Annotated in this window: 48 protein-coding genes (1 of these 48 running past the window's edge); 28 read left to right on the plus strand and 20 right to left on the minus strand. The window is 72.8% G+C overall.

The window, feature by feature from the left end:
* Positions 1-290 precede the first annotated feature (290 nt).
* The 4 genes from AB1460_RS05345 to AB1460_RS05360 all read right to left on the minus strand — a co-directional run bounded on the left by AB1460_RS05345 (position 291) and on the right by AB1460_RS05360 (position 5,128).
* Complete coding sequence (locus AB1460_RS05345; protein ID WP_368959477.1) at positions 291-2,129, minus strand: copper resistance protein CopC; 1,839 nt, start codon at positions 2,127-2,129, stop codon at positions 291-293.
* A 60-nt stretch (positions 2,130-2,189) separates the two neighbouring features.
* The gene (locus AB1460_RS05350) at positions 2,190-2,951 is read right to left on the minus strand and encodes a YcnI family protein (protein WP_368959478.1); all 762 of its coding nucleotides are present in this window, start codon (positions 2,949-2,951) and stop codon (positions 2,190-2,192) included.
* 268 nt (positions 2,952-3,219) lie between these two features.
* On the minus strand, positions 3,220-3,978 hold the full coding sequence (locus AB1460_RS05355; RefSeq protein ID WP_368959479.1) for a hypothetical protein: 759 nt from the start codon (positions 3,976-3,978) through the stop codon (positions 3,220-3,222).
* Between the two features lie 55 nt (positions 3,979-4,033).
* Positions 4,034-5,128, minus strand: a complete 1,095-nt coding sequence (locus tag AB1460_RS05360) for a hypothetical protein (protein ID WP_368959480.1) — start codon at positions 5,126-5,128, stop codon at positions 4,034-4,036.
* Between the two features lie 89 nt (positions 5,129-5,217).
* Here AB1460_RS05360 and AB1460_RS05365 point away from each other — a divergent pair, with 89 nt between their 5' ends.
* The 4 genes from AB1460_RS05365 (at position 5,218) to AB1460_RS05380 (ending at position 9,524) form a co-directional block, all read left to right on the plus strand.
* Positions 5,218-6,102, plus strand: coding sequence for an MOSC domain-containing protein (locus AB1460_RS05365; protein WP_368959482.1), 885 nt, complete (start codon positions 5,218-5,220; stop codon positions 6,100-6,102).
* Positions 6,090-6,737 (plus strand): response regulator, encoded by a 648-nt coding sequence (locus tag AB1460_RS05370; protein WP_071084115.1) that lies wholly within the window; start codon positions 6,090-6,092, stop codon positions 6,735-6,737. Before AB1460_RS05365 ends, AB1460_RS05370 begins: the two co-directional genes overlap by 13 nt.
* A gap of 169 nt (positions 6,738-6,906) precedes the next feature.
* Positions 6,907-9,072 (plus strand): primary-amine oxidase, encoded by a 2,166-nt coding sequence (locus AB1460_RS05375; protein ID WP_368959483.1) that lies wholly within the window; start codon positions 6,907-6,909, stop codon positions 9,070-9,072.
* A gap of 95 nt (positions 9,073-9,167) precedes the next feature.
* The gene (locus AB1460_RS05380) at positions 9,168-9,524 is read left to right on the plus strand and encodes a hypothetical protein (RefSeq protein WP_368959484.1); all 357 of its coding nucleotides are present in this window, start codon (positions 9,168-9,170) and stop codon (positions 9,522-9,524) included.
* 48 nt (positions 9,525-9,572) lie between these two features.
* Here the strand turns inward: AB1460_RS05380 and AB1460_RS05385 are convergent, their stop codons facing one another.
* Entirely contained in the window at positions 9,573-9,899 is a 327-nt protein-coding gene (locus AB1460_RS05385; RefSeq protein ID WP_368959485.1) for a type II toxin-antitoxin system VapB family antitoxin, read from the minus strand.
* A gap of 220 nt (positions 9,900-10,119) precedes the next feature.
* On the opposite strand from AB1460_RS05385, the gene AB1460_RS05390 reads away from it, so the two are divergent.
* Entirely contained in the window at positions 10,120-11,097 is a 978-nt protein-coding gene (locus AB1460_RS05390; protein WP_368959486.1) for a DUF2470 domain-containing protein, read from the plus strand.
* 410 nt (positions 11,098-11,507) lie between these two features.
* Here AB1460_RS05390 and AB1460_RS05395 read toward each other — a convergent pair whose 3' ends face one another.
* Positions 11,508-11,795: a hypothetical protein gene (locus tag AB1460_RS05395; RefSeq protein ID WP_368959487.1), complete on the minus strand. Its 288-nt coding sequence runs from the start codon at positions 11,793-11,795 to the stop codon at positions 11,508-11,510.
* Between the two features lie 31 nt (positions 11,796-11,826).
* Between AB1460_RS05395 and AB1460_RS05400 the strand changes: the two genes are divergently transcribed.
* The 8 genes from AB1460_RS05400 to AB1460_RS05435 all read left to right on the plus strand — a co-directional run bounded on the left by AB1460_RS05400 (position 11,827) and on the right by AB1460_RS05435 (position 20,118).
* Positions 11,827-12,171 carry a hypothetical protein gene (locus AB1460_RS05400; RefSeq protein WP_368959488.1) on the plus strand — a complete coding sequence of 115 codons (345 nt, stop codon included), beginning with the start codon at positions 11,827-11,829 and terminating at the stop codon, positions 12,169-12,171.
* Between the two features lie 34 nt (positions 12,172-12,205).
* Positions 12,206-12,892 carry an OmpA family protein gene (locus AB1460_RS05405; RefSeq protein WP_368959489.1) on the plus strand — a complete coding sequence of 229 codons (687 nt, stop codon included), beginning with the start codon at positions 12,206-12,208 and terminating at the stop codon, positions 12,890-12,892.
* A gap of 112 nt (positions 12,893-13,004) precedes the next feature.
* Complete coding sequence (locus AB1460_RS05410; protein ID WP_368959490.1) at positions 13,005-13,976, plus strand: metal ABC transporter substrate-binding protein; 972 nt, start codon at positions 13,005-13,007, stop codon at positions 13,974-13,976.
* 19 nt (positions 13,977-13,995) lie between these two features.
* Positions 13,996-14,913 carry a metal ABC transporter ATP-binding protein gene (locus tag AB1460_RS05415; protein ID WP_368959491.1) on the plus strand — a complete coding sequence of 306 codons (918 nt, stop codon included), beginning with the start codon at positions 13,996-13,998 and terminating at the stop codon, positions 14,911-14,913.
* Positions 14,910-15,866: a metal ABC transporter permease gene (locus AB1460_RS05420; RefSeq protein ID WP_368959492.1), complete on the plus strand. Its 957-nt coding sequence runs from the start codon at positions 14,910-14,912 to the stop codon at positions 15,864-15,866. The genes AB1460_RS05415 and AB1460_RS05420 overlap by 4 nt, the downstream gene beginning before the upstream one ends.
* A complete protein-coding gene (locus AB1460_RS05425; RefSeq protein ID WP_368959493.1) occupies positions 15,866-16,810 on the plus strand; it encodes a metal ABC transporter permease in 945 nt (314 codons plus the stop codon). Before AB1460_RS05420 ends, AB1460_RS05425 begins: the two co-directional genes overlap by 1 nt.
* 61 nt (positions 16,811-16,871) lie before the next feature.
* Complete coding sequence (locus tag AB1460_RS05430; RefSeq protein ID WP_368959494.1) at positions 16,872-18,086, plus strand: pyridoxal phosphate-dependent aminotransferase; 1,215 nt, start codon at positions 16,872-16,874, stop codon at positions 18,084-18,086.
* A gap of 172 nt (positions 18,087-18,258) precedes the next feature.
* A complete protein-coding gene (locus AB1460_RS05435) occupies positions 18,259-20,118 on the plus strand; it encodes a hypothetical protein (RefSeq protein WP_420497197.1) in 1,860 nt (619 codons plus the stop codon).
* A gap of 91 nt (positions 20,119-20,209) precedes the next feature.
* On the opposite strand, the gene AB1460_RS05440 is transcribed toward AB1460_RS05435, so the two are convergent.
* Together AB1460_RS05440 and AB1460_RS05445 are read right to left on the minus strand one after the other, a co-directional pair.
* Entirely contained in the window at positions 20,210-20,887 is a 678-nt protein-coding gene (locus AB1460_RS05440; protein WP_368959495.1) for a hypothetical protein, read from the minus strand.
* Between the two features lie 253 nt (positions 20,888-21,140).
* On the minus strand, positions 21,141-21,587 hold the full coding sequence (locus AB1460_RS05445; protein ID WP_368959496.1) for an SCO5389 family protein: 447 nt from the start codon (positions 21,585-21,587) through the stop codon (positions 21,141-21,143).
* A 153-nt stretch (positions 21,588-21,740) separates the two neighbouring features.
* Here AB1460_RS05445 and AB1460_RS05450 point away from each other — a divergent pair, with 153 nt between their 5' ends.
* Positions 21,741-22,289: a Fur family transcriptional regulator gene (locus tag AB1460_RS05450; RefSeq protein WP_368959497.1), complete on the plus strand. Its 549-nt coding sequence runs from the start codon at positions 21,741-21,743 to the stop codon at positions 22,287-22,289.
* 87 nt (positions 22,290-22,376) lie between these two features.
* Here AB1460_RS05450 and AB1460_RS05455 read toward each other — a convergent pair whose 3' ends face one another.
* From AB1460_RS05455 to AB1460_RS05465, 3 genes are all read right to left on the minus strand, one after another.
* Positions 22,377-23,339 (minus strand): hypothetical protein, encoded by a 963-nt coding sequence (locus AB1460_RS05455; protein ID WP_368959499.1) that lies wholly within the window; start codon positions 23,337-23,339, stop codon positions 22,377-22,379.
* A gap of 365 nt (positions 23,340-23,704) precedes the next feature.
* Positions 23,705-24,961 (minus strand): CapA family protein, encoded by a 1,257-nt coding sequence (locus AB1460_RS05460; protein ID WP_420497198.1) that lies wholly within the window; start codon positions 24,959-24,961, stop codon positions 23,705-23,707.
* 329 nt (positions 24,962-25,290) lie between these two features.
* Positions 25,291-26,280, minus strand: coding sequence for an LLM class F420-dependent oxidoreductase (locus tag AB1460_RS05465; RefSeq protein ID WP_420497199.1), 990 nt, complete (start codon positions 26,278-26,280; stop codon positions 25,291-25,293).
* 97 nt (positions 26,281-26,377) lie between these two features.
* Here AB1460_RS05465 and AB1460_RS05470 point away from each other — a divergent pair, with 97 nt between their 5' ends.
* The 4 genes from AB1460_RS05470 (at position 26,378) to AB1460_RS05485 (ending at position 30,767) form a co-directional block, all read left to right on the plus strand.
* Positions 26,378-27,475: a thiamine pyrophosphate-dependent enzyme gene (locus AB1460_RS05470; RefSeq protein ID WP_368959500.1), complete on the plus strand. Its 1,098-nt coding sequence runs from the start codon at positions 26,378-26,380 to the stop codon at positions 27,473-27,475.
* On the plus strand, positions 27,472-28,704 hold the full coding sequence (locus AB1460_RS05475) for an alpha-ketoacid dehydrogenase subunit beta (protein ID WP_368959501.1): 1,233 nt from the start codon (positions 27,472-27,474) through the stop codon (positions 28,702-28,704). Before AB1460_RS05470 ends, AB1460_RS05475 begins: the two co-directional genes overlap by 4 nt.
* A 10-nt stretch (positions 28,705-28,714) precedes the next feature.
* On the plus strand, positions 28,715-30,349 hold the full coding sequence (locus tag AB1460_RS05480; protein ID WP_368959502.1) for a dihydrolipoamide acetyltransferase family protein: 1,635 nt from the start codon (positions 28,715-28,717) through the stop codon (positions 30,347-30,349).
* 181 nt (positions 30,350-30,530) lie between these two features.
* Positions 30,531-30,767, plus strand: coding sequence for a hypothetical protein (locus AB1460_RS05485; protein WP_368959503.1), 237 nt, complete (start codon positions 30,531-30,533; stop codon positions 30,765-30,767).
* Positions 30,768-30,907: 140 nt separating this feature from the next.
* Here AB1460_RS05485 and AB1460_RS05490 read toward each other — a convergent pair whose 3' ends face one another.
* A complete protein-coding gene (locus AB1460_RS05490) occupies positions 30,908-31,297 on the minus strand; it encodes a hypothetical protein (RefSeq protein ID WP_368959504.1) in 390 nt (129 codons plus the stop codon).
* 217 nt (positions 31,298-31,514) lie between these two features.
* Positions 31,515-33,347 carry an acyl-CoA dehydrogenase gene (locus AB1460_RS05495; RefSeq protein WP_368959505.1) on the minus strand — a complete coding sequence of 611 codons (1,833 nt, stop codon included), beginning with the start codon at positions 33,345-33,347 and terminating at the stop codon, positions 31,515-31,517.
* Between the two features lie 165 nt (positions 33,348-33,512).
* Here AB1460_RS05495 and AB1460_RS05500 point away from each other — a divergent pair, with 165 nt between their 5' ends.
* The gene (locus tag AB1460_RS05500) at positions 33,513-36,830 is read left to right on the plus strand and encodes a patatin-like protein (RefSeq protein ID WP_368959506.1); all 3,318 of its coding nucleotides are present in this window, start codon (positions 33,513-33,515) and stop codon (positions 36,828-36,830) included.
* Positions 36,831-36,847: 17 nt separating this feature from the next.
* Here the strand turns inward: AB1460_RS05500 and AB1460_RS05505 are convergent, their stop codons facing one another.
* Positions 36,848-37,654, minus strand: a complete 807-nt coding sequence (locus AB1460_RS05505) for a hypothetical protein (RefSeq protein ID WP_368959507.1) — start codon at positions 37,652-37,654, stop codon at positions 36,848-36,850.
* Between the two features lie 327 nt (positions 37,655-37,981).
* A complete protein-coding gene (locus tag AB1460_RS05510; RefSeq protein WP_368959508.1) occupies positions 37,982-38,611 on the minus strand; it encodes a nitroreductase family protein in 630 nt (209 codons plus the stop codon).
* Positions 38,612-38,752: 141 nt separating this feature from the next.
* Here AB1460_RS05510 and AB1460_RS05515 point away from each other — a divergent pair, with 141 nt between their 5' ends.
* From AB1460_RS05515 to AB1460_RS05530, 4 genes are all read left to right on the plus strand, one after another.
* Positions 38,753-39,208, plus strand: a complete 456-nt coding sequence (locus tag AB1460_RS05515) for a MarR family winged helix-turn-helix transcriptional regulator (RefSeq protein ID WP_368959509.1) — start codon at positions 38,753-38,755, stop codon at positions 39,206-39,208.
* A gap of 54 nt (positions 39,209-39,262) precedes the next feature.
* The gene (locus AB1460_RS05520) at positions 39,263-40,246 is read left to right on the plus strand and encodes an ABC transporter ATP-binding protein (RefSeq protein WP_368959569.1); all 984 of its coding nucleotides are present in this window, start codon (positions 39,263-39,265) and stop codon (positions 40,244-40,246) included.
* A complete protein-coding gene (locus tag AB1460_RS05525) occupies positions 40,243-41,052 on the plus strand; it encodes an ABC transporter permease (RefSeq protein WP_368959510.1) in 810 nt (269 codons plus the stop codon). Before AB1460_RS05520 ends, AB1460_RS05525 begins: the two co-directional genes overlap by 4 nt.
* A 104-nt stretch (positions 41,053-41,156) precedes the next feature.
* Positions 41,157-44,390, plus strand: coding sequence for an ATP-binding protein (locus AB1460_RS05530; RefSeq protein ID WP_368959512.1), 3,234 nt, complete (start codon positions 41,157-41,159; stop codon positions 44,388-44,390).
* Here AB1460_RS05530 and AB1460_RS05535 read toward each other — a convergent pair.
* Both AB1460_RS05535 and AB1460_RS05540 read right to left on the minus strand, forming a co-directional pair.
* Positions 44,342-45,271, minus strand: a complete 930-nt coding sequence (locus AB1460_RS05535; RefSeq protein WP_368959513.1) for a polysaccharide lyase — start codon at positions 45,269-45,271, stop codon at positions 44,342-44,344. The two genes, AB1460_RS05530 and AB1460_RS05535, sit on opposite strands and share 49 nt — an antisense overlap.
* Before the next feature lie 59 nt (positions 45,272-45,330).
* The gene (locus AB1460_RS05540; RefSeq protein ID WP_368959514.1) at positions 45,331-46,758 is read right to left on the minus strand and encodes a UDP-glucose dehydrogenase family protein; all 1,428 of its coding nucleotides are present in this window, start codon (positions 46,756-46,758) and stop codon (positions 45,331-45,333) included.
* A 357-nt stretch (positions 46,759-47,115) separates the two neighbouring features.
* Here AB1460_RS05540 and AB1460_RS05545 point away from each other — a divergent pair, with 357 nt between their 5' ends.
* Genes AB1460_RS05545 through AB1460_RS05555 form a run of 3 tightly spaced genes read left to right on the plus strand, consistent with a single transcriptional unit; the run spans position 47,116 to position 51,829 of the window.
* The gene (locus tag AB1460_RS05545) at positions 47,116-48,390 is read left to right on the plus strand and encodes a glycosyltransferase family 2 protein (RefSeq protein WP_368959515.1); all 1,275 of its coding nucleotides are present in this window, start codon (positions 47,116-47,118) and stop codon (positions 48,388-48,390) included.
* Positions 48,387-50,669, plus strand: coding sequence for a right-handed parallel beta-helix repeat-containing protein (locus AB1460_RS05550; RefSeq protein WP_368959516.1), 2,283 nt, complete (start codon positions 48,387-48,389; stop codon positions 50,667-50,669). Before AB1460_RS05545 ends, AB1460_RS05550 begins: the two co-directional genes overlap by 4 nt.
* Complete coding sequence (locus AB1460_RS05555) at positions 50,666-51,829, plus strand: hypothetical protein (RefSeq protein WP_368959517.1); 1,164 nt, start codon at positions 50,666-50,668, stop codon at positions 51,827-51,829. Before AB1460_RS05550 ends, AB1460_RS05555 begins: the two co-directional genes overlap by 4 nt.
* 18 nt (positions 51,830-51,847) lie before the next feature.
* On the opposite strand, the gene AB1460_RS05560 is transcribed toward AB1460_RS05555, so the two are convergent.
* Positions 51,848-52,090, minus strand: a complete 243-nt coding sequence (locus tag AB1460_RS05560; protein WP_018636713.1) for a hypothetical protein — start codon at positions 52,088-52,090, stop codon at positions 51,848-51,850.
* Between the two features lie 305 nt (positions 52,091-52,395).
* Here AB1460_RS05560 and AB1460_RS05565 point away from each other — a divergent pair, with 305 nt between their 5' ends.
* Positions 52,396-52,785, plus strand: a complete 390-nt coding sequence (locus tag AB1460_RS05565; RefSeq protein WP_368959518.1) for a hypothetical protein — start codon at positions 52,396-52,398, stop codon at positions 52,783-52,785.
* On the opposite strand, the gene AB1460_RS05570 is transcribed toward AB1460_RS05565, so the two are convergent.
* Positions 52,779-53,126, minus strand: coding sequence for an STAS domain-containing protein (locus tag AB1460_RS05570; RefSeq protein ID WP_368959519.1), 348 nt, complete (start codon positions 53,124-53,126; stop codon positions 52,779-52,781). The genes AB1460_RS05565 and AB1460_RS05570 overlap by 7 nt on opposite strands.
* A 187-nt stretch (positions 53,127-53,313) precedes the next feature.
* The gene (gene pgi / locus AB1460_RS05575) at positions 53,314-54,972 is read right to left on the minus strand and encodes a glucose-6-phosphate isomerase (RefSeq protein WP_368959520.1); all 1,659 of its coding nucleotides are present in this window, start codon (positions 54,970-54,972) and stop codon (positions 53,314-53,316) included.
* Positions 54,973-55,329: 357 nt separating this feature from the next.
* Between pgi and AB1460_RS05580 the strand changes: the two genes are divergently transcribed.
* Positions 55,330-57,671, plus strand: the 5' portion of a protein-coding gene (locus AB1460_RS05580; protein WP_368959521.1) for a serine/threonine-protein kinase. It continues 355 nt past the right edge of the window; only the first 2,342 of its 2,697 coding nucleotides appear in the window; the start codon lies at positions 55,330-55,332; the stop codon falls past the right edge of the window.

Raw genomic sequence — 57,671 nt, forward strand, 5'->3', positions numbered from 1 at the left:
GCCGTCGACCGGCCCGGCGCCGACTCCCACCGACGGCCCGGTGAGCCCCCCGCCGGATGGCGAGGCTCCCCCTCCCCCGGTGACCGCACCGCCGACGACGGCTCCGACGCCGGAGCCTCCGACCTCGGCTCCGCCGGAGTCGCCCGCACCGGCGCCGGTGGAGAGCACGCTGCCGAATCCTCTCCCCAACTTCCCGCGCTTTCCCTTCCCCTGGCCGCCCACGGCGCAGCCCGTCGCGGTCTGACCCCGCCGTCACGGCCTGACCCCGATCGGCGCACCGCCCAGCCGGATCAGCGCACCATGTAGAAGACGGTCGTCACATACTGGTCGAAGTCGTTGACACGCAGGGTGAACCGCAGCTGCCACTCGCCGGGCAATGGCACGCCGACCCCTTCGGCGACTACGTGCCCATCCGTGACCTCCGTCAGCGGGACCTCCAACGGCCCGACGCCGGCCGAGGGAAGAGTCAGCTCGCCGCTGGCCTCGACGAGCCGCTGCGGTCGCCCCTGCGGGTCATACGTGTAGACGTGAATGGTCTGCAGCCCGGTTCTGGTTGGCGCGATCTCCACGTCGACGGTCATCGGCCCGGCGATCGCCGTCCTGGAGAAGGGCGGGGCGTAGGAGTCCCGGCCGGGGATGGTGTTGACCAGCACCGAGGTGACTGCCAGCACGGCGACACCGACGACGATCTCGAAGACCACCCCGCGACGCAGTCCGGTGACGGCCAGCGAGGTGACCGGCATGGCTGAGGCGGACTGGAAGTGCCGGCGGACCCACCGCCGTGCCAGCAGACCCAGGCCCAGCATGCCGAGGACAAACCAGAGCTTGTACAGCAGCAGGCGTCCGTAGGTCGTGTCGAACAGCGCTCCGAAGGCACCGATCTCCCGCCACGTCTGGAGGGTCCCGGTCAGCACGATCAGGGCGACCGCGATCGTGGCCGTCCTGGACCAGCGTGGCAGCACCTGGGCCAGCTCGCCGGACCAGGCCGCCGCCACAGGCGGATCGATTAGCAGGTCGACGTCCGACCCGACACCGCCGGACGGAACCTCCGCCGTCCGCCGGGCGCCGCAGCCGGACCCGTCGAGCAGGGCCAGGCCCAGGACGCACAGCCCGCCCAGCCAGATCGCCATGGCGGCGGTGTGCACGGTCATGACAGCCGTGGCCAGCCAGACCCGGTCGCCCGCACTGGCGTGACCGATCATCGCCATGGTCGTCACGAGGACGAGGCCGAGCCCGGCGAGCTCCACCAGGCCGCGGCGGCCGGCTCCGTCCGCGGGCGCGTCCCCGCCCGCGGGCGCCGGCGCGGACAGCCGGCGGAGCAGCGGCACCGCCAGCAGCAGGGCGAGCACGCGGATGGCCAGGAGCTGGCCGTACCGACTGTCGAGGGTCACAGCCAGCGGATCCGGGCTCAGGACGTCGGACATCCCGGAACCGGCGCTGTACGGCCCCTGGAACACCAGCATGCCGAGCGCGCCGGCGAGGCTGAGCAGCCAGCCGGCCGCGATCAGCCGGGCCGGGCCGGAGCGGCGTGCCCCGGGCGGCCAGAGGACGCCGACGAAGAAGGTCGCACCGACCAGCAGCGCGGCTCCAGCGAAGGCCACAAGACGGGCCACGCCCAGGGACACCCCGACCGCGCGGGACCCGCCGCCGCCGGAAGCGGCGGCCGCGGCCGCGCCGGCGTCCGGCGGGCCGCCGACCCCGAAGGCGAAGGCACCGCCGACCGGATGGCTGTCCGCGGAGACGACCCGCCAGCTCACGACATACGTCCCCGGGCCGAGGCCGCCACGCAGGGCGACCGTTACCTCCGAGGCGGATCCGCCGCCCCGGGTGTCGCCCTCGTCGACCCGGGTGCCGGAGGCATCGAGAACGCGGATCGCGTCCGACTTGATCGAGACGGATTCGCTGAACGACAGCGTCACCCGGTCCGGCGCGGCGTCGAGAGCCGCCCCGCCGACCGGGTTGCTGCCGGTCAGCGTGGCGTGCGCGGAGGCCGGGAGGGCCGTCACCAGCAATGCCGCGACGGCCAGCCCGAGCACCGCCAGCACCCGCCGGACGCCACCGACGCGCCACGGTGCACCACGATCACGAATGGCCCCGGTGTCGTGGGCGGTCCTGCGGAGTCCGGTCATGATGCGTCCGTTCAGGGGATGGGGTGCCCCGCGCCGAGGCGGAGGGCACCCCCGGGCAGGTCAGGCGCGGCGGCGGGTGCTGATCAGCGCGAAGGCACCGGCACCCAGCCCGAGCAGACCCAGGACCAGGCCGGTGATCCCGAGCGCACGGGCCGTGCCGTCCGACTCGGACCCGGCCGTCGCCGACTGGCTCGTGCCCTCCTCCGCCCCCGCGGATGTGGACGCCTCGTCGGCGTCGGCACCACCGGCACCGTGCCCGGAGCCTTTCCCGGCCGTCAGCGTGATCGCCGGGGCGGGATGCTCCGGCTCGGCGCCGCCGGGAGCGGCCACGTCGATCCACCGGACGACCTCTCCGTCGGAGTAGGTCTGCAGTGCCTTGAAGACGACTTGGTCGACGCCCTCGGGCAGCGGGCCGGCCGAGACGTTGAACGTGTCGAACTCGCCGGGCCGGATGCCCCCGCCGTCCTGCGCGGTCCAGGTGATCTTCGTAATGATCTCGTTGATCTGAGTGCCGTGGGAGGTCAACGGTTTGGACGGCGTCCCCTTGGTCACCGTGTACGTCCAGCCGGGCTTGGGCTGGACGGTGACCGAGGCGATCGGGGCCTCCGCAGGGAACTGGACGTCGACTCCGGTGGTCGACGCCGTGTCACTCTCGGTCGGCACCTTGAACGTCAGGGTGGAGTAGCCACCCGCGGTGGCCTCCGAGGGCGACACGGTGACGTGCGCGGACGCGGGCAGCGCAAGCGCCACGGTGCCCGCCGCGGCGACAAGCGTGCACAGCGCACCGCGACGGAGGCGGGCTGCACGGATGGTGCGGGGCATGGGTGACCTCCTTGAAGGCTCGTCGGGCCTTCCTGGCTGGCGATCGGACTGGTGACCCGAGCACCGGGGTCGTCGTTCCCGGCCTGGCCGGAGGGGACATTCCGCGCAGGCGGCAGCGGGCGGACGGGCGGCAGCCGTCAGGCGCCGCTCGCCGCGGCAGGGCCACCCGCATGTTCCAGAGCTGTTCCGGTCACGGGTGGACCCACGCTGTTCACCGACGTCCGCGCACGACACGTGTGCACGTGGACGTCCCCACCACCCGGCCTGATCAGCAGACCGGGTGGAGACTCGACCCCGGTCGCCGTCCGGGCGGGCCGCGCCAGTCGGCGTCGCTTCCCAGCAGGAGGAGATGCACAGTCCAGCGGCCGCCAGGACCGCCATGGGCACCGGGCTGGCCGCGGCCAGCCCGCCCCAGGGACGCCGCCAGGGCTGCACCGCCGCCGGCCGCCGGCCAAGCGCCGGTGCCGGTGGCCACCGCCAGCCGGCCGGCGGCCCGCAGCCACTCGGTCATGCCCGTGAGCAGAACTGCCACTGCCCTGACGCGGCGGTCCACAGCCTCGCGCAACGCGGCCGTGGCCCACAGCCGCCGTTCGCTGCGGTGCAGCGCGACCGCCACGCACAGCGCGGCGAGGGCGTGGCCGCCCGCCATCGCGGGGCCGGGGACAAGCGTGGTGAGCAGGTGCGCACTCGCACTCGCACCCGCACTCGCACCCGCGCTCGCACCGGTGACGTCGTGCGGCACCCGGCCGACCGGGTGGGTGGCCGGCCCGTGGTGCGCCGCCAGCACGAACACCGTGTGCAGCAGCACCTGGGCGGCGACGACCTCCCGGGCGAACGCGGCCAGGGGACGCTCCCGGCCGGCGAGGCCGAATGCCATCCGGACGAGCAGCGCGGTCGAGATCAGCACCAGGGCGGGGGACGGGCCGATACCGGCGGTGGCGACGTGCGCAGCGATCGCGAGACACACCGAGGCCACACCGAACACGGCCGCCCGTGCGAAGCGGCCCGTGTCACGTACGCCCCTCACGAGGGGTAAGCCTGCCATGAACCCACGGGTCGGGAGGCGGCAACCACATCGACTGTCATGGGACGGACACCTCGGACACTCGCGCCTGCCGGCGCAGCGCCAGCCACACGGCGGTGCCGAGCCCCAGGCCGGCCCCCAGCGTCACCGCGGTCAGGACGCGGGCCAACATGATCGGGCCGACTATCGGCGCCCCCGAGCGGACGAACACTCCCAGGTCCGGGACACCGCCGAGCACCGCGAGCAGCAGCCCCACGCTCACCGCCAGGTAGCGGCCGATCTCCGAGCGGCGGGCGATGAGCACCGCCCCGGCCAGACCGCACAGCCACACCACGATCTGGACGGCGTTGCCCCAGAAGAAGGCGTCGAGCCGACCGTCGGCGTTCGCCAGGGCGATCAGGGCGGAGTGCGCGACGTCCACCGCGACCAGGCCGGCGAGCGCCAGCGCGAGCGGCCAGCCGGCCCGCCGGACGAAGCCCAGCGCGACCGTGCCGACCAGGACGGCCAGCGAGAGCCCGACCCAGGGCAACGGCGACGGCCCGGGAACCCACTCCAGCCGGCCGCCGTACCGGACGTCCCGGCCGTCCACCGTCAGCGGCAGGGTCCAGTCCTGTACCAGGTGCCGACTGCCCGGGTCGGCACGGACGGCCGGCGGGTCGACCGAGCCCATCCAGTGGACCCGGTGGTCGTGCCAGAACGCCGTCACCCGGCCGCCCGCCACGCCCGAGACCTGCACCCACTCCGGCTCGGCGGCCGCGTCGACGACGCCGGCCGGCCCGGCGTCGTCGCCCTCCCGGCTCGCGTTCAGATAGGTCGCGGATGAGCGCCGGTTCTCCCACACGCCGTGGCCGTCGAGACGTAGGTAGGGTTCGTTCTCATAACCCTCGACGACGACCGGGACGCCCGCCGTGACGACCAGACGTACCCGACTGCCGTTCTCGACGACGCTCAGCTCCACGCCCGGCACGCCAGGCTCCGTGGTGACGGTGGTGCGGTAGTTGGTCGGGCCGACCCCACCGACCGTGTGCGCCGAGGCCGGGCCGGCCAGCGTCACCAGCCAGCACACGCCCCCGAGGAGCACGGCGAAGACGGCCGCGGTTCCACGGCAGGCCCGCCGCACCACGGCACGGCGGGTGACCCGTGCACTGACCATGACGATCTGAGCGTACGGCCACACGGAACATGGCGGGGCATATTCGGCCGGGCCGGCCGGCCCCGGAGGCTCTGAGAAAGCAGGTGCCCGTGACCAGCCACGGCGTCCGTCCCGACGGTGGCCGCGGCGGCCGCGTCGTCGAGCTCTACCGGTATCCGCTGAAGGGTTTCAGCCCGGAGGGGGTCGGCGAGGTGACGCTCTCGGCGGGCGACGGCGTGCCCGGCGACCGGATGTTCGCTCTCGCCCGGCCGGACACCGCCTATTCCGAGGACGCGCCGGAGTTTCTCCCCAAGACCCGCTTCGTGATGCTCCAGAAGGATGAGGCGATCGCGCGGGTCCGCACGTCCTACGACCCCGCGACCGGGGTGCTCGCCTACGGCCTGGCCGGGGAGACCGGCGGGGCGACCGAGACCGGCGGGGCGACCGGGGTGGCGGTGGAACGGGCCGACCTGGCCAGCGCCCAGGGGCGCCAGGCGTTCGAGGAGTTCGTCCAGAAGCTGCTGGGGCCCGGGCTCGGCGGCCGGCCGCGGCTCGTCGCGGCCCGCCCCCCGCACCGGTTCACCGACGCGGGCGGTGCCGGCGACACGTTCATGCACGCCGTCTCGGTGATCAACCTCGCCTCCGTGCGCGATCTCGCCGACCGGATCGGCCAGCCCGTCGACCCGCTGCGGTTCCGGGCGAACGTCTACGTGGACGGGATCCGTCCGTGGGCGGAGCTCGGCTGGACCGGTCTGGAGCTCGGCCTCGGCGCGTCCCGCGTCCGGGTGCTGGCACGCACCCCGCGCTGCGCGGCGACCACGGTCAACCCCGGCACGGGCGCCCGGGACATCCGCATGCTCAAGGAACTGTCCAGCAACTACGGGCACACGGACTGCGGGATCTATGTCACCGTGCTCACCGGTGCGACGCTGCGCCCGGGCACGCCGCTCACCCCACCGGTCGGGCACGAGGAGGACCTACTGTGCGGGTCGTGATCGCGGAGGACTCCGTACTGCTGCGTGAGGGCCTGCGCCGACTGCTGACCGAGTCCGGCTGCGAGGTGGTGGCCACGGTCGGTGACGGTCCCGGCCTGGTCGACGCGATCGTCGAGCACCGGCCGGACGTCTCGGTGGTCGACGTCCGGATGCCGCCGTCGCACCGTGACGAGGGGCTGCGCGCGGCGATCACCGCGCGGGGCAGGGTGCCCGGGTCACCGGTCCTCGTCCTGAGCCAGTACGTGGAGAAGCAGTACGCCAGCGAGCTGCTCGCCGACGGTGTCGGGGCGGTGGGCTACCTGCTCAAGGACCGCGTCGCCGACGTTCGTGAGTTCGTCGAGGCGGTCCGGCGGGTCGCCTCCGGCGGGACGGTGATGGATCCCGAGGTGGTCGCCCAGCTGCTGGTCAGCAGCCGCCGCAACGATCCGATGGCCGCCCTCACGCCACGCGAGCGCGAGGTGCTGGGCCTGATGGCCGAGGGCCGGTCGAACGCGGCGATCGCGGGGGCACTCGTGGTGAGCGGCGGCGCCGTGGAGAAACACATCTCGAACGTCTTCACCAAGCTCGGGCTGGAGTCCTCCGGCAACGACCACCGGCGGGTCCTCGCGGTCCTGGCCTACCTCCGCGAGTCCTAGGCCCAGGACCCGTCCTGGTCCTGTCGGTCCTGTCCTGGAGCCGCCCTGGACCTGTGCACCGGACCTGCACACGGCGCGGACGGGCACGGTTGTGTCGCCGGAGGCCTCTACTTTTGAGGTGCTCCCGTTCCCTGCGGGACAGGCCAGACCCTGAATGGTGGAGGTGGCCATGGTGCTCAGCACGTCACCGGTCCCGGAGACCGCCCCGGCGGCGCCGGTGCATCCGCTCGAACCCCTCTCGGCAGCCGAGATCAGCCGGACGGCCGCGATCCTGCGTGCGGGCGGAGACCTGGGGCCCGGGTTTCGTTTCGTTTCCGTTGAGCTGCACGAGCCACCAAAAGCCGCGCTGGTGGCCCGTGAGTCCGCGCGCGACAGCACCGACGCGCTGGCCCCGCCGGACCGGCAGTCCTTCTGTGTCCTCTACGAGCGCGGGGCACGCCGGACGTACGAGGCCGTCGTCTCGTTGACGGCGGGCACGCTCGTGGAGCTGCGCGCCGTTCCCGGGGTGCAGCCGTCGATGCTCTGGGAGGAGTACCTGGCCTGCGAGAACGCTGTCCGGGCCGACCCCGACTGGCAGGCCGCGTTGGCGCGCCGCGGCGTCACGAACCTCTCCCTCGCCACGATCGACCTCTGGTCTGCGGGCTACACCGGGAGCGCCGACGACCCCACCGCACGCCGGATCGCGCGCCCGCTCACCTTCGTGCGCGCGGCACCCGGGGAGAACGGTTACGCCCGCCCGGTGGAGGGGCTGCTGGTCGTCGTCGACCTGGACGCGATGGCCGTGGTGGAGGTGGTCGACCACGGCCGGCCGCCCGGCGAGATGGTGCCGCTGCCGCCCCGTCCCGGCAACTACGTGCCGCAGCTGATGACCACCGACCCGCACAACGTGCCCGCCTTCGACCGGCTGCGGGCGGATCTGCGCCCGATCGAGATCCGCCAGCCGCAGGGGCCGTCCTTCACTCTGGACGGGCATGTCCTGCGCTGGCAGAAGTGGGACCTGCTGGTCGGGTTCACCCCCCGCGAGGGCCTGGTGCTGCACCAGATCGCCTACACCGACCGGGGGCGGCGCCGGCTGATCGTCCAGCGCGCCTCGGTGTCGGAGATGTTCGTCCCCTACGGCGACCCGGCGCCGACCCACCGGTTCAAGAACGTCTTCGACATGGGCGAGTACGGCGTCGGCGTGCTCGCGAACTCGCTGCGGCTCGGCTGCGACTGCCTCGGTGAGATCTCCTACCTGGACGCGGTCGTGAACGACTCCGCGGGCGAGCCGGTGACGATCCCGAACGCGGTGTGCATCCACGAGGAGGACACCGGCATCGCCTGGAAGCACACCGATGCCCGGACGGGCCACGTCGAGGTACGGCGGAGGCGCCGGCTCGTGATCTCGATGATCAGCACCGTCGGCAACTACGAGTACGGCTTCTTCTGGTACCTCCACCTGGACGGCTCGCTGGAGTTCGAGGTGAAGCTGACCGGCGTGATCTCCGTCGGCGCGGTCCGGCCGGGTACCTCACCCGAGCACGGCGTGCTCGTCGCGCCCGGTCTGTACGGCCCCCATCACCAGCACTTCTTCAACGTCCGCCTGGACATGGAGCTCGACGGCGGCCCCAACTCGGTGGTCGAGGTCGACTCGGTGCCGGACCAGGTCGGTCCGGACAACCCAACCGGCGTCGCCTGGCGCACCCGGGAGACGCCCCTGCTGTCGGAGGCTGACGCCCAGCGCCGGGTCGACCCGTCCGTCGCACGTTTCTGGCGGATCACCAACCCGCGGGTCGCGGGCCCGCTCGGCCGGCCGGTGAGCTACCGGCTTGTCCCGGGGCACACCACGCCACCGCTGGCGGACCCGACATCCCACCAGGCAGCCCGCGGGCGCTTCGCGTCCCGCAACCTCTGGGTGACGGCGTTCGACGAGCGCGAGCGCTTCGCCGCCGGCCGCTACCCGAACCAGAGCGCCGGCAACGAGGGTCTCCCCCAGTACGCCGCCGCGGACCGGCCGGTCACCGACACCGACATCGTGGTCTGGTACAGCTTCGGCGCACACCACGTGGTCCGCCCGGAGGACTGGCCGGTCATGCCCGTCAGCCGGATCGGCTTCGAGCTGCGCCCCGACGGGTTCTTCGACGGCAACCCCGCCCTGGACGTCCCGCCGTCTCCCCACGCGCCGAGCGCAGCGGGGTGCGGGGCGGCGTGCGATGCGGAGTCCGCGGCATCCGAGGTGTCCGAGGTGTCCGAGGTGTCCGCGGAGGGCGGCGCGGACGGCCATTCCGGTGCCGTGGCCCCGCCCGCGGACCGTCACCTCGGTGGGGGTGACGGAGCGCCGTCGAGAGACTGCTGACGGCGTCGGGGACCACACGGCGCCGACACGACACGCACGGGCGCAAGGCACGTCTTGCCCCAGAACGGGGGTGCCTGTCCTAGGCTCCCGGAGTTGTGAGCCCTGTTCTCGCCTCGAGTCGGGCCGGGAACCTTGTCCGTGCTCTGATCATCATCGCCCTGCTGGTCCTGATCATGCGCACGGCCTACCTGCTCTGGGTCTTCCACACCCCGGCCTGGACGTCCCGCCCGCAGGACATCCACTACTGCGGCGGGTGGTACGAGCGCGCCGAGACACCCGACCTGACCGGCGGTGAGGCTCGCAAGCTGGCCGGCGGCCGGCTCGATCAGGTCATGCGCTCACCGGTGCTCCGGCCGATCGCCGCGTACCGGCCCGGGTCGTCCTGTCCCCGGTACATCTTCGCCAAGGTCGGCTCCGACACCTACGTGACCTACGAGATCACCGACGACTGACCCCCACGGGCCGGCGCCCCCGCCGCGTGTCCGCCGTCACCGCCCGGATCAGCGGCGGCTGAGCTTGTCCGGATGCCTCGCGGCGGCGTGCACGTGCACCCGGGCATGGATGGATGTGCGCTGCGCCAGGGCCGCCCGGACGGCACGGTGCAGGCCGTCCTCCAGGTACAGCGTCCCGTCCCACTCGACCACGTGGGGGAACAGGTCGCCGTAGAAGGTCGAGTCCTCATCCAGCAGAACGTCCAGGGCGAGTACCCGCTTCGTCGTGACGAGCTGGTCCAGCCGCACCTGGCGCGGCGGGATCGCCGCCCAGTCGCGCTGGCCCAGGCCATGGTCGGGGTACGGGCGACCGTCACCAACCAACTTGAAGATCACCGGCACCTCCTTCTCGGGGGCGGGAGACTGCCCGACCACGACAGCCTAGAATCCTCCGCTCGCGGACCCGATCGCGGTGCCCTTCCAGCCGCGCGTTGCGCGGACATTGAGATTTCCGTCCGATGTTGATCTGAGACGGAGAACCAGAACCGGGCGAAACACTTGACCTTCTCCGAACCACGGACTTAAGTAAGCCTTACCTGAAAATGGAGGAGGCCCGGTGACGAGTCCAGTCTCGGACGTCGAGATGCCGGTGCTGGCCGAACAGGCGAGGACGATCCTCGCCGGCGGCCGGCGCGCGCTGCTCACCCTGCCCTGCGCGAACGTGCGTGGCTGGGCCGGACTCATCGACGACGGCGGCGAGCCGTTGCTGATCGTCGGGGCGGACAGTCCACCCGTGGACTGCGCCGGCTCCGGCCGCCGTGCCCGGGTCGACATCTGCGGCCACAACGGCGAGCGACTTGTCCTGGCCGGCGTGCTGCGGCTGACCCCCGACACCACCGAGAACCTTGTCGAGCGCCTTGCCGACCTGGGTCGCAGCATCTCGGTGACGACAGGGGACCTCGATGACCTGCGCATCCTGACCATGTCGGTGGACGACGTCCTGATCTGCCTGCCCGAGGGGGTCGCCCGCGGCACGGGCGGTGGGCGGTCCGCCAGCGGCGGGCGCGGGGCCCGGTCCCGCCCCGGCGGCAGCGGCGCGGTGACCGCCGCGTCCCGGGCGGCGCGGGTCGGGCGGTCGGCGCGGGGCCTGCGCCGCGCGAACAACAGCCGCCTCGACGGGCGGTGGTCGGCCCTCGGCCCCGCGCGCCGCGTCGACCTCCACTCGTACGCCTTCGCCGAGCCCGACCTGGTCGCCGCCTATGCTCCAGATCTGATCAGGCACCTCAACGACGAGCACGCCGCACAGATGCGGCTGCTGTCCACGCACGGTGTCGCCCTGACCGAACCCGCCGGCGCCGCCAGCGGGATGGTCGGCGGCGCCACCGTGACCGGCGCACCCGCCGGGATCAGCCGGGACGCGGTGATCGGCGCGACCGTGACATCGCTGGACCGGCGAGGCCTGGACATGTGGCGAATCGACATCGAGGGCGCCCGCGAGGTACGGGTCGCGTTCCGGTCGCCGCTCATCGAGCCGCGCTGCCTCGGCCGCGAGCTGCGGCTCCTGCTCGACGACGCCGAGCACCGAACCGACTAGCCGGCCCGGACCGCGCGGGCGGCGTGACCGCGGGAGCGGACATGTTCGACATCGACCGGACCACCAGCGCAGGCCACACCATCCCCTGCCTCACCTGCCACGGCGACATCGACCACTCCACCGGCACGACCCGCGCAACCGGCCGGAGCAGTGCCGACCCGGGGCGCCGCCCGGCGGACCCGCCGGGCGGCAGGCCCGGCGAGGTGGCCTGCAGGCCCGGCGAGGTGGCCTGCGGGAGCGCCCGTGGGCCGGCACGCCCCGGTACCGGGTGTGGTGAGGCCCGGCCGGCGCTCTCGCCGTTCGATCCCCGGGTGACGGGCTGGGCGTGTGCGGTGTCCAGACCGGCCCCCAGACCAGCAGGATGAGGAACATAATCGGCAGCGGACGCCCCTGACCCTCCCGTCCGGAGGTCACATGCCCCGCCCGTCGCCCCGCCTGTCCCGGCCGTCCCGGCCGTCCCGGCCGTCCGGGCGATCGTCCTGGTGCGCCGTTCCGGCGCGGAGGGCCTTCGCCGCGCTGGGCGCTCTGCTGCTTGCCGGCCTTGTCGCGGTCGGCTGCTCCGGCTCGGGCGACAGCGAGCCGCCGGCACCCTCCTCCTCCTCGGGAGGCACCGCGGCCGGCAGCAGTCCGGCCACGGCAGCGTCTGGCGGCCCCGCCACCGCCCCGGGCCCGAGCATGCCGAGCGCCAGCCGCACCACGCGGATCCAGGGCGCCGGTGGCGATGTCGACGTGGGTTTCGTGGACCTGCGGGCAGACGGCCGGCTCGTCCAGCTCGATCTGCTCTTCACGCCCCGCTACGCCCGCGATCCCGGCGCGGAGATCTCGCTCTACGAGATGGCCGGTCGGCGCGACGCGGCGGTCACCCTCGTCGACACCACGAACCTGCTCCGCTACAGCGTGGTGCAGGATTCCGGTGGGGCAGCCCTCGGCGCCGCCGCCGGAACCCTCCGGACCCGCAACAACGTCGCCGTGTCCGCCTCCTACATGTTCGCCGCACCGCCCCCGGACGTGACCTCCGTGGACGTCTACCTCAACGACCGGCTGATCGTCGACGATGCGCCGATCATCCGCTGACGGCAGCCGCGTACCCCGGTCCGGTGCTCGCCGCGTGGCCCTTCCGGCTCTCGTGGTCGCCGCCGGCTGCGTCCTCGGGTACATGCTCCTCGGCGTCGGGGATCCGCCCGCGCTCGGCGCGGCCCCCGTTCCGGCCCGTGCCACGCCGCCGGCGGCGGCAGCGGTCGCGCCCGCGCCTGGCTTCCCCTCCGGGGCGCCGGGAGCACCCGAAGCGCCGGGAGCTCCGGGAGCTCCCGGATCCGTTCCCGACTCGCAGATCGCCGGATCGGTGCGCGGACTGGACACCGCCGGATCGACGCAGCCCATCGACCTGAGCGACGCCGTGCGGCCACTGCGCACGGAGGAACGCCGCGGGGGCGGGCTGACCGTCACGATCAGCGCGGACGTCCTGTTCGACTTCGACTCCGACGACCTGACCGACGCCGCCCGGGCGGAGATCGCCCGACTCGCCGGGCAGGTGCCGCCCGCAGCCGGGACGGTCACTGTCCTGGGGCATACGGACGGCCTCGGCACCCCGGCCTACAACGTGATCCTCTCCCAGCGCCGCGCCGACGCCGTGGCGGGCCTGCTCCGCCCCGCCGTCCCGGACGGGACGCGAGTCTCGGCGACGGGCCGCGGCGGCGCCGACCCGGTGGTGCCGAACACCCGGGCCGACGGGTCGGACGACCCAGCCGGGCGCGCGCTCAACCGCCGGGTGGAGGTCAGCTTCCCCGCGGGATGACGGCAGCACACCGGCGTTTGACATCCGCATCGACAACCGTTTTCATTTTTCCACGCTTCCCGTCCTGCCCCGATCCGGCCCGCCTCGCCCCGGCCTGCCTCGACGTCACCGCATGCCCACTCCCGGGGCACGCCCGGTCCTGGTGGTCACGGTCGCGGCACTCGCCGCGGTCCTGGCCGGCTGCGGTGGCTCGGATGCGGGCGAGGGGGCCGGCGGTGACGGCGCCGCCCCACGGGTCGTCGCGACGACGACCTACGCCGCGGATTTCGCCCGTGCCGTGGGGGGTGACGGTGTCCAGGTCACCCAGATCCTCCGGCCGGGGGTCGACCCGCACGACTACGAGCCCTCTCCCGCCGACCTGGAGGCACTCGCGGAGGCGGATCTGCTGATCGAGAACGGCGTCGGGCTGGAGAGCTGGCTGGACGACGCGATCTCGGCCAGCGGCTTCGACGGCACCGAGATCGTCATGGCCGACAGGGTGACGATCCGGCACCGCGAGGACGGCGGCGCGGAGCACGACGAGTCCGACGAGCACGGCGACGAGGAGGGCGACCCGCACATCTGGCACGACCCGCGCAACGCCAAGATCATGGCTACCAACATCCAGATCGGGCTCGCCACGGTCGATCCGGAGAGCGCGGCCGAGTACCAGGCCAACCTCGAGAGCTACTCCGCCGAGCTGGACGAGCTCGACCGCTACACCGAGCAGCAGATCAACACGATTCCGAGCGACCGCCGCAAGCTCGTCACCAACCACGACTCGTTCGGCTACTACGTGGAGCGGTACGACCTCGAGTTCGTCGGCTCGATCATCCCCAGCTTCGACACCGCGGCCGAGCTGTCGGGGCGTGCCATCGACGACATCGTCGAGAAGATCCGGTCGTCCGGCACGGTGGCGGTGTTCTCCGAGTCGTCTCTTCCGCCACGAACCGCGCAGACCATCGGCAGTGAGGCGGGCGTACGCGTGGTGGCCGGCGAGGAGGCGCTCTACGCCGACACCCTCGGGCCGGCCGGGTCGGCCGGCGCCACCTACCTCACGGCGGAGCGCCACAACACGGACACCATCGTCGGCGCCCTCCGGTGAGGAGAAGAGCTATGAACCGGTGTCGACCGTGACCGCCCCCACGCCGGCCTCCTGCCTGACCGCGCCGGGCGCCGCAGGCGGGTCGCCGGCGCCAGCCATCGCGCTCCCTGACCAGGCCGCCGCGGCCCCCGCGGCCGAGGTAGCTCCCGCGCCGTCCGGATATGCCGCTGACGAGGAGGCCTCGCCCGGCATCGCGGTCTCGTTCGACAACGCAGCCATCGCCTACGGCCGCGCCACGGTGCTCCGTGGGGTCCACGGCGTGTTGCCCGCCGGTGGCACCCTGGCCCTCATCGGGCCGAACGGAGCCGGCAAGTCGACCCTGATCAAGGCCGTCCTCGGCCTGGTCCCGGTGGCGGTCGGCTCGATCACGGTGCTCGACCGGGCACCCGCCGCGGCCCGCCGCGATGTCGCCTACGTCCCTCAGGCCGACACCCTCGACCGGGACTTCCCGATCTCGGTCGGCCAGATCGTCCTCATGGGCCGCTACCGCCGCATCGGTTGGTGCCGTCGCCCGGGGCGGGCCGACCGGGCCACGGCACTGGCCGCGCTGGAAGCGGTCGGCCTGGCCGAACGCGCCCGGGACCGCTTCGGCACCCTCTCCGGCGGGCAGCGCCAGCGCGTCCTGCTCGCCCGCGCGATCGCGGCCGAGCCCCGGCTGCTGCTGTTGGACGAGCCCTTCAACGGCGTGGACGTCGTCTCCCAGGACGCGCTGCTCGCCGCGCTCGCCACCGTCGCCGAGAGCGGCACGGCGACCGTCGTCTCCACCCACGACCTGGCACTGGCCCAGGTCATCAGCGACCAGGTGTGCGTGCTCAACGGCCGCCAGATCGCCTTCGGCCCGGCCGCCCATGCCCTCGCGCCTGAGCCACTGCGGGCCGCCTACGGGGGTGCCGCAGTGGAGATCGGCGGGCAGAGCGTCATCCTGACCCGACCGTGACCGACCTGCTCATCACGCCGTTCGAGCATCCGTTCATGACCCGGGCGCTGATCGAGATCGTGATCCTCGGTGCGCTCAGTGCCGCGGTCGGTGTCCTGGTGATGCTGCGCCGGCTGGCCTTCCTCACCGACGCGCTGACCCACGCCGTCTTTCCGGGAGTCGTGGTCGGCTTCATGATCGGCGGAACTGACGGGATCGTCCCCGGAGCGCTGCTGGTGGCGGGCCTCGCCGCGGCCGGTTTCACGGCGCTGGCCTCGACCCGGCGGATCAGCGAGGACGCGGCCATGGCGATGCTGCTCACCGGCTGCTTCGCGGTCGGCGTCGTCCTCGTGTCACGGCGGGAGTCCTACACCGCCGACCTGACCGGCTTCCTGTTCGGTCGTCTGCTCACCGTCAACACCACCGACATCACCGTGACCGCGGTGACGGCCGCCGTCGCCGGCACGGTGCTGCTGCTCGCCCGCAAGGAACTGCTGCTGCGGGCGTTCGACCCGCAGGGGGCGCACGCGGCCGGCTACCCGGTGTGGCTGCTCGATCTCGTGCTCAACCTGGTGATCGCGATGGTCGTCGTGGCCGCGGTCCGTGCGGTCGGGACGGTGCTGGTCATCGCCCTGGTGGTGATCCCCGCGGCGGCGGCCCGCCTGCTCACCGGCCGGCTGACGAGCGTGCTGGTCGTCGCGGTCCTGCTCGGGCCACTCAGCGGCTGGCTCGGGCTGGTCATCAGCTACGACGCGTCCGTGCACCATGACGTGCGGCTGGCCGCCGGGGCCGCGGTCGTCCTCGTGCTGGTCTCGATCTACGGTCTCGTGCTCGCCGGCAGCGCGCTGCGGTCCTGGGCGGCGCGGTCCCGGGCGGCGCGGAGACGCACTCGGGCCGGCTCCGGGGGTGCCGAAGGCCCCGGGCGTCCACGGGCCGTCGGCGGGCCTCGGGAACTGTCGCGGGAGGCCGTCTGATGGCGCTGCTGGACTCGCTGGGTGACAGCTACACCCGGCGGGCGCTGGTGGAGATCGTGATCATCGGAGCGCTCTGTGGCGCCGTCGGTGTGCATGTCGTGCTGCGCCGGCTCAGTTTCCTCACCATGGCGATGACCCATGCCACCTTCCCCGGCGTGGTGGTCGCCTCGCTGCTCGGGGTGAACCTGGTGCTGGGGGCCGGGCTGTTCGGCGTCCTGGTCGTCGCCGCCGTCACCACGATCAGCGGAGTGTCGGGGGCGGCCGGGAACTCCGGCGGCGTGGGCGGTGCGGGAGCCGGGCGCGGAGGTTCCGGGGGCGGCCGGGACGTCAGCACCGTCACCGGTGTCGTGCTCTCCGGCGGCTTCGCCCTCGGCGTGGCCCTCATGTCGGCTCAGGACGGGTCCAACCGCGACCTCAGCGCCTTCCTCGTCGGCTCGATCCTGACCGTGCAGCCGACCGATCTCGTGGTCAGCGCCGTCACGGCCCTCGTCGTGCTCGCCGTGCTCGTCGCACTGCGCAAGGAGCTCCTGCTCGCCGCCTTCGACCCGACCGCGCTGACCGCCGCCGGCTACCCCTCCAGACGGCTCGGCCTCGTGCTGTTGCTGCTCGTCGAGGCGGCCGTGGTGACCTCGCTGCCCGCGGTCGGCACGATCATGGCGGTGGCCCTGATCGTCGGGCCCGCGGCCACCGCCCGCGTGTGGTGCTCGCGCATTCCCACGATGACGGCGGTCTCGGTCGCGGTGGCGATCACCTGTGGCGTCGGCGGCCTCGCCGTCAGCGAGCAGTGGGACGTCGCCGCCGGTGGCGCGATCGTGCTGACCGTCGCCACGGCACTGGTCAGCTCCCTCGTCCTGGCCCCGCTCGTCGGGCGGTCCCGGCGCGGCGCGCCCGGCGGTGGGCGGGCCCGCTCCGTCCCGGCGGTGGCCGTCACCCACCAGGGGTGAGCCCACGCGCGTGGCACACCGCCGGACCAAAAACGTTCGACAGCGCATCTACCCTGGTGCCATGGAGTTCGCCCAGTCCGACAAGCTCGCTGACGTCTGCTACGACGTCCGGGGTCCCATCCTCGACGAAGCGACCCGGCTGGAGGCCGCAGGCCAGCGCATCCTGAAGCTGAACATCGGCAACCCCGCCCCGTTCGGTTTCTCCGCGCCGCCGTCGGTCCTCGCGTCCGTCGTCGACAACCTGGCGTCGGCACAGGGCTACAGCGACTCCAAGGGCCTGCTCCCGGCACGCGAGGCCGTCGTGCGCTACTCGGCCGGCAAGGGCCTGGCCGCCATCGGCCCCGACGACGTGTACCTCGGCAACGGCGTGTCCGAGCTGATCACCATGTCGTTGCAGGCGCTGCTGAACAACGGCGACGAGGTGCTGCTCCCGGCGCCCGACTACCCGCTGTGGACGGCGGTGGTCTGCCTGTCCGGCGGGCGCCCCGTCCACTACCGGTGCGACGAGTCCGCCGGGTGGAACCCGGATCTCGACGACCTCACCAGCAAGATCACGCCCCGCACCCGCGCCATCGTGATCATCAACCCGAACAACCCCACCGGGGCGGTGTACGACCGCCCCGTGCTCGAGGATCTGATCGAGATCGCCCGCCGACACAACCTGATGCTGTTCTCGGACGAGATCTACGACCGGATCCTGTACGACGACGTGGAGCACCATTCCACCGCCGCCCTCGCTCCGGACCTGTTCTGCGTGACCTTCAACGGCCTGTCCAAGGCGTACCGGCTGGCCGGCTTCCGCTCCGGGTGGATGGTGCTGTCCGGCCCCCGCCAGCATGCCTCCAGCTACATCGAGGGTCTGAACATCCTGGCGAACATGCGGCTGTGTGCGAACGTGCCCGGCCAGTTCGCGCTGCAGGCCGCACTCGCCGAGGGCGGCGGCGCCGGCGATCTCGTGCTGCCCGGCGGGCGGCTGCGCGAGCAGCGCGACACGGTGGTGAAGCTCCTCAACGACATCCCCGGGGTCTCCTGCGTGCCTCCGCGCGGTGCGTTGTACGCGTTTCCCCGCATCGACCCAGCTCTGTACCCGATCGACAATGATGAACGCTTCGTCCTCGATCTGCTACGGAAAGAGAAGATCCTCCTGGTCCAGGGCACCGGCTTCAACTGGCCGAACCCGGATCACGTGCGGATCGTGACACTTCCGTGCGTCGACGATCTGACGGACGCCATCGGTCGCATCGGGCGTTTCCTCGGCGCCTACGCTCGCATCTGAGCGCCTTGGGCCGGAGTTGTCCGGTGGCGGACGATCGCGGCGGTGTCCACAAGGACCACGCCCTGTGGATAGAACCTGTGGACAGTTGGTGGACGAATCGCGCGCTCTGGTCGCGCCGGCAGATGCCGGCGAAGCCACGGAGGCAGCCGGAGTAGACGCAGCGGCCGGGCCTTTGGGCACACGTGAAACAACGGCGGGCACCGGGCGCCCCGGCCGGCCCTGGCCGCCCGGCCGCCGCCCTTCCGGCACCATGGCGGCGGCGCTCGGCGCCGCGGCGCTGGCCGTCGCCGTCCAGGCGGTCTTCTGGCAGTGTTTCCGGCAACCGCTCTGGTACGACGAGCTGTGGCGGCCGCACTTCGCCGGGGAGCCGGTGGCGACCTTCTGGTCGGAGCTCTCAGTCGCCAACACGCCGTCCGCCCTCGGGTCGATCGCGCTGCTCCGGCTGTGCGGCGAGGTGTTCGGATGGCATGCCTGGTCGCTGCGGCTGCCGTCCGCCGTGCCGCTTCTCGCCCTCGCTGCCGCCACCTGGCTGCTGGCCAGGCGACTGACCGGGCGGGGGGCGGCAGCCGGCGCTGTCCTCACCGTCACGCTGGCCGGCACCGTCGTCGACCTGGCTTCCCAGGTCAAGCCCTACACCCTGGACGCCACCTGCGCGGTCGCCGTGGTGATCGTGTGGATGAGCGAGCCGCCGTCCACCCGAGGGCTGGTCGCGCGCCGGATCGCCGCCGGGCTCCTCGCGGTCTTCTCACTGCCAGCGCTGTTCCTGATCGTCCCGCTGTTCGTCCACGACGCGGCCCGGCCGCTGTGGGCGCACCGCCGGCAACCCGGACGCCGGGCGCTCAGGGAGGCTGGTCGGGCGGCGGCCTGCGCGGCGCCGGCCGTCGTCGTCGCCGGCGTGCACGCGCTGCTGTTCGTGACGCACCAGTCGAGCCAGCGGGCCAGCACCTTCTGGGATGACCACTTCCTCGCCGGGCAGGGGCCGCTGGATGCCGTGCGGTTCCTGCTCGACCAACTCGCGGCGACGGCGGCGGGCGCCCCGCCGGGCATCGACCGCTACGACCCGAACCTCGTCCACCCGCTGACCGACTCGTCCGAGGCCCTGGTCGTCGCCCTCGGCGTCGCGGTCACGATCAGCTTCGTCGCCGGGGCGGTCACGCTCGGGCGGCGCCGGGACGGGCGGATACTTCTCGTCGCGACCGCCGGCGCCGAGCTCATGATCCTCACCGCGAGTGCCTGGCGTTACTGGCCGTTCGGGGCCGTCCGACCGAACACCTTCCTCGTTCCGTTGCTCACCGTCGTGGTGGCGGTCGGCGCCTCCACGCTCGCTCGTACTGTTCTCGCCCGTACTGTTCTCGCCCGCACCGCACTCGCCCGCACCGCACTCGCCCGCTCGGTTCCTGCCCGCGGCGCCCGGTCTCAGGGCGCCGGGCGCGGGGCCGAGGAGCCGGACCCACGGCGCCCTGGGCCGGTGTGGGTGCGGGCGCGGGGCGTGGCCGACCCGGTGGTCCTCGTTCTCGTCCCCGTTCTCCTGCTCACGGCCGTTGTGCCGGTGGCAGCGGCGACCGGGCTCCGGCCGTTGTGGGAGGAACGCACCAACCGCCGCCCGATCGACCTGATGGTGGATGCCACCGCGACCGCCCGAGACCTGTACCAGCCGGGCGACCTCGTACTGGTGGGCGGTCGCCTGGCCCGCGCGGGCTGGCTCTACGGGACGCGGCTCAGCCAGGACGGCGCCGTGTCCTCCGGTGCCCGGTCAGCCGCCGCCCGGGGGGCGGCAGGAGCGCGGCGGCCGCGGATCCCGGTCTCCGCCACGGTCTTCCTGACCGCGATCGGCGATGGGGGGGTCGGGCAGGCCCTCGACCTGCGGGCGCCGGGGCCGGGCGGCCGGGTGCTGCTGTTCGTCCTCGCGTACGACCGCCGGGGCACCGCCCGTGCGCTGGACGAGGCACGGGCGGCCGGCTGGTGCCCCGCCGAGACGCACGACTTCGAGCTCACCGGAACGCTGCGCGTCCTCACCCGATGCTTTGGCTGACGCACTGACGTGCGGACGCGGCCCGACCCGGGCGGTGGCCCGACGTGGTGTGGTGGTCCGCCCCGCGGCACCTGTCACCCCCCGGTAGGTGTCAGGAGCTTCCGCCCGAGTCCTGTCCCTGCTCGTCGTCCTGCGCGGGATCCGAGGCCGCGTCTGATACCGCGCCCGGGGCGGTGCCGGGAGCGACGTCGGTGGTGGAGGGCTCACCGGAGCGCAGGGGGACAGCCATCGGCAGCCCCGCGCGGGTGGCCAGAGCCTGCCACTGGCTGTCGCCGTCCGCCAGCGCCGTCCGGACCCGCGTCTGCAGTTCGGATACCGGGATCGGGGTTCCGTCGAAAAGCTGGAGGCAGGTGGCGGCCGCTGCCGCATAGCGCTCGACACCGCCGGCAAGCATCTGCTGGGCCTGCGCGTCCGGACCAGGCTGCAGCCGGGCGGCGCCTTGAGTCCCGCCCCCCAGCTGAACGCACTGGGGCTGCAGCGACGACCCGTCCTGGGCATCAAGAGCGGCCCGGACGGCCTGGATATTCGTGGCGATACTCGACCGCACCCCCTGGGTGGAGGTGTACCAGGTGGTCAGCTCGACGGTGGCCGCGTCGGCTGCCGGGACTGACGCGGCCGCGCTGCCGCCCGGGTCCGATCCGCTGGTCAGCACGCACCCGACCACCAGGACGGCCGCGCCGAGGGCCGCCACCCCGGTCACCGCCGGGGACAGGGGCGGCTCGGCGACCCGCCAGAACCCCGCCCGCGACCAGGCCTGACGCCCCGCCACCCGCCACCTCCGCACCGCTCGTCACCAGGACTGAACGCAAAGGGTACGGGACGGTATGTCATGGGCCCTCACGCGTCCCGCGCGCAGCCCAACCCGGGTGCGGACAGGTCACCTGGATGGGCCGGACCCGGACGGCGGCGGGCGGCACGGGCGAGGGAGACGAGGACCCGCCCGCTCCGAGGCCCGCCCGGGCACCGGTCAGGACGGCTGCCAGGCGCTCCCCGACGGGGCCGACCGTGGAGCACAGGCGTTTCTAGCAGTCCAGGAACTCCGGCTGCTGGTTGAGAACCTGTGCCCGCGACGACACGAAGGCCCGGTACTGCTCGCTGCCGACCGCGGCCGGTGGGAAGACGGCAACCCGGTGGCAGTTCTGGAATGCCAGTGCCACCCCGAAGTGCCGCTCCAGGGCGGTGCGGATGGAGGTGCTGGCCATCGCCCGGAGGAGCTGGCCGCGGGCCGCCTCGTCCGGCGGGGGGACCTGGTTGTCGGCGAACGCGACGCCTGGCGCGTGCCGTGCGCCCACCGGGAGACCCGCGCCCGCCAGGTCGCCCGCGCTCCCCGGGGACAGCTCCGCTACCAGCCCCTCGACCAGGTGGTAGGCGTATGGCAGCGAGGTACGGATGCAGGCGACGAACTCCTCATCCGTCATCCGGCCTGCGTTGGCGGCCGTGACGAGCTCGGGCGTGACTGTCAGGGACATCGGGATCCTCCTGCTGATGCGCGGGAAACGACGACATGTGGCGCCGGCTACGTCACGCACGGTCGCATGAAATGAAAACCGTTGTCAACACCACACGTGTGGTCCCAAGTGAGCAGTTCGCGCACACTCCAACCGGGCGAGGGAGATGAGAGAGTGGATGCCGTGGCGAAGGTGGAAGGCGACCAGGCGGGCGCCACGGACGACACGGACAACACGGATGGCCTGCTGGCGGGCCCGGACCGGCCCCTGAACGATGCGGGTACCCCCCCGCGCGGGCCAGGCAGGCGCACGGCGCCCGGCCGCGGCACCACCGTCCGCAACACTCGGCAGGGGGATGCGGTGTCGTCCGCGCTGGCGGCGACCAATGCCTTCACCAGCGCCCAGGATCTGCACGCCCGCCTGCGCCAGGAGGGCCAGTCGGTCGGCCTGACCACGGTCTACCGGCACCTGCAGATGCTTGCCGACCGCGGAGAGGTCGACGTCCTGCGGCGTGACGACGGGGAGACGGTGTACCGCCGCTGCACGACCGGAACGCATCATCACCACCTGGTGTGCCGACGCTGCGGCCACACCGTGGAGATCGCCGGGCCCGAGATCGAGGCCTGGACGTCAGCCGTGGCGAACGCGGAGGGCTTCACCGACGTCGTCCACACGGTCGAGATCTACGGCACGTGCGCGACGTGCGCCGCCGGCGGCGCGTAGCCGCCGGCGGCGCGGGAACGTGCGGCCGGAGCGGCCGGTGGGCCTCCGGCGGCTCCGGCCGTCAGGTGCCGGGCGAGCTCACCCGGCTCAGCGGCAGACGCTCCCGGCCCGCCCGAAATCGGGCCGGGAAAGGTCGAGGTCCAGAACGTTGTCGCGTCCGCTGATTCCCTTGAGGTCGATGACGCACTGCCGGCCGTTGGCGGTGTCGGTCACCGCGATGCGTTGCGGACCCGCGTACATCGCGCCGCTGTCCCAGGTTGGTTCACCGGTGCTGGTGAACACCGCGAACGACGAGATCGGATAGTTGCTCGAGGATCGCGCGTCACCACCGAAGATGAGGAACTTGACCCGGTCCCGGGCGGGCGTGTTCCCACCGTCCGTGATACGCCCGCCGATACGCGCCGTACCCGGATCGTTCAGCGTTGCGAGGGTGATGCGGCCAACCCAGGCGGAGTACGTCCAGCCGTTTGCGCGATGACCGAAGGCGTCGATGTAGAAACGGGAGTGGACGAACTCCTTGTCTCGGTCGACCTGCGGGTAGAACTCAAAGGAAAGACCCGCGGTACGGCTGCCCCAGCCCGTGTTGAGGGTCCCCCCGCGGACGAGGTCGGGCTGGCTGTCGCCCATGAAGTAGCCGTGTGGGAACAGCAGGCTGCGCCCGGCCGCGAAACGCGTGTAGGTCGCGTAGCTACCGCGCTCCTGGCAGGCGTTGAGGTAGGTGTCGCCGACGCCCGTTGCCTGGTTGAAGTTCTGGCAGGGCAGGTAGGGCTCCTGCGTCGAGCCGAGGACCAGGTCGACGCCGACGGCTCCGGAGATTGACACCGGATTGCCGTCCCGGTCGACGAGGCCCTCGAACGGGACGGCGACGCCGTTGCCTCGGCTCGGGTCGGCGGCGTACTGGGTGGTGTCGGCGGCCCAGGCCGGGCTGGGCCCGCTCAGGGCGAGAAAACCGCTCCCGGTGACGAGCACGAGGAAGGCGAGAATTCTTCGGCGGCGGGGCCGGGCCGCCGGCCCACGGTGGCGATGCCTTTTCGGCGCGGTTCGCGACACGACACTCCCGGATCGACAGGGGGATGCTTGTCCCGGATCCGGCGGCCGGCGTCCGATGCTTTCAGCGAAGTTCTTCTCGATTAGGACCGGCGCCGGACCTCGGCAGGGCACAGCAAACAGAACGGACGGGCAGCAGGACGAAAGGGATTGCCGGGGCACCGCGGGAAGAAGTTGCGGACAGCACGCACCGGCGGATGTTTCTGGCTTCCTGCGGGCCAAGGTACAACACAACAGATGCACCTGGCCCGACCGCGCCCGGACAATTACCTGAATGGGTGGGGCCGTCAGACCACACCCGCGCGCACCCTGGTGCCCGCCCGGCACCGACGGGGCGCCAGGCGGGTGTCAGTGAACCGTGGCGGAGCTCAGCCGGGCGCGGTGGCGGCGAGGCCGGTGCAGCCGCGCAGGCCGTTCCAGCGGTTCAGCGCCTCGGTGGCGGCGGCACCGGTCAGCGGGCGCGGCGCGCCGTCGACGATGCGGCCGGGCACCCAGTTGGCCGCGGTCACAGCCCGGCCCTGGAACGTCAGCTCCAGGACCCCGGTCTCGGTGTTGGGCCCGGAGCCCGAGGCGTAGAAGACGAAGTTCCCCAGCCCGTAGGCGACGTACACGCCGTCGGTGTTCCAGCCCGCGCCCTGAAGGACATGGGCGTGCCCGCCGACGAGGGCGTCGGCGCCGGCTGCGACGAGCGGTGCCACCAGGCTGGCCTGCGTCTCGCTCGGGCAGGTCTCCCGCTCGATGCCCCAGTGCAGGTAGACGATCACCGTGTCGACGGTCGGCCGGACCGCACGGATGGCCGAGGCCAGCCGCTCGACGTCCTTCGCCGAGGCCAGGCCCGGTTTGCCCGGGCCCGACGTCCAGGTCGCGGCGAGTTCGTCGTCGAGGACCTGGGTCGCGCCGAAGACCGCGATGCGCTGACCGTTGACGCTGGTCACGTACGGGGCGTATGCCTCCGTGTCGTCAGCGCCGATGCCGACGGTGGGGAAGGTCGCCGCCTCGGCGCTGCTCAGTGAGTCCGTGAGGCCGTCGAGGCCGTAGTCCATGCCGTGGTTGTTGGCCATGTTGACCACGTCGATCCCGGCCGCGCGCAGGGCGTTGAACGCCGTGGGGGGTGCCCGGAAGACAAAGGTCTTGGCGGCCGGTGTGCCACCGGTCGTCACCGCTGTCTCCAGATTGACAACAGCGAGATCGGCAGCGGTGAGGTTCTGTGCCATCGGCCCGATCGCGGTACCGGGATCGGACGCCAGCCGCTGACCCGCCGAACCCTCGAAATGCACGTCGCCACCGAACGCAATACGTACTGGATTTCCGGTCGGTCGACGAGGGCCGTTTCCAGCCACAGTCTGCTCGCTTTGTGCGGGTGATTGCGGCGCGGACGGGCGCGCGATCGGCCCGCCGGCGGCGGCCCGGGCCCGCCCCTGGCCCGCAGCGGCCGCTTCGTCGTCGCCACCGCCACCCATCAGGCCCAATGTCGCCAAGGCGACACAACTGACGACAGCGAGAAGTGACCCGGCCAGCAGCGGAGCGCCCCAGCTTTCCCGGAAACCACCGCGTGCCCGCGGGCGGCGGTCGGGATCACTCCCGGAGGTCGACCCGGGCCGGCCAGATCTGCGCCCACCGGCCATTTGTTCGACCCCCGCCCACGAAATTCCGATGACCGAAAGTCACACTACCTCGATGCCGCCCGCCTGGCCTGCTCCCTCCGTGCCGGCCCATCTTCCCGATCTCCACATCCCGATCTCCCGGAAGAACGGGTAAAACATCACCTGCGCCCGGCACGGCGGCAAAGAATGGCCGGATCCGCCCGCGGTGCGACAAGCGACGAGCAGGCGGGCGGCAGGCGGCAGGCGGGCGAGCGAGCGGCTGACGGCAGGCGCGCCGGGCACCGGGCACAGGGCGCCGGACACAGGGCGCCGGACACAGGGCGCCCGGCCAGACCGCTGCCAGCGGCGTACTACAGCGACAGCAGCGCCGGGGCCAGCTCACGCCACTGGCGGCGCGGCAGCCCGCGGCGGTCGAAGTCGAGGACCTGTACGGCGACCTGGTCGGCCCCGGCGTCCAGGTGTTCCTTGATCCGGCCGAGCAGGACGTCGACATCCCCCCACGGGACGATGGTGTCGACCAGGCGGTCCGATCCGGCACCGGCCAGGTCGTCGTCGGTGAAGCCGTAGCGGCGCAGGTTGTTCGTGTAGTTGGGCAGCCGCAGGTACGACCCGGTGTGCCGGCGTGCCAGCTCGCGGGCCTCCTCCGGGTCGGTGTGCAGGACGAACGCCTGCTCCGGCACCAGCAGTTTGCCGGCGCCGAGCAGCTCGCGGGCGTGCGCGGTGTGCTCCGGCGGCACGAAGTAGGTGTGTGCGCCGTCGGCACGGTCCCGGGCGAGGCCGAGCATCTTCGGCCCGAGGGCGGCCAGCACCCGCGGCTGGGTGCCCGCCGGCGGCACGGCCCGGTACTGCTCCGCGGCCATCCGGTCCATCTCGTCGAGGTAGGCCCGCATCTGGGCAAGGGGCCGGGAGTAGACAGCGCCGCGGATGTGCATCAGCTCCGCGTGTGAGACGCCGAGGCCGAGCAGGAAACGCCCCGGGTGGGCCTCGGCGAGCGCGAGCTGACCGGCGGCCATCGTCAGCGGGTTGCGGGCGAGGATCTGCGCGATGCCGGTGGCGATGGTCATCCGCGACGTCACACCGAGCATGAGCCCGGCGGTCACCAGGACCTCGCGGCCCTTGACCTCACCGGTCCACAGGGTGGAATAGCCGAGCTCGTCCAGTTCGGCGACGGCCTCGCGGACCGTCCCGGCCGGCGAGAAGTCGAACTGGCCGCTCCAGATGCCGACCTTGCCGAGCACGGCTCCGACCGGCGGCCGGGCGGGTGCCTCGAACGGCTCCGGCGGGGTGGGAGCGGCGGAGGAGCCGGGGCTGCTGGCGGCGTGGCGCGCGTGGTCACTCACGCGGGTCACCGTACCGAGGGGGCCATCGGTCACTGGCCGCAACCGTCCGACTACGCCGACATCGTCTCGCCAGGTTGCCTCCGCGGGAGCGAGGGCTATGTTTGCCAGTGTGACGGAGCTGGTGCAGCTGCTCACCCCGGACGGCCGGCGGACGACCCCGGCATCCGCATCCGGTCCCGAGGCTGAGTACCAGGCCTACGTGGCCGATGTGACCGACGACGACCTGGTCGGCCTGTTGCGGGACATGACGATCGTCCGCCGCCTCGATGACGAGGGCACCGCCCTGCAACGCCAGGGCGAGCTGTCTCTGTGGGCGAGCCTGCGCGGCCAGGAGGCCGCGCAGATCGGTTCGGGCCGGGCCCTCGGCCCCGACGACATGGCGTTCCCGTCGTACCGGGAGCACGGTGTCGCCTGGTGCCGGGGGGTCGACCCGCTGAATGTGTTCGGCCTGTTCCGGGGATCCTCGCTCGGCGGGTGGGATCCCCAGGAGCACGGTTTCGCCCTCTACGCCATCGTCGTCGGCTCGCAGACCCTGCATGCCACCGGCTACGCCATGGGGGTCACCCGCGACCATGGCGAGGGCGCGGTCATCTCCTACTTCGGCGACGGGGCGTCCAGCGAGGGGGATGTGAGCGAGGCCTTCGGCTGGGCGAGTGTGTTCTCCGCGCCGCTGGTCTTCTTCTGCCAGAACAACCAGTGGGCGATCTCGGAGCCGTACCGGCGGCAGAGCCGGGTCCCGGTCTACCAGCGCGCCCGCGGGTTCGGTTTCCCGAGCGTGCGGGTCGACGGCAACGACGTCCTCGCCACGCTGGCGGTGACCCGGTGGGCGCTGCGGCAGGCCCGCGCCGGGGCAGGCCCGGTGCTGGTGGAGGCGCTCACCTATCGGATCAATCCGCACACGACCGCCGACGACCCGTCCCGCTACCGCCCCGCGGACGAGCTTTCCACCTGGCGCCGCCGTGATCCGCTCGACCGGCTGCGGACGTACCTGCGGGCGCGGGACGTCCTCACCGACGAGCGGGAGTCGAGCATCGCCGCCGAGGCGGACGCCATCGCGGCGGACCTGCGGGCCCGCTGCCTCGCGCTCCCCGACCCGCCCGAGAACTCCGTCTTCGATCATGTTCAGGTGACCGAGAACAGTCTGGTCGCCACCGAGCGCGCCGCGTACGCGGATCTCCGGGGAGCGTTGCTGTGACGACCAGTGAGATGGCGACGGGGCCAGCCGCGGACGCACCGGCGAACACCGCCAGGCAGGTCGCTGTGGACGCGGCTGTGGACGCGGACCCCCGACCGGCCGGCACTGCCGGCTCCCTGGGCCGCGACAGGGCGGGCGGTGGCACGGCGGCCGGCAACGTCACGGCCCCGGGGCACCGGGCGGCGGCAGCCACGGTCGACGGCAGCGGCACCGCGGCGGAGGACAGCGCCCGCCGGACACTGACCCTCGCCAAGGCGCTGAACACCGGGCTGCTCGCCGCCATGCAGGCCGACCCGAAGACCGTGATCATGGGTGAGGACGTCGGAAAGCTCGGCGGTGTCTTCCGCATCACCGACGGGCTGCAGGAGCTGTTCGGCGAGGAGCGGGTGATCGACACGCCGCTCGCCGAGTCGGCCATCGTCGGCACCGCCATCGGGCTCGCCATGCGTGGCTTCCGGCCGGTCTGCGAGATCCAGTTCGACGGGTTCGTCTACCCGGCGTTCGACCAGATCGTCAGCCAGCTCGCGAAGATGCACTACCGCTCGGCCGGCCGGGTCCGGCTGCCGGTGACGATCCGGATCCCCTACGGCGGCGGCATCGGCGCGGTCGAGCACCACAGCGAGTCGCCCGAGGCCTACTTCTGTCACACCGCCGGGCTGCGTGTCGTCACCTGTTCCAATCCGGCCGACGCACACCTGATGATCCAGCAGGCGGTGGCCTCGGACGATCCGGTGATCTTCCTGGAGCCCAAGCGCCGCTACTGGGAGAAGGGCGAGGTCGACACGACCCCGCTTGCCGACCTCCCGGCCGATCTGCGTACCGGCCTGCACAGCGCGCGAGTGGTCCGGCCGGGCGAGGACGCCACCGTGGTCGCCTACGGCCCGATGGTCCGCACCTGCCTGGACGCCGCCGAGGTCGCCGCCGCGGAGGACGGCCGATCGCTGGAGGTGATCGACCTGCGCTCGCTGTCACCGCTCGACCTCGACCCGGTGATCGAGTCGACCCGCCGCACCGGCCGGCTCGTGGCGGTCCACGAGGCGCCGTCGAACGTGTCGCTGTCGTCGGAGATCGCCGCCCGCGTCACCGAGCAGGCCTTTTACCACCTGGAAGCACCGGTGCTCCGGGTGACCGGCTTCGACACGCCCTACCCTCCCGCCCGGCTGGAGGACCACTACCTCCCTGACGTCGACCGGATCCTCGATGCCGTCGACCGATCGTTCGGCTACTGAGGAGACTGCGGTGTCCCATCGACAGTTCCGTCTACCCGACCTGGGCGAGGGCCTGACCGAGGCGGAGATCGTCCGCTGGCTGGTGGACGTCGGCGAGGCCGTGACCGTGAACCAGCCGCTGGTGGAGGTCGAGACGGCGAAGGCCGTCGTGGAGATCCCGTCACCGTTCGCCGGGGTGCTCGTCGAGCGGCACGGCGAGCCCGGTGCCGAGCTCGCGGTCGGCGCACCGCTGCTCACCATCGACGCTGTCGGTGACGAGCCGCCGGGCGGCACCGCCGCATCGCCCCCGCCAGCCGGGGAACCCCACAGCGGAGCTGCCGGAGCTGCCGGAGCTGCCTCGCTGCCGGCGTCGCGCGCCGGAGAGACCATGGACGGAGTACCCGAAGTCGCCCCCGACGGCGTCCCCGCGGGCGCTGCGGGGGGCCCTGCCGGGGGAACCGACGCCGACCGGGCTGATTCCGCCGGCCGGCCGTCGATGGCGGCCGGCCGCACGCCGATGCTCGTCGGGTACGGGCCGCGCAGCGGCGAGACCGGGCGCCGGCGCCGGCGCCGCGTCCAGGGCGGCCCGCCGACCGCGCCGACCGCCACCGCGCCGACCGCCACCGCGCCGACCGCGACCGCGCCGACCAGCACGGTTCCCCGCCCGGGCCGCGTGGCGGCGAAGCCACCGGTGCGCAAGCTCGCGCGTGACCTGGGGGTGGACCTCTCCAGTCTGGCCGGCACCGGCCCGGCGGGCACGATCAGCCGGGCGGACGTCGAGGCAGCCGCAGGCCCCGCCCCGGCCACCGCCCCACTCCTGCCGGCCCGGGAAGTTCCGGCGGCACCCGCCATCTCCCCTGCGCACTCAGTCCCCCCGGCACACTCCGTCCCCCCGGCGGCCGCTCGGCAGGTGCCGGGCGCCGTCCCGGAGGACGCCCGTTTCGACGAGGCGTCCCGGAGCTGGCGGGTGCCGGTCACGGGAGTTCGGCGCACGATGGCGCGGGCGATGGTCGCGAGCATGTTCACGGCGCCGCACGCCACCGAGTTCCTCAGTGTCGACGTCACCGAGACGATGGCGGCGAAGGAGCGGATCGCGGCCCTGCCGGACTTCGCCGGCGTGCGGGTGACTCCGCTGCTGCTGGTGGCGAAGGCACTGCTGACCGCCGTTCGGCGACACCCGATGATCAACGCGTCCTGGGTCGGCGACACGTCCGGCGACGATGCCGAGATCCGCGTGAAGGAGCAGGTGAACCTCGGGATCGCGGTGGCGGGGCCGCGGGGCCTGGTCGTCCCGAACATCCCCGCGGCGGGGGCACTCGACCTGGTCGGGCTCGCCCGCGCGCTGCAGGGGCTGACCGAGGCCGCGCGGGCGGACCGGCTGCGCCCGGCGGACCTCTCCGGCGGCACGATCACCATCACCAATGTCGGCGTCTTCGGTGTCGACACCGGCGCACCGGTGATCAACCCGGGCGAGGCGGCGATCCTGGCACTCGGCGCGATCAAGCCGGCCCCCTGGGTGCACGACGGCGAGCTCGCGGTGCGCACGGTGGCCCAGCTCGCCCTCTCGTTCGACCACCGGGTGGTGGACGGCGAGCTGGGCTCGGCGGTCCTCGCCGATGTCGGGGCGGTCCTCGCCGACCCCGTGGTCGCCCTCGCCTGGAACTGAGCCCGACGCGCTGGTCAGGCCAGGTACGCCACGATGCGCCGGATCTCCGCACTTCGCCGCATACACCCCCGAGGGAACAACGGACACATAGGGGTGCACAACGGAGAGAGGTGTCCAGCCTGGTACGGTTGCGCCTCACACCCGGCACCCGGCTCGACTTCCGCCACGAAGAGGTGAACGCATGACGCGCGTGGAGGCTCTGCAGGCCGCCGACGAGTTCGTCGCGAAGGTACTGACCTCCGCCAGCACCAGCGGCCGGTTCAACGGGGCGCTCAACCTGGCCGAGCGGGTGGACCTGACCCTGCGGGTCGCCCGGTTCCTGCTGGAGGGCCAGTCGTCCACCGAGGCCGACGACATTCTCAAGCGTGACATGCGCAACGAGCTCGACCAGGCTTTCCCCCCGCTGCGCACCACCTGAGCCCGGTCGGCGCCCGTCCGCACGTCACACCTACGCGCCTGCTCCCGGCCGGCCGTCCTCCGCCCGGAGCAGGCAGGCCGCCCCACTGCGCGCGCAGCACAGGCAGGTGCGGCAGGCAGGTGCAGTGCAGCGGGTGCAGCTCAGCGCGAGCGCAGCCTGCGCTGGCTTCGGGGCCGCTCGTCCAGGTGCACGTCGGTGCGCGTCTCGCGGACGGACGGGGCGGGGCTGCTGCCACTGCCCGACTCAGGGCGGACGGGGTCATAGTGCGTCGGGGCCTCGACCTGCATGGACGGGTCCACCAGCACGGTGTCGTCGACACTGACCGGCGGCGGCGTGCCGTGGTCGATGGACTCCTCGACGATCCGGCGGCGCCACTGGTCGCGGTAGAGCGTGACGCCCAGCCCCACCAGACTGACGATCATGAGAATGACCCCGACAGCGGTGAGGTCGAGGCCGGACGGATCGGCACGGACGGCGAACGCGAGCACGGCGCCGAAAGCGAGAAGCAGAAGGCTCAGCAGAGTTCCCATTGGCTCCGTCTACCCCTGATCGCCCACGATACAACCACGCTGCGCACATTCAGCGCCCGACGGACACCCTGGGCGTCTTCGGTCTCGTGCGGCAGCTGCTACGTCCATCGAGGCCAGCGGGGTCGCAGTGCGCTCCGGGCGGGCCGGGTGCGCCAGCGGGAAATCCGCGCGGGGTGACCGGCACGCTCGCCGGCCACCCCGCGCGGATCCCACTGCGTCAGAAGGCTTCTTCGGGTAGCTCCATCAGCCCGAGGCCGGTGCCTTCCAGCACCGTGCGGCGGGCCTGCAGCTCCGGCAGGACGTTGGCGGCGAACCAGCGGGCCGCCGCGATCTTGCCGGTGTAGAAGGCCTGGTCCCGCCCGGTCGCGGAGCCGTCGGCCTGGGCCTGCAGTGCCGCCTCGGCGCCGCGCAGCAGCAGCCAGCCGATGACGACGTCGCCGAGGCTCATCAGCAGCCGGGTGGTGTTCAGCCCGACCCGGTAGACCTGCCTGCTGTTCTCGGCGCCGGCGGTGAGGAAGCCGACCATGGCTCCGACCATCGCCTGGCACTCCTCCAGGGCCTTGCCCAGCGCCTCCCGCTCGCCGCGCAGCGCGCCGTTGCCCGCCTCGCCCTTGGCGAACTCCTGGATCTGCCCGAGCAGGGTTGTCAGCGCCCGCCCCTTGTCCCGGACGATCTTCCGGAAGAACAGGTCCTGGCCCTGGATGGACGTCGTGCCCTCGTACAGGGTGTCGATCTTCGCGTCGCGGATGTACTGCTCGATCGGATAGTCCTGCAGGTAGCCGGAGCCGCCGAAGACCTGCAGCGAGCTCGCGAGCAGCTCGTAGGACCGTTCCGAGCCGACGCCCTTGACGATCGGAAGCAGCAGGTCGTTCATCCGCTCGGCGTCCTCGTCCGCCTCGCCGCGGGCCGCGGCCAGGGCGACGGCGTCCTGGAAGGTCGCCGTGTAGAGCACGAGGGCGCGCATCCCCTCGGCGTACGCCTTCTGCGCCATGAGCATCCGGCGGACGTCCGGGTGGTTGATGATCGTTACGCGCGGTGCGGTCTTGTCCGAGGCCCGGGTGAGATCCGCGCCCTGCACGCGCCCGCGGGCGAACTCCAGCGCGTTGAGGTAGCCGGTGGACAGGGTGGCGATGGCCTTCGTCCCGACCATCATCCGGGCGTACTCGATGACCCGGAACATCTGGGCGATGCCGTCGTGGACGTCGCCGACCAGCCAGCCGACGGCCGGCTCGCGCTCACCGAACCGCAGCTCGCAGGTGGTCGAGACCTTCAGTCCCATCTTCTTCTCGAGGTTGGTGACGTAGACGCCGTTGCGGGCGCCGGGCTCGCCGGTCTCCGGGTCGGGCATGTACTTCGGCAACACGAACATCGACAGGCCCTTGGTGCCCGGTCCGTGACCCTCCGGACGGGCGAGCACCAGGTGGAAGATGTTCTCGGGGATGTCCCAGTCGCCGCTGGTGATGAAGCGCTTGACGCCCTCGATGTGCCAGGTCCCATCCGGCTGCGCGACGGCGCGCGCCCGGCCGGCGCCGACGTCCGAGCCGGCGTCCGGCTCGGTCAGCACCATGGTCGCGCCCCACTGGCGCTCGATGGCCCAGTGCGCGAGCTTCTTCTGCCACTCGGTGCCGACGTTCTCGAGGATGGCGGCGAAGGTCGGGCCGGCCATGTACATGAACACGGCCGGGTTCGCGCCGAGCAGCAGCTCGGACGCCGCCCAGGCGATGGTCGGCGGGGCACCCATGCCGCCGAGGTGCGCCGGCAGGTACAGCCGCCACCACTCGCCCTCCTGCGCCGCGGCGTAGGAGCGGTGGAAGGACTCGGGCAGCGTGACGGTGCCGGTGTCCGGGTCCAGCGTCGGCGGGTGGCGGTCCGCGTCGACGAACGACTCGGCGACCGGCCCGGTGGCGACTCGCTCGAGCTCGGCAAGCACCTCGTGGGCGGTATCGCGGTCCATCTCCGCGAAGGGCCCGGTCCCGAGCGTCCGGTCCACGCCGAACACCTCGAACAGGTTGAACTCGATGTCGCGAAGGTTGCTCCGGTAGTGCCCCATGGACGGTTCCTCCCCTCCGACCCACCGTGCGGTGCTCGGTGGCGCGGGCGTAGTTACTCGCTGGTAGGTGATGCCCATGCTACTCGCGAGTAACCAAGAAGGGGAGAGATCTCCGGACGAATGCCACACCGGTCAGGAGTGCACGCAAAGCACACGGAGTCAGCAATGTCCGGCACGTCTAGTCTTGCGACCATGACGGAGGGCGGTGCGAGGGCCACTGCGGGCGCAGACGAGCCCGGCGGACCAGACAGTCCCGACCGGCCCGACGGGCCCCGCGACGGCGCCACGCAGGACATCCGGCTCGCGATCGTGATGACCGGCGGCGCCAGCCTCGCGGTGTGGATGGGCGGCGTCGCACGCGAGATCAACCTCGCCACCGCCGCCCGGGCAGGTCACGCCCGCGGCTGGTCCGCCACCGACGCCGCCGTCGCCGGGCGCTGGGCCGCGCTGCTGGCCGCGCTGGACGTCGAGATCTCGGTGGACGTCCTCGCCGGGGCCTCCGCCGGCGGCATCAACGTGGCCCTGCTCGGGTACGCGAACGCCCACGACACCGACCTCGGGCCCCTGCACGACCTGTGGATCACGCTGGGTTCCCTGCGCGAGCTGATGCGGCGGCCGGACGGGCGGCGCTTCCCCTCCCTGCTGCGCGGGGACGAGGTCCTGCTCCCGGCGTTGCGCCGCGGGCTGCACAGCATCGCCCCGCGGGCCGGTACCGCGCGCACGATCCGTCCGACCTCGGTGTTCATCACCACGACCATCCTGGGTGGGGAATCCAGCCGCTGGTCGGACGACCTCGGCGGCATCATCCGCGACCGTGACCACCGCGGCCTGTTCGTCTTCGGCGAGGACGACCTGACCGACCCCGAGGCGGCCGCCCGCCTGGCACTGGCAGCCCGGGCCAGCGCGGCGTTCCCCGGCGCCTTCGAACCGGCGTACGTCCCGGTGCGCAACTCCCCGGACGCCGACCATCCGGACATGGCCGACTACGTGAACGCGGCCGGTGACTTCTACGGCTCCGACGGGGGCATCCTGGTGAACCGCCCGATCGGGCCGGCGATCCAGGAGGTCTTCGAGCGGCCCGCGCGCGGCCGGCAGGTCCGCCGCGTCCTCGCCTACGTCGTGCCCGCGCCGAACCCGCCCGAGGGCGCACCGGAGAACGCCGCGGGGAACCCGACGGGGAACCCGGCAGCGGACCACGGCCCCGGGCAGCGCCCTGGCCTCCCCGCGGCCACCGAGACACTGCTCGGCGCGCTCGACGCCGCACTGAACCAGTCGATCTCGGTCGACCTTCGGCGCATCCGAGAGCACAACGAGGCCGTCCGCGGCCTGCGCGCGACCCGGCGGGCGCTGTTCCGGCTCGCGCCGGCCGGCGGGCCGCGGCTGACCGACCAGGACATCTACGAGGCGTACCGCGGGCGGGAGGCGGAACGCGCCGCGGATGCCGTGCTGGAGGTCTTCGACCGGATCGTCGTCGACGCGGCGGCCGGCCCGGCGCCGCTGGACACCGTTCCCGCCGACGCCGCGGAGCTGCTGGCGTCGGCCGGCGGCCGCATGGAGCTGCGCGTCGCCGCCGTGCGCGCCGCGCTGGCACAGTTTCCCGACGAGCTGCCCGGCCAGGCCGACACCGGTGAGCTGTGGCGGCTGGGGCGTCCCGCGGTCGACGCGGCCAAGGGCATCCTGATCGCAATGATCAACGAGGGCTACGTGCTGGCGACGGACCCGCGTGACCGCAGAGCGCTGGCGCACCTGGCCCGGGGGATCCACGGGGCCGTGGTCGCGCCCCGCGAGCAGGCCGGGGCCCACCTGCTGCCGCTCCCGTCGACCCCGGCGAACCGGGGGGCGTTCACGATCGTCCGCCACACGCTGACCGACCTGGCAGGCGCGCCGTCCGACGCGGTGGTCGCCGAGGCAGCCCGGCGCTGGCTGCGCGGGGTGGGCGACGCCGAGACCAGCCAGACCGATCTCACCCTCGCCTGGACCACGCTGGGTTCACTGACCGAGAACCTGCGCGACCTGCTCGGCCGCATCGTGGCGCGCTCACCGGACAGCGCCCTCGGCCGGTCGCCGGCCGCGGCGGCGTCCGCCAGGTCGGCGACGCCGAACGCGCCGGCTACGCCGACCGCACTGCTCGCGTCCGCCGCGCTGCTGACCCAGCGGCCGCGCACCCATCCGAACGGGCTGAGTCTCGCCGCCCGGCGCCGGGTGGCCGCCCGCACCCTGGCCGACTTCATCCGGTACCTCCCGCCGCGACGCGGCGGGGCGGCCCTGGCTCTCCTCGACCTGCATCTGGTCACCCGCACCCTGACCGGGGCTGAGATCGTCGACCAGCCGGTGGAGCTCGTCCAGGTCAGCGCGGACGTCCGCTGCGACCTTGATCCGGGCCGGGCAACCGCGGCGCGCAAGCTGACCGGGCTGCAGCTCGGGAGCTTCGGCGCCTTCGCGAAATCGTCCTGGCGAGCGAACGACTGGATGTGGGGGCGCCTCGACGGCGCTGCCTGGCTGGTCCGCATCCTGCTCGACCCGCGCCGCCTCGCCTGGTTACGCGACACCGCGGGTGGGCGGCCCGGCTCCACGGCCGACGAGGCGCGGTGGCTCACCGACTTCGTGGACCAGCTGGCAACGGTCGCCGCGGCCCCGGCGCCCGGGCCCGTACTGGCCGAGCTGGCCTGGCTGGACGATCCGGACGCGCCGGTCCCGGCCGCCCTGCCGGAGACCGCGGCCTGGGTCGCCGCCGGCATCCAGCGCGAGATCGCCGCGGCCGAGCTGGTCAGCGTGGCCACCGCCGTCCGCGCGGACATCGACGGTGCCGGTGCCAGCCCCGCTCCGAACCGGACCTTCCTCGACACGGTGGCCGAACATGCCGAAGCCGGCGGCGACCGGGTCGATCCCGCGGCCGCCGACACCGTGCTGCGGACCTGCCGGGTAGCCGACGAACGGCTGACCGACCGGGCGAACAGCGCGATCCTCGTCGCCGCCGTCGCCCAGACCCTGGCGGTACTGACCGCCTGGCTCGCGTCGCTGCGCGCGCTCCCCCGCCCGCTGCGCCCCGCCGTCGCCGCCGCGCGCGCCGTGACCCGGCTCGCCCACGCGGCCGTGGACAACCTCGCCCGCCGCCGGTACCGGGTGACGATCGCCACCGGTACGGTGCTGCTCCTCGCCGGGCTCGCGGGGGCGGTCACCCAGGCCGGGCTACTCGGCGGGCTGGGACTGCTGGCCGCCCTCACCGGCCTGCTCATGATCGGCGTGACCAGCTGGCGGACGCTCACCGGCGGGCTCACGGTGGCCGGCGCCGGCGGGCTCGCCGTGCTGGCCGCCGCCGGGTTGATCCCGGCGGCTGGCGACCGGCTGTTCCCCTGGCTGCGTGACGACGCCGTCCCCTACCTCGCCGACCATCCCTGGGCCTGGGCGGCGGTGTTCACCCTGCTCGTGCTGCCACCGCTCTGGTCACTCGCCGACCTGCTGCGCCCGCGCCGCCGCCGCTGAGCCAGGAGACGTCGGTGTCAGGAGACGTCGGCCCAGCGCATCGCGCCGTCCGGCTCGCGCAGGCAGGACAGCGGCCGGCCGCCGGCACCAGGGACGACCTTTCCGACGTCGGCCGGGTCACACTCACCGCCAGGTTCCGGACCGGTCGGGTTGCCCTGGGACGGCGGCCCGGGCGACCAGCGCCCGACCCCACCCGGGTCGGCCCCGGTGATCTCCGGCTCCGGCACCTGCACGCAGTGGAGGACCAGGCCGTTGACCGCCATCGCGGGCTCGGAGTCGCGGTCCGGGTCACACGCCTCGCCGAGAAAGACCGGGGAAGGCGCGACCGACGGCAGCTCCGGCACCAGCGGCCCCGCCGAGCCGCCCGCGGCATCTCGATCCTCTCCACCGCCATCACCCGCGCCACTCGCGCCGTTCTCCGCGCCGGACGTCCCGGCCTCGCCGCTGGAAGGAGGATCCGCCCCGTCGCCGCCGGAGCCAGCTGCGCCTGCCCCGCCTGCCCCGTTGGCGCCGCCGGCGCCGTCACCCGGGGAGCCAGCGGGATCGGTACCGGCGGTACCCGTACCCGCGGCGCCGCCGGCGCCCCCCGGGGTCTCGGCCCCGGTGGCTGCCGGGTCCGGCGTCGAGTAGGACTGGGGCGGGTCGGCCGCTGCCGGCGGCACGGGTCGGGAGCTGGCGGTGTCCGCTCCGGATTCGGCGCACCCGGCCAGCGCCGCGGTGAGCAGGGCCCCCGCGACCATCAGCCGGCCGGCCACCAGCCTGCTGATCATCTGCCGACGCAGCGGGCCGCGGGGGGCCGTACCGGACGAGCGAGTCCTGGTCACCGCGCCACCCCCTCACAGGCCTGGCTGCCGGCCTGGGTTCAGCTTAGGTAGCTCCCGGCGCCGAACGCCGCTACTTTCCGGAAGCGGAGGTCGGGGGTGCCGGAACCGGCGGGTTCGCCGCGTGCGTCGGTGACCGGGAAAGGCGACCGACTCGGGACGGCGCAGCAGCGCCGCCCGCAGCAGTCTCTGTACCCCGGCGGCACTCCTTTTCCCCTGCCGAGGGCAACTTCCGCTGCCGTCCACAACAGGACTGCCCGCCACGACCGGACATCCGTCACACGCCCGGGTCAGCCGCCACGAACAGGCCCGCGCGTCCAGGCCCGCGCGTCACCCGGCTGGCGTCACAAGGGTGGCGGCTGCCGCGGCCAGGGCCGGGACGGGGCCGAGCACGCCGTCGGTGGTCAGCTCGGCGGTCACCGCCGGCAGGTCGACCTGGGGGCGCGGCGGGAGCGGGACGGCGTCGGACAGCGTGCCCAGCTCGACCCAGCCGAGCAGCTCCTCGCCGCCGGTCAGCCCGAACACGGCGCGGACCTCGTCGCTGTCGGGCAGCGGTACCGATTTCCAGGCCGAGGCGACACCCTGGGCGTGCGCGGCCAGGCAGATGTTCTGCGCCGCCGCGGCGGCGGAGGCGTCCTGCTCGGCACGGGGGACTTTGGCTCCGGGCACCCGGGAGGCGATCACCGCGATCAGGGCCGGCGAGCGGGTGGCCTTGCCCGCGGCCTTGCGGATCACCGGTTCGGCCAGGCCACCGACGGCCTCGGCGGCGGCTGTGATCGCGTTCGCGAGGGTCGTGCGCGCCTCGCCCCGGACCACGACGAAGCGCCACGGGCGCAGCATCTTGTGGTCCGGCGCGGTGGTCGCCGCGGTGAGCATGACGGCGAGCTGTTCGGATGTCGGGCCCGGCTCCACCAGCCGGGTGGCCGTGCGGCGGGTCATCAGGCAGGCCAGTGCGTCCACGGTGTTCCGCCCTTTCCATTTCAATGAGGTGCCCTCACAATAGAGGATGCTCCGTGCTCGGACCTGTGACGCACGGCGCACGATCTGCCGAGAACGACGGCCGAGAACAACGACGGAAGCAGCGAAGGGGACGACCGGGACATGCCCCCACCCGACACCGGAGACCCGCTCATCGACCTGGTGCTGGCCGTCGGCCACCAGGTGCGGCGTTCGGTCAACGAGGCACTGCGCGCCGGCGCCGGACTGACCCTGGCCCGCCTGAAGGTGCTGCGGCTCGTCGCCGAGCGCGGGCCCGTCCGGCCGCGCGATCTGGCCGCGGCCGTCGCCGTGGCGCCCCGCACGATGACCGAGACCGTGGACGGGCTGGAGGCGGACGGCATGGTGTGCCGCCGGGTCGATCCCACTGACCGGCGGGCGATTCTGCTGGAGCTGACACCGACCGGGCGGACCGCGCTGGAGCGCGGGGTGGCCGACGCGTCGGGCGCCGTCGGGCGGTTCACCGGCGGCCTGTCCGACGACGAACGGGCCACTCTGGGCCGTCTGCTCGCCCAGCTGCGCGACAGCGCCGCCCCCGGAAACACACGGCCGTTACCGTGAGACGATCACAGGGCGTTCCGACCTGAGGAGGCCACCGTAATCAGATCCGTGACGGTGGATGACGACGCCCGCCAGGCCAGCGGTCCGGCTCCGGCCCGGGCGTCCACCTCGGGCGACGTCGTGGCGGTCCGCGACCTCACCAAGCGGTACGGACGGGTGGAGGCGCTGCGGAACGTCTCGTTCACGGTGCCCGCGGGGGCGGTGACCGGTTTTCTCGGCGCGAACGGCTCGGGCAAGACCACGACATTGCGCATCCTGCTCGGCCTGGTCAGCCCCACCAGCGGGCAGGCGCTGCTCCGGGACGGCCACCGTCGGGAGCTCCGTTCCTACCGGAAACTGTCGGACCCGGCGAGGACAGTGGGCGCCGTGCTCGAACCGACCGCTCACCCGGCCCGCAGCGGGCGTGACCACCTCCGCTGCCTGGCCGTGGCGCTCGGCCTGCCCCGCCGCGCGCGGTCGGCAGCCGTCGAGGGCGCGTTGGAGAGTGTCGACCTCGCGTCGGCCGCCGACCGCCCGGTCGGCGGCTACTCGCTGGGGATGCGCGGCCGGCTGGCCATCGCCTGCGCCCTGCTCGGAGATCCCGAGCTGCTCGTCCTGGACGAGCCCGCCAACGGCCTGGACCCGGACGGCATCCGCTGGCTGCGCCACTTCCTGCGCGAGTGGGCCGCCTCCGGGCGCTGCGCCCTGGTGTCCAGCCACGTGCTCGCCGAGGTGGCGCAGACGGTCGACCACGTCGTGATCATCGACCGGGGTCGGGTGGTGCTGGCCGCGCCCGCCGGCGAGGTGGGCGCGGGCAGGGTCGAGGTCCGCACACCCGAGGCCGACCGGCTCGCCGGGCTCCTGCCCTCCGCGCTTCCCGGGGCGCGGGTCGTCCGCACCGGGCCCGACTCCCTCCGCCTGCCGCACGGCACGGCCGAACGGGTGGGCCGGCTGTGCGCGGGGCACGGCATCCCCCTCGTCGAGCTGCACACCACGGGGCCGGATCTGGAGCGGGCGTTCTTCGAGCTGACCGGCCAGTCCACCGGCGAGGGCCGATGACCGGCCCACACACGCTCGTCACCCCCGGCGGCCGGGCCGCCGCCCGCCGGCCGCGCGCGTCGCGCGCGGGGGGTACGGGGGGTACGGGGCGGGGCCGCGGGCCGCGCACACCGCGCCTTGTCGGCGCCGAGCTCATGAAGCTGGCCACCGGGCGGTGGCAGCTCGTCGGGTTGTGCATCGTCCTGGCCGTGCACGCGCTGCCCCTGCTGCTGTGGGGCGCCCAGGCCGAGCCGGCCCTGGCCTGGAACGGGCTGCGCTCCCGCTCGGGTTTTCTCCTCGCCTACGCCATGATGTTCTTCGGCGTCGTTCTCGTCACCAGTGAGTACCGGTACCGCACGATCACCCATGCCTGGCTGGTCAGCCCGGGCCGGGTGCGGGTCCTCGCCGCCCAGGCCGCGACGGTGGCGCTGATCGGCACGGTCCTGTCCAGCCTGGTGTTCGCGGCCTGGTGGCTGCGCGGTGCCGACCGACACGGGGGCGCGGCCATGCGGTCGGGCCGTCCGGCGGAGGTGCTGACCGCCTACCTGATCGTTGTCGCCGTGGTGTGCGCGGCCGGTCTGACGGGCGTGGCACTGGGTGAGCTCACCCGTGGTCTCGCTCCGGCCGCCGGTGTCGTCGCGTTGAGCGGCGTGGTCGAGGCCGCGCTCGACGGGGCCCGCTTCCACGGCCCGGTCACCGCACCTTCGGGCGTGCTCCTGTGGCCCACCACCGAGACCCCGGTCTCGTCACTGTCCGCCGCGATCTCGTGGGCGGTGGTCCTCATCGCCGCCGCGATCGCCTCACTGCGCCGGGACCTGCCATCCTGAACCAGGAACGGACCGAATCCGTGATGTGGCATAGGTCACTGCCCGCACGGCGCGTCCCCTCATCCCCCACCTCTCGCCACCGCGATCGGCCTACGATCCCGCACATGGCGTTGTGCCCGACATGCGGGGAGGAGGGGAACCTCGAGCGCGCGCGCTTCTGCTCCGGCTGCGGGAATCCCCTGCCCGTCGCGGGTAGTGGAGCCCGCAAGATCGTGACCATCATGTTCGTCGACATCACCGGGTCGACCGACATTGGCGAGAAGATCGACTCCGAACAGCTGCAACAGGTCATGTGGCGGTTCTTCACGACCGTCCGCGAGGTCATTTACGCGCATGGCGGCACGGTCGAGAAGTTCATCGGTGACGCGGTGTTCGCCGTGTTCGGCATCCCGGTGCTCCATGAGGACGACGCACTGCGCGCCGTCCGGGCGAGCCTGGACATCCGCGCCGCCATGGAGGAGCTGAACACCGAGTTCCACCGCGACCTGAACCTGCGGTTGCGGGTGCGGATCGGTATCAACACCGGCGAGGTGACCGTCGCCGGTGGCGGCGCCACCGGCGACCCGGTGAACGTGGCCTCCCGGCTGGAGGAGGCAGCTCCGCCCGACGAGATCCTCATCGGCGAGAGCACCTACCGGTTCGTCCGGCACAGCATCACCACGAGCTCGGTCGGGCCGCTGGTCGTCCAGGGCAAGCGGGAGCCGGTGCGGGCGCACCGGCTGCTCGGCCTGCGCAACCCGGGCGTCGGGCCCGGCCTGCGGGAGCCGTCCCAGGGGTTCGCCGCGCCGGTGATCGGCCGCAACCGCGAGCGCCGCCGCCTCCAGGACGCCTTCGAGGCGGTCGTGGAGGAGCGGACCTGTCACCTGTTCACCGTTCTGGGGCCCGCCGGCATCGGCAAGTCCCGCATGGTCGGCGAGTTCTGCGAGGGCATCTCCAGCCGGGCGATGGTGCTCACCGGCCGCTGCCTGTCCTACGGCGAGGGCATCGCCTACTGGCCACTGATGGAGATGGTGCGCCAGGCCACCGGCATGTCCGCCGACGAAAGCGCGCCCGACGGCCGGCTGCGGCTGAAGAACCTGCTCGCCGGTGTCCCCCAGGCTGCCGAGGTGGTCGACGCTCTCGCCCCGCTCGTCGGCCTCGGCGGTGCGGAACTGGGCACCCAGGAGAGCTTCTGGGCCGTCCGCACGTTTTTCCAGGCGCTGGCCGAGCAGCGCCCGCTGGTGCTCTGGTTCGACGACGTGCACTGGGCCGAGCCGACTCTGCTCGACCTCATCGAGCACGTGGCGGACTGGTCCCGCGACGCGCCGATCCTGCTGCTGTGTCTGTCCCGCCCCGAGTTGCTGGAGGAGCGCCGGATGTGGGGCGGCGGCAAGCTGAACGCCACCTCACTGCTGCTGGCGCCGCTCACCGAGGCACGCTGCCAGCGGCTGATCCGCACCCTGATGGGCTCGGACGATCTCGACCCCGCGCTGGTCTCCCGGATCACCACCTCCGCCGCGGGCAACCCGCTGTTCGTCGAGCAGATGGTCGCCGCGCTCGTCGACGACGGCCTGCTCCGCCGGGAGGGCAGCCGGTGGATCGCCACCGGCAACCTGCGCGGCGTCACCGTGCCGCCGACGATCTCCGCGCTGCTCGCGGCGCGGCTCGACCGGCTGGACCCGCCGGAGCGCCAGGTGCTGGAGCGTGCCGCGGTCGTCGGCGAACGCTTCTACCTCGATGCCGTCATCGAGCTGTCCGACCCGGTGGAACGCCCCTACGTCTACGAGCACTGCCTGTCGCTCGTCCGCAAGGAGCTGGTCCACCCCGACCGCTCCGACCTGCCCGGGGTGGAGGCGTACCGGTTCCTGCACGTCCTGCTGCGTGACTGCGCGTACCAGACGACGTCCAAGCGCCAGCGCGCCGACCTGCACGAGCGGTTCGCCGGCTGGCTGCAGGCCCGGATGGTCGGCGGCCCCGGCGAGCACGACGAGCTGGTCGGCTACCACCTGGAGCAGGCCTACCGCTACCGGGTGGAGCTCGGCCAGCGCGACAACGAGATGGTCGAGCTCGGCCGGTCCGCGGCGACCTGCCTGATCGAGGCGGCCGACCGGGTCCGCCAGGGTGACGAGACCGGCGCCGCGCAACTACTGAAGCGGGCGATCACCCTGCTGCCGGAGACCGACCCGCTGCGGCTGCGCGCGGAGATCGACCTCGGCTGGGCGCTGTACTCCTTCGGTCGGCTCTCGGACGCCGAACGGATCCTGCGGCAGGTCAGCGACCGGGCACGCCGCGCCGGGGAGGACGGGCTGCGCGCCCACGCCCGCCTCGCGCACCTGCGCGTCCTGTTCGCCACCGACCCGGAGGGCCTGGTCGCCAGCACCCTCACGGAGGCGACCGCGGCGCTGGCATCCTTCGTCCGCGACGGCGACGACGTCGGGGCCGCGCTGGCCTGCCGCAGCCAGAGCGCCGCCTACGGCGCCGCCGGCCAGTTCGCGGCGGCGGAGAAGGCGATGGAGAACGCGGTGCGGCACGCCGAGGAGTCGGGGGTGCCACGGGCGGCGCACTCGCTGCGGCGCGAGCTCGTCCTGCTGCTGAGCCTGGTGCCGGGGCCGGTGCCCTACTCGATCGCGAAGGCGGCCGCGGCACTGGACAGCGCCGGCGACGACCGCGGCCTGCGCCGGGCGGTCCTCGCCCAGCTCGCGCTGCTCACCGCGATGTCCGACGACATGGAAGCCGCACGGACCCACCTCAAGGACGCCGAGGAGATCGTCGGTGACATCCGCGGCGCCCGCGCCGACCCGTTCCACAGCGGCTTCGTCGTCGCCCGGGTCGCGCTGCTCGCCGGTGAGCCGGAAGTCGCCGAGCGCGAGCTGCGGCGCAGCTGCCGGCAGCTGTCCCGGATGGGCGAACGGGCGCACCTGGCCACCCGCGCCGCGCTGCTCGCCGACGTGCTCGTCCGCCTCGGCAAGCTGGAGGAGGCGACGAAGTACGTGAACCGGTGCCGGGACGCCGCCGCGGGCGACCAGCTGCCCGCCCAGGCCGGCTGGTGTTCGGTGCACGCCCGGCTGCTGGCGATCTCCGGGCGCGACGCCGAGGCACTACGGTTCGCCGACACCGCCTGCGATCTCGCCAGCCGCACCGACGACATCGACGGGCAGGGCAACGCCCTGCTCGCCCGGGCCGAGGTGCTGTACCGCGCGGGGCGCAAGGACGACGCGACCGAGAGCCTGGAGGCTGCCGCCGCGCGCTTCCTGCACAAGGGCAACCGGGCCGCGGCGGCGATGGCCCGGCGGCACTTCGAGAGCCTCGATCAGGTCTCCTCCGGCCTCGGCAGCGGGTTGAGGCGCGCGATGCCGTAGGCGAAGCCGGCCAGGTCGATCGCCTGCGTCGTGGTTGGCGCGAACGACGCCCCACCGTCACCGAACGTGGCGGTGGCGAGAATGCCGCCGATCCGCAGATCGCTCGAGATCCGCGGGTTGAAGCTCTCCTTGTGCATCAGCTGGCCGTCCAGCCACATGAGAATCACCCCGTCGGCGAAACCCTCGAAGTTGAGTTTGACGCCCTGTTCGACGCAGGCCCAGCGGCCCCTCGGCCAGTACCACGAGCCTTTCCCGATCACATTCACCGGATGGTCCTCGCGGGCGGTGTTCGCGTACACGATCCCCTTGCCGCCCTCGCGCCAGGCGAAACGTGTCGCCAGTCCGCTGCGCATCGTCTCGGTGCGCCGGCGGTCCTTCACGATGGTTCCGAAGAATCCGGGCAGGCGTCCGCCGTTGCCGAAGTCGAACGTCTCCGGAAACCGCAGGTAGTAACGCAGGTACAGCTCGTAGGGTGAGCGCAGCGTGTGATCGACGAAAAGCTGCGTGCCACCGTAGGTCGGCCCGTCACCGTAGATTCTCGCGTCGGACGGGTTCATCGCGTCGACCGGGATCGCCACCCGCAGGAACTGCGGGAAACGCGGGTCGTCCGACGCCATGATCGCGGCCCGGTCAAGCCCGAAGGACGACCGGGTCTGCGGAACCAGCTCCCTGCCGAAGAACTCCCGCGCCGCAGCCGGGTCCGCCAGCGTGCGGCCCGTCGCCACACCGGCCGCGGGCGCCGTGGTGGCGGGACCCGCGGCCGGCGCCGTCGTGTCGGGCGGGAGGATCTCACTGGCCGGGTCGAAGACCTGGTCGTCGGTGAGCGCTCCGCACCCGGCGCCGGCAGCGAGGCCGAGCACGCCGAGGGACGAGGCGAGCATCGCCCGCCTCGTCCGGCCGCGGGGCCCCGGAGGTGTTGCTCCCGGCTGCCCCGACCGGCTCATACGTTCGGTCGGCCGAGGGCGTGGTAGATCCAGCCGGCGCTGCGCCACAGCTGCGGGTCGAGGGTGTTGCGCCCGTCGACGATCACCGGACGGCGGACCAGGGGGGTCAGCAGCGACGGCTCGATCTCCCGGAAGTCGGCCCACTCGGTGAGGTGCAGCACGACGTCGGCGTCGGCGACCGCCGCGGCGACACCGGTCGCGTAGCGCAGGTCGGGGAACTTGCGGGCGGCGTTCTCCATCGCGGCCGGGTCGTAGACCGTCACCCGAGCGCCGGCCCGGCGCAGGGTGTCGGCCACGTCGAGGGCCGGCGAGTCGCGGATGTCATCGCTGTTCGGCTTGAAGGCCGCGCCGAGCACGGCCACCCGCCGCCCGGCGGCGACGCCGCCGAGGAGGTGGATCGCCAGCTCCACCGTCCGGGTCCGGCGGCGCAGGTTGACGGTGTCGACCTCGTCGAGGAAGCGCAGGGCCGGGCCGGCGCCGATCTCCTCGGCGCGGGCCTGGAAGGCGCGGATGTCCTTGGGCAGGCAGCCGCCGCCGAACCCGAGGCCGGCACCGAGAAACCGGCCGCCGATGCGGGTGTCGTACGACAGCGCCGAGGCCAGGGTCTTCACGTCGGCGCCGGCGACCTCGCAGACCTCGGACATCGCGTTGATGAAGGAGATCTTCGTGGCCAGGAAGGCGTTCGCCGCGACCTTCACCAGCTCGGCGGTGGCGAAGTCGGAGACGACGGCGGGGGTACCCGCGGCCAGTGCTACCGCGTAGACCGCCCGCAGCGTGGCCTCCACCCGGTCCCGCCGGCCGGTGTGGTCACCGTGGTCGTGGCGGTCGGCGACGCCGTACCACTCGTCGTCGGCGGGCAGCCCGAAGACCAGCCGGTCGGGGCGCAGGGTGTCCTCGACGGCGAAGCCCTCGCGCAGGAACTCCGGGTTCCAGGCGAGGTCGACGTCGGGGGCCTCCCGCGCGAGCCAGCCGGCGAGGCGTACCGCGGTGCCGGCCGGGACCGTCGACTTGCCCACCAGCAGCGACCCGGGCTTCGGCCCGACGGCGAGCAGGCGCTCCACGGCGCCGTCCACGAAGGTCATGTCAGCGGCGCCGGAGTCGGCGCGCTGCGGGGTGCCCACGCAGAGGAAGTGCACGTCGGCGCTGGCGGCCTCCGCGAAGGAGGTGGTGAAGGCCAGCCGGCCGGTCGCCAGGTTCTTGCGCAGGAGCTCTTCCAGACCGGGCTCGAAGAAGGGCACCTCGCCGTCGGCCAGCCGCCGCACCTTGTCCGGGTCGACGTCGACACCGACGACGTCGAAACCGAGCTCGCTCATGCAGATCGCGTGCGTGGCCCCCAGATAGCCGGTGCCAATCACACTGATCCGCAGTGGTGCCGTGACCGTCTCGGTACTCACCGTCTCGGTACTCACTGACTCGGCGCTCATAGTGTGTCCCCCCACTCAAGCATCTTGCTGGGCCGCGGACGGAATTGTGGACCGCCCAGGTTTCGTCGAGATGAGCGGGGGCCGGCGGCGAGGCACGCATCCCCCCGTGTGTTCGAGGTACTACCTCAAGCGACAAGTTTGCCAGCCCGAGTTACGCCGTTGTGACGGCGGGCCGAACGGGCAGAGTCTGCTGCTACTGTTCTGGCGGCTCAGCAAATAACACGTCTGAGCTACCACCGACGGGGGCGGTGGGGGCCGTGAACCTGCAGGCTGGCGCGCCTGTCGGTTCACCGTGCCCGTTCCTGCCCGTGCCCCGGCGTTCTCGGTAGCCGGCGTTCGGGGGGAGCGAAACCAGGCATGGAGTGGCTCGGCGACGCGGTGCAGTTCGTCCGCGATCACAGATCTCTGATCCCGCTCGGCATCGCCGGCGCCGTGTCCTGGGTGGTGTGGCTCAGCCGGCGGCTCCTCTCGACCAGGTACAAGCCCGTCCGGAACAACTTCCGGACAACCACGTCGGTCGTCGTCCCGTCCTTCCGGGAGGATCCCGACGTCCTGATCCGCTGCCTGGAGACCTGGCTCATCCAGGAGCCGAACGAGATCATCATCATCCCCGACGTCGAGGACCGGGATCTGATCGACCGCCTCGCCCGGCGTGCCGATCCGACGGTGCGGGTGATCCCCTTCATCCACGAGGGCAAGCGCTCGGCGCTCGGGGTCGGCCTGTCGGCCGCGTCGATGGAGATCGTCGTGCTCTGCGACTCCGACACCGCCTGGGAGCCGGGTCTGCTCGCCGCCGTCCAGATGCCGTTCATCGACCCGCAGGTCGGCGGGGTCGGCACCCGCCAGAACGTGTACGAGCCGCGGAGCAGCGTGTGGCGCCGGGTCGCGAACTGGCTCGTTGACATCCGCTACCTCGACTACGTGCCCGCGCAGGGCCGGGTCGGGGCCGTCGCCTGCCTGTCCGGGCGCACCGCGGCCTACCGGCGCTCGGCGATCCTGCCCGTGCTGCACAACCTGGAGCACGAGTTCTTCCTCGGCCGGCGGTGCATCGCCGGTGACGACGGGCGGCTGACCTGGCTCGTGCTCGCCTCCGGCTACCGGACGATGCACCAGCACACGGCACGTGCCATGTCGATGTTCCCGGACAACCTGCGGGCCTTCCTGAAGCAGCGGGTCCGCTGGAGCCGGAACTCCTACCGGACCTACCTGACGGCCATCTACAAGGGCTGGCTGTGGCGGCAGCCCCTGATCACGCAGATCAGTGTGCTGCAGATCGTGCTCACGCCGGTGACGATGGGCGTGGCGATGACCTACTTCGTCCTGTGGATGTTCCGGCCGGAGCCGAACGCTCCGATCATCGCGGTCGCCTGGCTGCTGCTCGGACGACTCATCCGCGGGCTCTCTCACCTACGGGAGCATCCCCGCGACATCTTCATCCTCCCCCTCACCGTACTGATGATCATCATCATCGCGCTGCCGATCAAGGCCTGGGCCCTCGTCTCGATGAACAAGCAGGGCTGGCTGACCCGACGCTCCGACCTGATCGGCGGCGAGGGACAGACCGACGCCTCCACCCGAACCGGCCCGGCAGCCCGCCCGGCGGCCGCCACAGCGACGGGCGGAGCCCGATGACCCCGACCCCGACGACCCCGCGGTGGAAGCCCCGCACCGCCCTGGCCGCCCTCGCGCCGCTGGCAGTACTGGCGGCGGTGACGGCGCTGACCACCCTGACCGCGCTGCCGGCGCAGGCGAAGCCGGTGCCGCCACTGCCTCCGGTCAGTTCCGGGGACGCGAAGCAACAGTCCGTCCTGGTCGACGCCGAGGACATCCGGATGCGGTCCATGTTCGAGCGGTTCGGCGTGCTGACCGCGCCGACCCTCGTCGAGGTCGCCGGCAGCCAGCCCACCCTGCTGTTGCCTGCCCGCGGGGCCCCCTACAGCGCCGAGGACGTCATCGCCGCCGGCGGCGGGCGGCACGAGGTGGACGGGGCCGTGCTGTTCACCGCGCACGTCCTGGTCGGCCCGCAGGCCCGGCTGGTGATCGACGCCAGCGTCGGCACGCTGCGGCTGGCGAGCGGCGCAGCCGGCTTCACCTCGGTGGCAACCTGGCGCGGCGGGCTGGAGTTCGCCGGTGCGACCCCGGACAACCCGCTGACCGTCATCGGCTGGGACGTCCAGAACCTCGAACCGGACAGCCTCACCGCGGACGGCCGCTCCTACCTTCGCACCATGGGCGGCGAGCTGATCCTGCGCAACGTCAGCGCCAACCACCTGGGTTTCTGGAACGGCCGGACCGGCGGTGTCGCCTGGACGGGAAGCAAGGGCGAGCCGAGTACCGGCGGGGCGGCGAACTCGACGTTCAGCAACAACATCTACGGGGCCTATGTCTCGGGCAGCGAGGGCATCCAGATGATCGGGGTGCGCCTGATCGACAACGAGCGCTCCGGCCTCGCCGTGCACCGCGACGCGATCACAACCCTCGTGTCGGGGGTCACCGCCGCCCGCAACCACGGTGACGGCATGACCATCGACCGGGCCTCGGGCTCGCGGGTGATGCGCAGCACGGTCGCCGACAACAGCGGCGACGGCATCTCCCTGGACGGCCGTGGCCTCGGTGTGATCGCCACTGCGACCGGCGTCCAGATCAACCAGATCAGGGACACACTGATCGAGGAGAACACCGTCTCGGCGAACGGGCGTTACGGGATCAGGGTCGTCGGCGGCGAGAACACGATCGTCCGGAAGAACACGATCAGTGACGGGCAGCTCGGCATCATTGTCAAGAGCGGCGCGAACGGCACCCAGGTCACCGGCAACACCATCACCGGGCCGGACGAGGCCGGCATCCAGGTCGGGCCGGACGCCCGCCGCACCGCGATCACCGAGAACGAGGTGTCCGACAGTCGCCTGGGGGTGATCACCCAGGAGGCGACGACGAACATCATCAGCCGGAACAAGGTCCGCGATGCCACCGAGTTCGCGATCACCGTCCGCGGGCCCGCGGACAACACCGCCATCCAGTGGAACACCCTCGCCGGCGAGGGGTGGCGTGCCGTCGACATCCGCAAGGCCCTCGGGGTCCGCGAGGCCGACGTGCACCACAACAACGCGGACGGCTGGGTGGAACGCGAGCCGCAGCACTGGTACACGCTGATCCGCCGGCATCCGGCGCTGGTCGTGTGGGGCGCCGTCGCGCTGTTCCCCATCCTCGGTGCCTGGACCCGGCACCGGGCCCGGCGTCGCCCGCCGAGGCACCCCTACCCCGAGTCCGAACTGCTGGTCCGGCGGCTCACCGGCGGCACGATGCGCCCGGATGCCGCCTACTCCGGCATTCCCGGCCAGCGCGGCGCCGCCGACGACCTCGCCCCGGCCGCATTCGGCCCAACTCCGTACGGCGCGGCCCCGTTCGGCCCGGCCGCGCTCGTGCCGGTCGCCGGGAGCACCAGGACAGCTCCGGCCGGGACCGCCGTCGCCACATCCACCGCGCTCGCGCCGGTGGGTGCCGGCGCGGCGGGCAGGGCCGGCGCGGCTGGCAGGGACCCGGCCAGCCCCGTGCTCCCCCAGGCACGGCAGCCACGGCGCTCCACCCGCCCGCGGATCGACACCGCGGACACCGGCCCGCACGGAACGGGAATGACCGGCCGGCCCTTCGACGGCGCCGATCACAGCGCCGGACCAGCCCAGTGGCCCCGCACCGACTGGCCGGGCGGCCCGGCGGCACCCGAACCCGGACCGGCCGCCCGCGGGCCCGGCAGCCGGTGGGCGGACGGCCGCCTCCCCGAACCGTCCCGGCCGGCCCCCGAGCCGTACACCGAGCCGCCGGCACCGCACCCGCACACCGAGCCGCCGACACCGGCCACCGGCCCACACCACCGGCGCCGCCGGCGCTCCAGAGGGGACCACACGAAATGACGACCGCCCGCTCGGCCCGACCCCACCGCCGGACCGCGCGGCTGGCCGCGACCGGCGTCCTGGTGGCGGTCGCGGTCGCTCTGACCTCCTGCGGCTCGGACGGGTCCGGCTCCGGCGCGGCGCGCACCCCGGCCCCGGAGGAGACGGAGAGCCCCCTCGAAGTCGCGCCGTCCCGGCCCGCTCCCTCGCCGCGGGCCAGCACGGCCGCACCGACCGCCGCCGCGGCCACCGCCGGGGTCGAACGGGTCGCATGCCCGTCCGACGGGACCACCGTCACCGACGCCGGTGACCTGCGCAGTGCCCTCGCCGCAGCGAAGCCGGGTGACGTCATCCAGATCGCCGACGGCGTCTACCGGGGGGCGTTCAAGCTCACCGCCTCGGGCACGGAGGCCGAGCCGATCTGGCTGTGCGGGTCGGCGGACGCCGTCCTCGACGGCAAGGACGACGACGGTGACGACGACGCCAAGTACGTGCTGCACCTGGAAGGGGCGTCCTGGGTGCGGGTGGTCGGCTTCTCCGTGCGCAACGGCCAGAAGGGGGTGATCGGGGACGACGTCCAGCATTCGACCATCGCCCAGCTCCACGTCACCACGATCGGCGACGAGGCCATTCACCTGCGCACCGCGAGTTCGGACAACATGGTCATCGGCAACGTCATCCGGGACACCGGCAACCGCCGGGAGAAGTTCGGTGAGGGCGTCTACATCGGCAGCGCCGAGAGCAACTGGTGCACCTACACCGACTGCCAGCCCGACCGCAGTGACCGCAACGCGGTGATCGGCAACGACATCGCCGGGACGACGTCGGAGAACATCGACATCAAGGAGGGAACCACCGGCGGGGTGATCCGCGGCAACACCCTCTCCTCGGACGCGCTCGTCGAAGCCGACTCCTGGATCGACGTGAAGGGCAACGGCTGGCTCGTCGAGGACAACATCGGCGTCGGCGGCGGCACGCTGGAGGACGGCATCCAGACCCATGTCATCGACGAGGGCTGGGGCCGGCAGAACACCTTCCGCCGCAACACCCTCGCCGTGAACGCGACGGGCTTCGGCGTGTACATCCACGAGCCTGACCGGTCCCAGAACATCGTGGCCTGCGACAACGAGGTGACGGGTGCGCAGTCCGGCCCGTTCAACATCGACTGCACCCGCGGCTGACGCCGGCCGGCTGGAAGATCAGGGGACCATGGCGCGCAGGCGAACCTGCTCCTGCAGCCAGTAAAGCTCCTGGGCCCACAGGCGCAGCCGGGCGACGGCCGTGAGCTGCGCCGCCAGCGCACGGGCGACCAGGGGCCGGGCCAGGTGCTGCGAGGATTCGGGCGGCCACGGCCAGTCGGGGTCGTCCTGCGCCGCGCGCCGGTAGGCTGCCCCGCACAGCGCGACCTCGGCGAGGGCGAAGTCGACCTGCTCGGTCACCATCGTCAGTCGGGCGCGTAGGTCCTCGGTGGTGATGGTGAGCCTCCCCTGCGGTCCCGGAGATCAGCCGGCCGGGCGGATGTCGTCGGGGCAGGAGGACATCCCTCAGGGAAGAGTACGAGCAGTGGGGTCGGCTGCGCAGCACCGGATTGCCCACACTCCGGCGACCGGCACGCCGGGTGGGTGATTACCCGACACGGGTGAGTGAGAGGTCCGCGCCGCCCGGAGCGTGAACTGACCTCCAGGTCGGGTAAGCGAACCTGCGGGGCGCCAACCCGGCGCCCGGACACCCGATCTCTGGGGGACCGGTGGACCTGACCTCGTCCGAAATCCTGATCATGCTCAGCTTCCCGCTCCTCGCGATGATCGGGATGCTGATGATGAGCAGGCTGGAACAGAGCCTCTCCTCCGCGGGGCGGGCCGCCCGCGCGGCCGCCTCCGACGCCGTGCCGGCCACCGAAAGCGCACCGGTGGACACCGCGGGCGCGCCGTCCACCGGCCCGATGCCGGCCAGCCCCGCGATGCCGGCCGGCTCTCCGGTAGCAGTCGGCTCTCCGGTGCCGGCCGTTGCAAGCGTGACCGGCGTGACCGTCGTGACCGGCGGAAGCGCGACCGCCGTTCCCCTGACGGGAGCGGTTCCGGCCGGTGGTCTGTCCCTGGGCGCTGGTGGGGTGGCGGCGTGCCCTTCGGGTCAGTAGCCGCGGCGGCGGCCGGCCTCCTCGACCCGTAGCCGACCGGAGAGACCAGTCTCGCGGACAAGCTCACTGAAGGCGGGGGACGCCGCGCGGATGCGCAGTTCGGTGTGGACGCGGCGGAGCAGAAGCTCTGCCCGCAGGAGCGCGGCCAGGCCCGCGATGTCCACGGCTGCCAGGTCGCCGACGTCCACCGTCACCAGGCCGCCGCCCCGGCCCAGAAGCTCTCCGATCTGCTCGCGGAACCGCAGCCGGCCGACGGTGTCGAACTCGCCGCCGAGCTCGATGACGACGTCGTCCCCGGTTCGCCGCACCGTCATCCGCGTGACTGTCGACTCGACCCGCATGCCTGTCGCCCCCCGGAGATCTCCGTCCGTCACAGCACGGGCGTCATCCCGTCGGCTGGTCACCGAGAGTAACATAGCATCAGCTAATCGTTGAACTACTGTTACTCATTGCCTGACCAGGGGCGGTGCCAGCCACAGACGGTGCCAGCCGCAGACGGTGCCGGCTCAGGCCACAGACGGTGCCAGCTCAGACGGTGCCGGTACGGAACCGCTCGATGAGGGCGTTGGTGGAGCTGTCGTGCCGCAGGGGGGCGGCGGGGTCGGTCAGCTCGGGGATGATCCGCCCGGCCAGCACCTTGCCCAACTCGACTCCCCACTGGTCGAAGCTGTTGACGCCCCAGATGACACCCTGCGTGAAGACCTTGTGCTCGTACAGTGCCACCAGCTGGCCGAGAGTGAAGGGGGTCAGGGCGGGGACCAGCAGCGTGTTCGTCGGCCGGTTCCCGGCGAACGTCCGGTGCGGGACCAGTTCCGGCGCCACCCCCTCGGCCGCCACCTCCTCGGAGGTCTTCCCGAAGGCGAGCGCCTCGGTCTGGGCGAAGAAGTTGGCCATCAGCAGGGCGTGCTGGTCGACATCGCCGACACCCGCGTGGTTCGGGCGCACGAAGCCGATGAAGTCGGCCGGGACGACGGTCGTCCCCTGGTGCAGGAGCTGGAAGTAGGCGTGCTGACCGTTCGTCCCCGGTGTGCCCCACACCACCGGGCCCGTCGGCACCTGTACGGGCCGGCCTTCAAGATCAACTGACTTGCCGTTACTTTCCATGTCAAGCTGCTGCAGGTACGCGGCGAAACGGTCCAGGTACTGACTGTAGGGAAGTACCGCGTGCGCCTGGGAGCCGAAGAAGTCCCGGTACCACAGGCCGAGCAGCCCGAGCAGGACCGGCAGGTTCCGCTCGAACGGCGTGTTCCGGAAGTGGACGTCCATCGCGTGGAATCCGGCAAGCATCTCCCGGAAGTGGCCGGGACCGATGGCGACCATGAGGGACAGGCCGATGGCGGAGTCCATCGAGTACCGGCCGCCCACCCAGTCCCAGAACTCGAACATGTTGGCCGTGTCGATACCGAACTCGGCGACCTTCTCGGCGTTCGTGGAGACCGCGACGAAATGCGACGAGACCGCCTCCTCGCCGAGTGACGCCGTCAGCCAGGAGCGGGCCGCCCGGGCGTTCGCGAGGGTCTCCAGTGTCGTGAACGTCTTCGACGCGACGATGAAGAGGGTCGTCGCCGGGTCGAGGTCGTGGGTCGCCTCCCAGATGTCGGTCGGGTCGACGTTGGAGACGAACCGGACCGTGATCGACCGGTCGGAGTAGTCGCGAAGCGCCTGGCAGGCCATGGCCGGCCCGAGGTCGGAGCCGCCGATACCGATGTTCACGACAGTGGTGATGTGCTCGCCCGTCGCACCCGTCCACACCCCGGAGCGGACCCGGTCCGCGAACGCGGACATCCGGTCGAGCACCGCGTGCACCTCGGGGACCACGTCGGCGCCGTCCACCCGGATGACGTCACCGGCGGGGGCGCGCAGCGCGACGTGCAGGACGGGCCGGTTCTCGGTCACGTTGACCCGCTCGCCGCCGAACATCGCCTCGATGCGGGCACCGAGCCCGGCGCGGTTGGCCAGGGCCACCAGCAGTTCGATCGTCCGCGCGGTGACGATGTTCTTGGAATAGTCCAGGTGGAGTCCGTCCGAGTCGACACTGAATGACGCGGCACGGTTCTGGTCGTCGGCAAAGAGCTGGCGCAGCGTCACCGCGGAGAGCTCCGCGTGGTGCGCGGTCAGCGCGGCCCATTCCGGGGTCTGCTGCGCACCCGCTCCAGCGGTGAGGGCGGTGGGCTCGGTGTTCACCATGACGTGGGGCCCTTCCTCGGCGGGGAGTTCGGAGGCAGTGCTGTCGTGCGGCCGCGTTCCCGGGATCCCCCGGCACGCGCGCACGGCCGAACACCTGTCGACGACGCCCAGCATGCTGCAGTCGCGCATCTGACGCGTCTGCCGGGTCGCTACCCAGGGCGGAATGGGGGGTATGAGGCCGTAGGATCGCCGAGAACGCGCCGAAGCACCCCGGATTGGCCATCCAACGCGGCACCACCAGACGAACCAACCGCGGGGCTGCCCACGCACAATCCCGCACGATGTGGCCCTCGGGATGTCACCACCGCACGGTGGTTGTGGTGACCGCCCGGCAGCCGGTGACGGACGGAACCGACCTTGCTTATCGACAGATCTCTCGTGGAGGCGGCGCTCCCTGGCTACGCGGTCGAGGGAGACCTCGGCAAGGGGGGCTACGGCCTCGTGCTCGCCGGCCAGCACCGGCTCATCGGCCGCAAGGTGGCCATCAAGATCCTCCTTGACACCAGCGACGACCCGGATCTACGCGCGCGTTTCCTCTCCGAGGCCCGCGTGCTCGCGGAGCTCGACCACCCGCACATCGTGCGCATCCACGACTACGTGGAGCACCAGGGCACCTGCCTGCTGGTGATGGAGCTGCTCTCCGGCGGCACACTCAAGCAGCGCATCACCGCCGGGAAGCTCACCCCGGAGACCATCTGCTCCATCGGCATCGCCGCGGCCGCCGCGCTCGCCACGGCGCACAGCCAGGGCGTGCTGCACCGCGACGTCAAGCCCGACAACATCATGTTTGACGGCTCGGGCCTGCTCAAGGTCACCGACTTCGGCATCGCGAAGATCTTCGACGGGGCGGAGACCACGGCCAGCGCCATCCTCGGCACGCCCCGCTACATGGCCCCCGAGCAGATCATGGGCGGGCGGCTCTTCCCCTCCACCGACCTGTACGCGCTGGCCGGCGTCCTGTACGAGATGTTCGCCCAGCGGCCGCTGTTCGGCCGGCAGATGGCGGTCCAGCCGCTGACACACCACCACCTGACCGTGATGCCCGAGCCGCTCACGATGGTGCCCGCCCCGGTCTCCGCCGTGATCATGCGCACGCTGGCCAAGGAGCCCGGCGCGAGGTTCGCCGACGCCGCCGAGTTCGCCCTGGAGCTGGCCCTCGCGAGCTCCCGGGCGTTCGGCCCGAACTGGATCTCCCGCTCGGACGTCAAGCTCAAGGTGGACGACGAGATCCGCGGCGCGATCGGCGGCACCACCAGCAGCAACAGCGGCGGATCCGGGGGCTTCCCGGCCGCCCGCCCCGGCGGGGGCTACCCACCCGGCGGGCCCGGCTATCCGCCGGGGCAGCCTGGCGGCGGCTACCGCGGGCCGATCCCGGGTGGGCCGATCCCGGGTGGGCCGGGCGCCGGCTACCCGGGCATGGGCACGCCGATGCCCGGTGCGGCCCAGCCGGGGCAGGTGCCCGGCGGTCCCGGCCACAGCCAGCCCGGCCACAGCCAGCCCGGCCACAGCCAGCCCGGCTATGGCCAGCCCGGCTATGGCCAGCCCGGCTATGGCCAGCCCGACTACGGGCCACCCGGCGGCAGCACACCCCACCCGCGGCCGTTGACCGGCCCGGCGGGCGCGACACCTCCGTCAGCACCGCTGGCGGCGGGGGGCACTCCCCATCCACGGCCGCTGGGTCCCCCGCCCGGCTCCACGCCGCAGCCGCGGCCGCTCGGGCCGGGCCCCGGGCCCACCCGCCCCTACGCGCCTCCCGGCCAGCAGGGCCCGGGCGCCGCCCGGCCGACCAGCGCGCAGAACTACGCCGGCGCGGGCTGGGGCGGCGCCGGTCAGCGGCCGGCGCCACGACCCGGCGGCGCGGCCGCGGGCGGGCCGGGTCACCGGGCGCCAGGCCAGGGGGACCAGAACCGCAACAACCGCATTCTGATCATCGCGGCCGTTGTCTTCGTCCTCGTGGTGGCGCTGACAGTCGGCATCGTCGCGGCCGCGTCCGGCGGCGGCGGCGACGACGACCGTGCAACCGTGAGCCCGGGCAGTGGTGGGGACAGCCCGGTCGCCGCGGGCACGGCCTACAGCGGGCCGCCGGTCACGGTGCAGGGCCTCAGCCCCTACAGCCTCACCATCGACCCGCAGGGCGCGCTGCTCGTCACCAGCCTCTCCACGGACCGCGTCCAGAAGATCACCAGCACCGGTCAGGTCTCCGATCTCGCCGGCACCGGCTCGGGGGGCTACGCCGGCGACGGCGGGCCCGCCGCGTCCGCGCAGGTCGACGGGCCCGGCTCGGCGGTGCTGGACAAGGACGGCAACATCTACGTCTCGGACGCGCAGAACTTCCGCATCCGGAAGATCACCCCGAACGGGACGATCACCACGATCGCCGGCACCGGCACCAGTGGCTTCTCGGGCGACGGCGGCCAGGCCACGGCCGCACAGCTCGACAGCGCCGAGAAGGTCGCGGTCGGGCCGGACGGGTCGATCTACATCGCCGACTACGAGAACAACCGCATCCGGAAGATCACCCCGGACGGCGTCATCAACACCATCGCCGGCACCGGCACCGAGGGCTTCACCGGCGCCGGTGGCCCCGCCACCGCCGCCACCCTGAACGGGCCGAACGACGTCGCGCTGGCCAGCGACGGCACGCTCTACATCGCCAACCTCGGCAGCAACACCATCCAGAAGATCACTAAGGACGGGAT

Origin of the sequence: Parafrankia sp. FMc2, from assembly GCF_041008525.1 — a bacterium.
Lineage (GTDB): Bacteria > Actinomycetota > Actinomycetes > Frankiales > Frankiaceae > Parafrankia.

Excerpts from the sequence above, each read along its gene's own strand:
- AB1460_RS05345 (WP_368959477.1), bottom strand. The coding sequence starts at position 2,129 with ATGACCGGACTCCGCAGGACCGCCCACGACACCGGGGCCATTCGTGAT.
- AB1460_RS05350 (WP_368959478.1), bottom strand. The coding sequence starts at position 2,951 with ATGCCCCGCACCATCCGTGCAGCCCGCCTCCGTCGCGGTGCGCTGTGC.
- AB1460_RS05360 (WP_368959480.1), bottom strand. The coding sequence starts at position 5,128 with ATGGTCAGTGCACGGGTCACCCGCCGTGCCGTGGTGCGGCGGGCCTGC.
- AB1460_RS05375 (WP_368959483.1), top strand. The coding sequence starts at position 6,907 with ATGGTGCTCAGCACGTCACCGGTCCCGGAGACCGCCCCGGCGGCGCCG.
- AB1460_RS05410 (WP_368959490.1), top strand. The coding sequence starts at position 13,005 with ATGCCCACTCCCGGGGCACGCCCGGTCCTGGTGGTCACGGTCGCGGCA.
- AB1460_RS05425 (WP_368959493.1), top strand. The coding sequence starts at position 15,866 with ATGGCGCTGCTGGACTCGCTGGGTGACAGCTACACCCGGCGGGCGCTG.
- AB1460_RS05430 (WP_368959494.1), top strand. The coding sequence starts at position 16,872 with ATGGAGTTCGCCCAGTCCGACAAGCTCGCTGACGTCTGCTACGACGTC.
- AB1460_RS05445 (WP_368959496.1), bottom strand. The coding sequence starts at position 21,587 with ATGTCCCTGACAGTCACGCCCGAGCTCGTCACGGCCGCCAACGCAGGC.
- AB1460_RS05460 (WP_420497198.1), bottom strand. The coding sequence starts at position 24,961 with ATGGCCGGTGGGCGCAGATCTGGCCGGCCCGGGTCGACCTCCGGGAGT.
- AB1460_RS05470 (WP_368959500.1), top strand. The coding sequence starts at position 26,378 with ATGTTTGCCAGTGTGACGGAGCTGGTGCAGCTGCTCACCCCGGACGGC.
- AB1460_RS05485 (WP_368959503.1), top strand. The coding sequence starts at position 30,531 with ATGACGCGCGTGGAGGCTCTGCAGGCCGCCGACGAGTTCGTCGCGAAG.
- AB1460_RS05490 (WP_368959504.1), bottom strand. The coding sequence starts at position 31,297 with ATGGGAACTCTGCTGAGCCTTCTGCTTCTCGCTTTCGGCGCCGTGCTC.
- AB1460_RS05495 (WP_368959505.1), bottom strand. The coding sequence starts at position 33,347 with ATGGGGCACTACCGGAGCAACCTTCGCGACATCGAGTTCAACCTGTTC.
- AB1460_RS05500 (WP_368959506.1), top strand. The coding sequence starts at position 33,513 with ATGTCCGGCACGTCTAGTCTTGCGACCATGACGGAGGGCGGTGCGAGG.
- AB1460_RS05515 (WP_368959509.1), top strand. The coding sequence starts at position 38,753 with ATGCCCCCACCCGACACCGGAGACCCGCTCATCGACCTGGTGCTGGCC.
- AB1460_RS05525 (WP_368959510.1), top strand. The coding sequence starts at position 40,243 with ATGACCGGCCCACACACGCTCGTCACCCCCGGCGGCCGGGCCGCCGCC.
- AB1460_RS05530 (WP_368959512.1), top strand. The coding sequence starts at position 41,157 with ATGGCGTTGTGCCCGACATGCGGGGAGGAGGGGAACCTCGAGCGCGCG.
- AB1460_RS05535 (WP_368959513.1), bottom strand. The coding sequence starts at position 45,271 with ATGCTCGCCTCGTCCCTCGGCGTGCTCGGCCTCGCTGCCGGCGCCGGG.
- AB1460_RS05540 (WP_368959514.1), bottom strand. The coding sequence starts at position 46,758 with ATGAGCGCCGAGTCAGTGAGTACCGAGACGGTGAGTACCGAGACGGTC.
- AB1460_RS05545 (WP_368959515.1), top strand. The coding sequence starts at position 47,116 with ATGGAGTGGCTCGGCGACGCGGTGCAGTTCGTCCGCGATCACAGATCT.
- AB1460_RS05550 (WP_368959516.1), top strand. The coding sequence starts at position 48,387 with ATGACCCCGACCCCGACGACCCCGCGGTGGAAGCCCCGCACCGCCCTG.
- AB1460_RS05555 (WP_368959517.1), top strand. The coding sequence starts at position 50,666 with ATGACGACCGCCCGCTCGGCCCGACCCCACCGCCGGACCGCGCGGCTG.
- AB1460_RS05560 (WP_018636713.1), bottom strand. The coding sequence starts at position 52,090 with ATGGTGACCGAGCAGGTCGACTTCGCCCTCGCCGAGGTCGCGCTGTGC.
- AB1460_RS05570 (WP_368959519.1), bottom strand. The coding sequence starts at position 53,126 with ATGCGGGTCGAGTCGACAGTCACGCGGATGACGGTGCGGCGAACCGGG.
- pgi (WP_368959520.1), bottom strand. The coding sequence starts at position 54,972 with ATGGTGAACACCGAGCCCACCGCCCTCACCGCTGGAGCGGGTGCGCAG.